General features: G+C 61.8%; 42 protein-coding genes (1 of these 42 only partly in view). 31 read left to right on the top strand and 11 right to left on the bottom strand.

All coding sequences use genetic code 11. From position 1 onward, the window contains the following. Positions 1-228: 228 nt before the first annotated feature. Complete coding sequence (locus J3L12_RS03105) at positions 229-1,041, top strand: SprT family zinc-dependent metalloprotease (RefSeq protein WP_208013576.1); 813 nt, start codon at positions 229-231, stop codon at positions 1,039-1,041. A 25-nt stretch (positions 1,042-1,066) separates the two neighbouring features. Here the strand turns inward: J3L12_RS03105 and J3L12_RS03100 are convergent, their stop codons facing one another. Together J3L12_RS03100 and J3L12_RS03095 are read right to left on the bottom strand one after the other, a co-directional pair. Then, entirely contained in the window at positions 1,067-2,665 is a 1,599-nt protein-coding gene (locus J3L12_RS03100; RefSeq protein WP_208013575.1) for an FAD-dependent oxidoreductase, read from the bottom strand. A gap of 246 nt (positions 2,666-2,911) precedes the next feature. Next, positions 2,912-3,919 carry an ATP-binding cassette domain-containing protein gene (locus J3L12_RS03095; RefSeq protein ID WP_347708823.1) on the bottom strand — a complete coding sequence of 336 codons (1,008 nt, stop codon included), beginning with the start codon at positions 3,917-3,919 and terminating at the stop codon, positions 2,912-2,914. Positions 3,920-4,185: 266 nt separating this feature from the next. Between J3L12_RS03095 and J3L12_RS03090 the strand changes: the two genes are divergently transcribed. After that, positions 4,186-4,857, top strand: a complete 672-nt coding sequence (locus J3L12_RS03090) for a phosphoribosyltransferase (RefSeq protein WP_208013573.1) — start codon at positions 4,186-4,188, stop codon at positions 4,855-4,857. Here J3L12_RS03090 and J3L12_RS03085 read toward each other — a convergent pair. Next, positions 4,829-6,877 (bottom strand): prolyl oligopeptidase family serine peptidase, encoded by a 2,049-nt coding sequence (locus J3L12_RS03085; protein WP_208013572.1) that lies wholly within the window; start codon positions 6,875-6,877, stop codon positions 4,829-4,831. The two genes, J3L12_RS03090 and J3L12_RS03085, sit on opposite strands and share 29 nt — an antisense overlap. Before the next feature lie 81 nt (positions 6,878-6,958). Here J3L12_RS03085 and J3L12_RS03080 point away from each other — a divergent pair, with 81 nt between their 5' ends. Then, on the top strand, positions 6,959-7,234 hold the full coding sequence (locus J3L12_RS03080; RefSeq protein WP_347708822.1) for a helix-hairpin-helix domain-containing protein: 276 nt from the start codon (positions 6,959-6,961) through the stop codon (positions 7,232-7,234). Here J3L12_RS03080 and J3L12_RS03075 read toward each other — a convergent pair. Both J3L12_RS03075 and J3L12_RS03070 read right to left on the bottom strand, forming a co-directional pair. Next, complete coding sequence (locus J3L12_RS03075) at positions 7,231-8,097, bottom strand: EamA family transporter (RefSeq protein WP_208013585.1); 867 nt, start codon at positions 8,095-8,097, stop codon at positions 7,231-7,233. The genes J3L12_RS03080 and J3L12_RS03075 overlap by 4 nt on opposite strands. 287 nt (positions 8,098-8,384) lie before the next feature. Next, positions 8,385-8,822: a universal stress protein gene (locus J3L12_RS03070; RefSeq protein WP_208013571.1), complete on the bottom strand. Its 438-nt coding sequence runs from the start codon at positions 8,820-8,822 to the stop codon at positions 8,385-8,387. Between the two features lie 249 nt (positions 8,823-9,071). Between J3L12_RS03070 and J3L12_RS03065 the strand changes: the two genes are divergently transcribed. The 12 genes from J3L12_RS03065 (at position 9,072) to J3L12_RS03010 (ending at position 19,949) form a co-directional block, all read left to right on the top strand. Next, on the top strand, positions 9,072-9,890 hold the full coding sequence (locus tag J3L12_RS03065) for a BTAD domain-containing putative transcriptional regulator (protein WP_208013570.1): 819 nt from the start codon (positions 9,072-9,074) through the stop codon (positions 9,888-9,890). A gap of 139 nt (positions 9,891-10,029) precedes the next feature. Beyond that, on the top strand, positions 10,030-11,166 hold the full coding sequence (locus J3L12_RS03060) for a VLRF1 family aeRF1-type release factor (RefSeq protein ID WP_208013569.1): 1,137 nt from the start codon (positions 10,030-10,032) through the stop codon (positions 11,164-11,166). 46 nt (positions 11,167-11,212) lie between these two features. Then, on the top strand, positions 11,213-12,154 hold the full coding sequence (locus J3L12_RS03055) for a universal stress protein (RefSeq protein ID WP_208013568.1): 942 nt from the start codon (positions 11,213-11,215) through the stop codon (positions 12,152-12,154). A gap of 155 nt (positions 12,155-12,309) precedes the next feature. Beyond that, complete coding sequence (locus J3L12_RS03050; protein WP_243454862.1) at positions 12,310-12,720, top strand: Hsp20/alpha crystallin family protein; 411 nt, start codon at positions 12,310-12,312, stop codon at positions 12,718-12,720. A 9-nt stretch (positions 12,721-12,729) separates the two neighbouring features. Continuing rightward, a complete protein-coding gene (locus J3L12_RS03045) occupies positions 12,730-13,086 on the top strand; it encodes a hypothetical protein (protein ID WP_208013566.1) in 357 nt (118 codons plus the stop codon). A gap of 393 nt (positions 13,087-13,479) precedes the next feature. Then, the gene (locus J3L12_RS03040) at positions 13,480-13,947 is read left to right on the top strand and encodes a MarR family transcriptional regulator (RefSeq protein WP_208013565.1); all 468 of its coding nucleotides are present in this window, start codon (positions 13,480-13,482) and stop codon (positions 13,945-13,947) included. Positions 13,948-13,959: 12 nt separating this feature from the next. Continuing rightward, positions 13,960-15,195: an FtsX-like permease family protein gene (locus tag J3L12_RS03035; RefSeq protein WP_243454861.1), complete on the top strand. Its 1,236-nt coding sequence runs from the start codon at positions 13,960-13,962 to the stop codon at positions 15,193-15,195. 13 nt (positions 15,196-15,208) lie between these two features. Then, entirely contained in the window at positions 15,209-15,937 is a 729-nt protein-coding gene (locus J3L12_RS03030; protein ID WP_208013564.1) for an outer membrane lipoprotein-sorting protein, read from the top strand. Between the two features lie 343 nt (positions 15,938-16,280). After that, positions 16,281-17,513: an FtsX-like permease family protein gene (locus J3L12_RS03025; protein WP_208013563.1), complete on the top strand. Its 1,233-nt coding sequence runs from the start codon at positions 16,281-16,283 to the stop codon at positions 17,511-17,513. A gap of 13 nt (positions 17,514-17,526) precedes the next feature. Then, positions 17,527-18,201: an ABC transporter ATP-binding protein gene (locus J3L12_RS03020; RefSeq protein ID WP_208013562.1), complete on the top strand. Its 675-nt coding sequence runs from the start codon at positions 17,527-17,529 to the stop codon at positions 18,199-18,201. Beyond that, entirely contained in the window at positions 18,191-19,165 is a 975-nt protein-coding gene (locus J3L12_RS03015; RefSeq protein ID WP_243454860.1) for a hypothetical protein, read from the top strand. Before J3L12_RS03020 ends, J3L12_RS03015 begins: the two co-directional genes overlap by 11 nt. Before the next feature lie 157 nt (positions 19,166-19,322). Further along, a complete protein-coding gene (locus J3L12_RS03010; protein WP_208013561.1) occupies positions 19,323-19,949 on the top strand; it encodes a histidine phosphatase family protein in 627 nt (208 codons plus the stop codon). Positions 19,950-19,968: 19 nt separating this feature from the next. On the opposite strand, the gene J3L12_RS03005 is transcribed toward J3L12_RS03010, so the two are convergent. Continuing rightward, positions 19,969-22,119 carry an alpha-amylase family glycosyl hydrolase gene (locus J3L12_RS03005; RefSeq protein ID WP_208013560.1) on the bottom strand — a complete coding sequence of 717 codons (2,151 nt, stop codon included), beginning with the start codon at positions 22,117-22,119 and terminating at the stop codon, positions 19,969-19,971. Between the two features lie 81 nt (positions 22,120-22,200). On the opposite strand from J3L12_RS03005, the gene J3L12_RS03000 reads away from it, so the two are divergent. After that, positions 22,201-22,437 (top strand): hypothetical protein, encoded by a 237-nt coding sequence (locus J3L12_RS03000; RefSeq protein WP_208013559.1) that lies wholly within the window; start codon positions 22,201-22,203, stop codon positions 22,435-22,437. Here the strand turns inward: J3L12_RS03000 and J3L12_RS02995 are convergent. Together J3L12_RS02995 and J3L12_RS02990 are read right to left on the bottom strand one after the other, a co-directional pair. Beyond that, positions 22,434-23,294: an EamA family transporter gene (locus J3L12_RS02995; protein ID WP_208013558.1), complete on the bottom strand. Its 861-nt coding sequence runs from the start codon at positions 23,292-23,294 to the stop codon at positions 22,434-22,436. The two genes, J3L12_RS03000 and J3L12_RS02995, sit on opposite strands and share 4 nt — an antisense overlap. Positions 23,295-23,298: 4 nt before the next feature. Beyond that, on the bottom strand, positions 23,299-23,553 hold the full coding sequence (locus J3L12_RS02990; RefSeq protein ID WP_208013557.1) for a hypothetical protein: 255 nt from the start codon (positions 23,551-23,553) through the stop codon (positions 23,299-23,301). A 52-nt stretch (positions 23,554-23,605) separates the two neighbouring features. On the opposite strand from J3L12_RS02990, the gene glyA reads away from it, so the two are divergent. The 7 genes from glyA to J3L12_RS02955 all read left to right on the top strand — a co-directional run bounded on the left by glyA (position 23,606) and on the right by J3L12_RS02955 (position 32,304). Then, the gene (gene glyA, locus J3L12_RS02985; protein ID WP_208013556.1) at positions 23,606-24,838 is read left to right on the top strand and encodes a serine hydroxymethyltransferase; all 1,233 of its coding nucleotides are present in this window, start codon (positions 23,606-23,608) and stop codon (positions 24,836-24,838) included. A gap of 127 nt (positions 24,839-24,965) precedes the next feature. Continuing rightward, positions 24,966-26,270 (top strand): 4-aminobutyrate--2-oxoglutarate transaminase, encoded by a 1,305-nt coding sequence (gene gabT, locus J3L12_RS02980; protein ID WP_208013555.1) that lies wholly within the window; start codon positions 24,966-24,968, stop codon positions 26,268-26,270. Between the two features lie 377 nt (positions 26,271-26,647). Next, positions 26,648-28,270 carry a choice-of-anchor D domain-containing protein gene (locus J3L12_RS02975; protein WP_208013554.1) on the top strand — a complete coding sequence of 541 codons (1,623 nt, stop codon included), beginning with the start codon at positions 26,648-26,650 and terminating at the stop codon, positions 28,268-28,270. Between the two features lie 48 nt (positions 28,271-28,318). Beyond that, positions 28,319-29,374: an ABC transporter ATP-binding protein gene (locus J3L12_RS02970; protein ID WP_208013553.1), complete on the top strand. Its 1,056-nt coding sequence runs from the start codon at positions 28,319-28,321 to the stop codon at positions 29,372-29,374. Positions 29,375-29,440: 66 nt separating this feature from the next. After that, positions 29,441-30,346 carry an ABC transporter permease gene (locus J3L12_RS02965; RefSeq protein WP_208013552.1) on the top strand — a complete coding sequence of 302 codons (906 nt, stop codon included), beginning with the start codon at positions 29,441-29,443 and terminating at the stop codon, positions 30,344-30,346. Positions 30,347-30,428: 82 nt separating this feature from the next. Beyond that, the gene (locus J3L12_RS02960; RefSeq protein WP_208013551.1) at positions 30,429-31,214 is read left to right on the top strand and encodes an ABC transporter permease; all 786 of its coding nucleotides are present in this window, start codon (positions 30,429-30,431) and stop codon (positions 31,212-31,214) included. Positions 31,215-31,275: 61 nt separating this feature from the next. Further along, positions 31,276-32,304: a spermidine/putrescine ABC transporter substrate-binding protein gene (locus J3L12_RS02955; RefSeq protein WP_208013550.1), complete on the top strand. Its 1,029-nt coding sequence runs from the start codon at positions 31,276-31,278 to the stop codon at positions 32,302-32,304. On the opposite strand, the gene J3L12_RS02950 is transcribed toward J3L12_RS02955, so the two are convergent. From J3L12_RS02950 to J3L12_RS02940, 3 genes are all read right to left on the bottom strand, one after another. Then, on the bottom strand, positions 32,301-32,744 hold the full coding sequence (locus tag J3L12_RS02950) for a hypothetical protein (protein ID WP_208013549.1): 444 nt from the start codon (positions 32,742-32,744) through the stop codon (positions 32,301-32,303). The genes J3L12_RS02955 and J3L12_RS02950 overlap by 4 nt on opposite strands. Before the next feature lie 8 nt (positions 32,745-32,752). Next, positions 32,753-33,166, bottom strand: coding sequence for a hypothetical protein (locus J3L12_RS02945; RefSeq protein WP_208013548.1), 414 nt, complete (start codon positions 33,164-33,166; stop codon positions 32,753-32,755). Between the two features lie 561 nt (positions 33,167-33,727). Next, complete coding sequence (locus tag J3L12_RS02940) at positions 33,728-35,356, bottom strand: hypothetical protein (protein ID WP_347708821.1); 1,629 nt, start codon at positions 35,354-35,356, stop codon at positions 33,728-33,730. Between the two features lie 273 nt (positions 35,357-35,629). Here J3L12_RS02940 and J3L12_RS02935 point away from each other — a divergent pair, with 273 nt between their 5' ends. From J3L12_RS02935 to J3L12_RS02900, 8 genes are all read left to right on the top strand, one after another. Then, positions 35,630-36,892: a serine hydrolase domain-containing protein gene (locus J3L12_RS02935; protein WP_208013547.1), complete on the top strand. Its 1,263-nt coding sequence runs from the start codon at positions 35,630-35,632 to the stop codon at positions 36,890-36,892. A gap of 132 nt (positions 36,893-37,024) precedes the next feature. Then, positions 37,025-38,380 (top strand): aminotransferase class III-fold pyridoxal phosphate-dependent enzyme, encoded by a 1,356-nt coding sequence (locus tag J3L12_RS02930; protein WP_208013546.1) that lies wholly within the window; start codon positions 37,025-37,027, stop codon positions 38,378-38,380. A 179-nt stretch (positions 38,381-38,559) separates the two neighbouring features. Further along, positions 38,560-39,537, top strand: a complete 978-nt coding sequence (locus tag J3L12_RS02925; protein WP_208013545.1) for a threonine/serine dehydratase — start codon at positions 38,560-38,562, stop codon at positions 39,535-39,537. Between the two features lie 42 nt (positions 39,538-39,579). Then, the gene (locus J3L12_RS02920) at positions 39,580-40,605 is read left to right on the top strand and encodes a spermidine/putrescine ABC transporter substrate-binding protein (protein WP_208013544.1); all 1,026 of its coding nucleotides are present in this window, start codon (positions 39,580-39,582) and stop codon (positions 40,603-40,605) included. A 44-nt stretch (positions 40,606-40,649) separates the two neighbouring features. Next, entirely contained in the window at positions 40,650-41,312 is a 663-nt protein-coding gene (locus J3L12_RS02915; RefSeq protein ID WP_208013543.1) for a GNAT family N-acetyltransferase, read from the top strand. Further along, a complete protein-coding gene (locus J3L12_RS02910; RefSeq protein WP_208013542.1) occupies positions 41,309-42,847 on the top strand; it encodes an amidohydrolase in 1,539 nt (512 codons plus the stop codon). The genes J3L12_RS02915 and J3L12_RS02910 overlap by 4 nt, the downstream gene beginning before the upstream one ends. Further along, the gene (locus J3L12_RS02905) at positions 42,840-43,679 is read left to right on the top strand and encodes a tetratricopeptide repeat protein (RefSeq protein WP_208013541.1); all 840 of its coding nucleotides are present in this window, start codon (positions 42,840-42,842) and stop codon (positions 43,677-43,679) included. The genes J3L12_RS02910 and J3L12_RS02905 overlap by 8 nt, the downstream gene beginning before the upstream one ends. A 13-nt stretch (positions 43,680-43,692) precedes the next feature. Next, positions 43,693-44,615: the 5' portion of an aspartate aminotransferase family protein gene (locus tag J3L12_RS02900; protein ID WP_208013540.1), read on the top strand. The gene runs 436 nt beyond the window's last position; 923 of the gene's 1,359 nt are visible here — the first part of the coding sequence; its start codon is at positions 43,693-43,695; the stop codon falls past the right edge of the window.

Genomic DNA, 44,615 nt, shown 5'->3' with positions numbered 1-44,615 from the left:
GCCATCACCGTACTGAACTTGGCTTTACCGCTTGGTGGGCTTACCTCATCATCGCCCTGAACCTCATCGCTGCTTCCCCAGACCTGTGTATAGCTGACATCGTTTTGTGACTAGCACCAGTGATTATGTAAGCGTAGTAATGATAGACTCATAAATAGCCTAAAGATTAACTTTGCAAGCTCTCATCTCACCATTTGATTTACACGTTCTGGATAGGATTAAGTCCGGATGCCAGACACGGAAAAGGCCACGCTTTACTACCAGAACAAAACCATCCGCTATACCATCCGCCGCAGTACCCGCCGCCGGACGGTGGGCATCACCATTGATGTGCAGGGAGTGCGGGTTGCCGCACCCCGCCGAATGCCCCTGGAACAGGTCTTTGCGCTGGTGAACACCAAAGCCCGCTGGATTGCGGAAAAATACACCGAATTCAAGAGCCGTTCAGGGCCGCGCAAGCGATTTGTGAGTGGGGAGGAGTTTTTGTATTTGGGCCGCCGGGTCAGCCTACAAATCCAGTCCGAGGGTGCCGACCCTCGCCCCAGGCGGGGGCGTCACAAGCCCGGTTCCTCGATGCAGCCCGAGTTATTTGATTTCAACTTTGCACCCGCCAAAACCAGGCCCAAAGCAGCAGTGGCCCTCAAGGGCAATGTATTGCATGTGCAGGCCAATGCTTCCTCTATGCAGAGCAAAGAAGTACGGGAGATGCTCGAGGACTGGTACAAGGCTCGAGCCAGAGAAGTAATTGTGCGCCGGGTGCAACACTACGCCGACCAACTGGGCTGGCGCATGCCCACCGTGCTAATCCGCAATCAGAAAAAGCGCTGGGGAAGCTGCAACGCCAAGGGCGAGCTGCGTTTCAACTGGCGGCTGGTGATGCTGCCCTTGCGGGTGCTGGACTATGTGGTTGTACACGAGATGGCTCACCTCAAGGTGCTCAACCACAGCCCGCGTTTCTGGGCTCTGGTCGAACAGATCATGCCCGACTACAAAGCCCGCCATCAGGCCCTGCACGAGCTGGGCCTGGGCCTGTACTGGTAGGGGTTTCAGCTTTGTTTGCAAAGCACTAGATAGCGTTCAGGATCTGGGTTCTTGCTTTTTCCTGCTCGAGGCCTACCCTCTCTGAATCCCAACCCAGCTCCTGGCCCATAAGCTCAGCAACCCGCGGGGTGGCTGCCAGGGCCGCCAGCGTATCCAGAAACGCCAACCGGGTGCGGCGGGCCAGCACATCCAGGGGGGTGTAAGCCATCTCGTGGCGGGCTGCATAAATCACTTCAGCCTCCAGGTAAGGCCACTCCACCGCCAGCCGCGCCTGGTAGCCTTCCGCCGCAATCTGGGCCACTGCCTGGGCGCGGGCGCCGTAGGCGCGGTGCAGGTGCTCAGCCACATCGGGGGGAAAGCCTAGTTGCTCGAGTTTTTTCGCTCCCTCAGGCTCAAAACCTTGCCCACCCAAAAGCGGAATTTGCTCGGTGCGGGAGGGGCCGGCTTGCAATCCAAACTGCCGAATGGCATAGTTCACCAGATCCAGGGCCATTTTGCGGTAGGTGGTCCACTTGCCCCCCGTCAGGGTGAGTAGGCCCGAAGCGCTTTTCTGAATCAGGTGGTCGCGGGCCAGCCGGGCGGTGTCGGCCTCGGGGCGCGAAACCAGCGGGCGCAGGCCCGACCAGCTAGCCCGCACAGACGCCCGGGGAATCTCCCCCAGGTAGGGCTTTACCTGTCTGAGCACATAGCCAATCTCCTCTTCCGTTGCTTTGGGGTGATCTACAACCTGTGCCGGCTCGTCGGTCGTGCCTACTAGGGTTCCACCCTGCCAGGGCAGTACAAACACCACCCGCCCGTCCTCGGTTTTGGGAATCAGCAAGCCCGTGTCAGGAGGGCTGTACTTCTTGTCCAGCACAATATGAATACCCGAACTGGCCTTGAGCAAAGGGGGAGTGTGGGGGTCATCCATGCGCCGAATCGCGTCGGAAAAGGGGCCGGTGGTGTTGACCACTACCCGCGCAGCCACCTCTATTTCTCTGCCTCCCAGCCCATCCTTGACGACTACCCCCGATAGTTGGCCATTTTGCTTGAGCAGCCCGGTCACTTCTGCGTAGTTAAGCACCACCGCCCCTTGCTGCGCTGCGGTGAGGGCCAGCTCCACATTGAAGCGAGCGTCGTCAAACTGCCCATCCTGATAGGCCACCGCGCCCTTCAAACCCTCGGGGTTGACCAATGGAAAACGTTCCAGGGTTCCCTTGACGCTGATGTACTGCGCGGGTTGCAGACGGGCTTTGCCGGCCAGGAGGTCATAGATCTTCAACCCCGTGTAGTAGTAAGGCGCTTCCCAAAACCTGTACAGGGGGGTCAGGAGCCACAGGGGGCGGGAAAGATGGGGCGCGTTCTTGAGCATGATGGCCCGCTCATGCAGCGCGTCGCGCACCAGGTTGAGCTGCACCCGATCCAGGGTCTTGATGGCAATTTCCAGGTAGCGTACCCCGCCGTGAATCAGTTTGGTGCTGCGGCTCGAGGTGCCCTCCGAAAAATCGTAACGCTCCACCAGGGCAGTTTTGAGCCCCCGGCTGGCCGCTTCCAGCGCCACCCCGGCTCCGCTGGCGCCTCCCCCAATAACCAGGATGTCGAACGTTTCAGAGGCCAGCCTATCCAACAAATGAGCGCGTTCCATAGCAGTACCCACAGCCTAACGCACCCAGCAAAGGTGCACCAATAGCCCTCTGGCCGATGCAGTGCAGTTCATTCCGTCGCACACGAACAAACGACAGGGTTTGTGAACTTCAAACAGCCTCTGCGCAAAGACCTTGACCCACTCGGTGTAGAGCCGCACGGCTACCCATGGCGCCCTAACCAGAGCGGTTCGCCACCATCTCTATCTTTGGCCTTTGGCTTTCAGCCTTCAGCCTTTGGCTATCGGCTATAGACCATCGGCCATTGACCCAGCAATCAGCCTGGTATCGGCAAACACCTGTCCGATCACCTCTTCGATGGCCGGCTCCCGCACCTCGAGGTCGTCTATGGGCAGTTCACGAAGCATCTGGCTGACCCCGCTCACCAGTTGCTCCCGCCGAACCAGGAGCCGAGCCTCGAGCCCCTCGAGTTCGCGCAGCTCGCCATACTGCGCCAGTCGGTCTTTCTCCACGGGTTGCCCAAGCTGGATATGTACCTCACGGTAGGGGGCAAAGCGCTCGAGCAACCCCCCCAACCCACCGTCGTAAATAAGCTTCCCGTGATGAATCATCAAGACCCGCTCACACAGGGCGGTGATATCGGCCATGTAGTGGCTGGTGAGCAGAATGGTGGCCCGGTAACGCCGGTTGTACTCGCGCAAAAACTCCCGCACGGCCACCTGGGCATTCACATCCAGCCCCAGGGTGGGCTCGTCCAGGAACAAGACCTGGGGCCGGTGCAAAAGCGCTGCCAGCAGCTCGGCCTTCATGCGTTCACCCAGGCTCAGCTTGCGCACCGGCTGGTTGAGCTTGCCCTCCAGTGCCAGCATCTCACTCAGTTCGCCCACCCGTTTTTTGAACTCGTTATCGGGAATCTCATACACGGCGGCGTTGACCCGAAAGCTATCGGCAGCTGGCAAGTCCCAGATTAGTTGCTGCTTGTTGCCCATCACCAGGGTAATCTTGCGCAAGAACGCATGCTCCCGCTTGAAGGGCTGGTGTCCGGCCACCTCCACCTGCCCGGCACTGGGGTAAATCAGGCCCGAAAGCAGCTTGAGGGTGGTGGTTTTACCGGCCCCATTGGGCCCCAAAAAGCCCACCACCTCGCCCGGTGCAATCGCAAACGAAACGTCTCTAACAGCCTCTACCTGACGGTATTTGCGTTGGAAAAAGTGTCGCAGCGTGCCCACGAACCCCGGCTCTTTGAGGGCTACCGGATAAAACTTGGAGAGGCCATCGGCTCGAATTTGGCTCACCTGAAGCAGTATAGCGGGCACGCCATGCCCTGAATGACGCCCTATCCACATCTGAGAAGCTTCAAGCAGCACTTGTAACCGCTTGGTAATGCCCCGATTCTAGGCTGAAGGTGAAAAAGGGGGCATAAGGATAGCTGAAGCCACTTTCTGTCTGTTGGTGTTCCTTAGATGCTGGATGATGACCTTTTGTAAACACGGCCCTCGGCTTTCGGCGTTCCAATGGATAATCAGAGACTACAAACTTACAAGAGCCCCAAGGAGGTTTCATGAAACCCTTCAAAGACCGCAACCAGGCCGGTGAGCTGCTGGCCGAGCGACTGGTGGAGTTGGGGTACGACCGGGAACCCCATCTGCTGGTGTTTGCCCTGCCCAGGGGGGGTGTACCGGTGGCCTATCCGGTAGCCCGCCGGTTGCGTGCCCCGCTGGACGTTTGGGTGGTACGCAAACTGGGCACCCCCGGCCACGAAGAGCTGGCCATGGGCGCTATTGCCTCGGGTGGGGGGCGGGTACTCAACCAAGAAATTGTAGAGAGCCTGCAGATTTCGGCGGAGACCATCCTGGCTGTAGAACGGCAGCAACAGGCCGAACTACAGCGCCGGGAGCAATTGTACCGAGGCCATAAGCCTTTCCCCGATCTGACCGGTAAAACCGTGCTCCTGGTTGACGATGGGCTGGCCACCGGCGCCACCATGAAGGCGGCTATTGCAGCAGCCCAGCGACAACACCCCAAACGCCTGGTGGTGGCTGTGCCGGTAGCGCCCCCGGATACGATAGCGGAGATCCAAAGCCTGGTAGACGAGGTGGTCTGCCTCGAGACCCCCGCTTTTTTCCAGGCGGTGGGCCTGTGGTACGAACACTTCCCCCAAACCTCCGACGAAGAGGTGCTGGCCTTGCTACAGGCCGCCCAGGCTATGCCAGCCCCATCTGATGCAGGGTAAAGGCGTAGAGGTCGGCCTGCTCTTCAATGAGCATGCGGGTGGGCTTGCCCAGGCCGTGCCCGGCTTTGATCTGGATGCGGATGAGCACCGGTGCTTCACCCCCCTGGGCCGCTTGCAGGGCCGCCGCAAACTTGAAGGAATGGGCGGGCACCACCCGGTCGTCATGGTCGGCGGTGGTGATCAGGGTGGCGGGGTAGTGGGTGCCGGGCTTCAGGTTGTGCAGGGGCGAGTAGGCCAGCAGGTAACGGAACTGGCTGGGGTCGTCGGGCGAGCCGTAATCCGAGACCCAGGCCCAGCCGATGGTGAACTTGTGGAAGCGCAGCATGTCCAGCACCCCCACGGCGGGCAGGGCCACCCCGAAGAGCTCCGGGCGCTGGGTCATGACGGCCCCCACCAGCAGACCTCCGTTGGAGCCGCCCTGAATAGCCAGCCGCTTGGGCTGGGTATAGCCCTGCTCGATGAGCCACTCGGCGCAGGCGATGAAGTCGTCGAACACGTTTTGTTTGCGCTCGAGGGTACCGGCTCGGTACCATTCCTCGCCGTACTCGCCGCCCCCGCGCAAACAGGCCTGGGCAAACACCCCGCCCTGCTCGAGCCAGACCAGCCGCCCAGGGTTGAAGGCTGGGGTCATGGAGATGTTGAAGCCCCCATAGCCATAGAGCAGGGTGGGATTTTCGCCACGCAGTTCTAGACCCTTTTTATGTACCAGGAACAGCGGCACCTGGGTACCGTCCTGGCTGGTTACGAACACCTGGTGGGTTTCGTAGCGGCTCGGATCGAAGTTCAGGGGCGGGGCAAAGAGGGTCTGGGTCTGGCCGGTAGCGAGATGGTGGTGGTACAGGGTGACGGGATACAGAAAGGACGTGAAGCCGTAAAAGAGCTCCGGGTCGTCTTCCTCCCCGGCGAGGGTAGGCACCATACCCAGGGTAGGCAAGGGCAGGGGGCCCCTGGACTGGCCCTCGAGGTCAACCATCTCCAGCCGGTGGCTGGCGTGGTGCAGGTAGCCCAGCACCAGCACGTCGCCCGCTGCCTCTGCGAACTCGAGGACATCCTCCCCCTCCGGCACCAGGGTCTCGTGGCCCTCCAGCCCGCCCCTGGCCACGTCCACCACTATCACCCGGCCCCTGGGGGCTTCCAGGTTGGTTTTGAAGTAGAAGCGGGAGCCCTGGTTGCGAATAAAGTCAAACGAGGCCACAAACTCGCCCACCAGCTCTACAAAAGGCTCCCCGGAGCCATACGCTCGGTAGAAGAAAAGGTTCTCGCGGTGGGTGCCCCTCCACACATGCAGGCACTCGTAGCGCCCGTCGTGGGTCACGAAGGCATGAAAGCCCCACTCCTTCTGGTCGGGCCGCCCGTAGACCAGCACATCTTCGTGCTGGGGGGTGCCCAGTTTGTGCAGGTAGACCTTCTGGAAGTAGTTGGCCCCGGTGTAATCGGCACCCTCGGCGGGAGGGTCGTAGCGGCTGTAAAAAAACCCGCTGCTGTCGGGCAGCCAGGCCGCGGTGCTGAACTTGCTCCACTGGATTTCGTCGGGCAAGTCCTGGCCGCTTTCCACCTCGCGCACCTTCCAGACGAGCCAGTCCGAGCCGCTCTGGCTCAGGGCATAGGCCAGGTAGCGCCCATCGCGGCTCACCGAATAGTTGGTCAGGGCCACCGTACCGTCTTCGGAGAGGGTGTTGGGGTCGAGCAGCACCCGGGGGGCCGCCTCGAGGCTCTCCTGCACGTAGAGCACGTTCTGGTTTTGCAGGCCGTCGTTGCGCAGGCTGAAGTAGCGTCCACCCCGTTTGAAGAAGCTGACCACGCGGGGATAGTTCCAGAGTTCTTCCAGGCGCTTTCGCAGGGCCTCGCGCAGGGGAATTTGCTCCAGATAGCCAAAGGTAAGCCGGTTCTGGGCCTCGATCCAGGCCCGGGTTTCGGGGGCGTGGGGATCCTCGAGGGGGCGGTAGGGGTCGGGAATCGGGACACCGTGCAAGTCCTCTATAACCGGGGCTGTGGGCGCAGAGGGATATGAAAACTTCATTCCGCCAATATACCCAAGCTTGCTGCCCGGTTGGGTCTTTTGGTATGGTTTTCGCAGAACCCTATCTCAGGAGGAAGCCTCGTGAAAGCACTGCAGAGCATTCTTCTTTTGCTGGCCCTCATGGGCCCGGCTACCCTGCCCCTTACCTGGGCTCAGAGCCCAAATGCCCCCAGGGTCGTCAACATCAATAGCGCCACCCAGGCCGAGCTCGAGGCCCTCCCCGGCATTGGCCCCAAAATTGCCCGCGAGATCATCCGCAACCGCCCCTACCGCGATGCCAGGGAACTCCAGGCCAAGGTCAAGGGCATCGGCCCCAAAACCTGGGAGAACCTCAAACGCTACGTGCGCTTCCGCTAGATCTCCGGCGTAATCTGCTCGGGGTGGGGTTTGGCGCTCCTGAGCTGGCTGATCAGGGTTGCAGCGATAATCAAGGCCGCCCCCAGCATCCCCTGCCAGCCCAGCCGTTCACCCAGCAAAACATAGGCAAACGCGGCGGCATAGACGGGCTCGAGGGTAAAAATCACCGCTGCCTGGGGTGCGGGCACCAGCCGCTGACCCAGGGCTTGCAACCAGATGCACAGCGCCGAGGCCACCAGGCCCAGGTACAAAAGCGAAAGGTAGGGGAAGCCCTCGGCATTCCAGCCAGGCCCTTCCAGGAGCATCCAGAAAAGCGAGAGCAGGGTGACCGTCAACATCTGAATACCGGTGAGCGGCAGGGCCGGAAAGCGCCGGGCAAAGCCCTCCAGTCGCCAGATGTACAGGGCATACGAAAACGCCGTGCCCAGCGTCCAAACGTCGCCCAGGTTGGGGGGCGAGCCGTCGTAGGACAACAGCCCCACGCCCCCCACCGCCAACCCCGCCGCCAGCCAGATGGGCCAGCCCAGGCGGTGCCCCAGCATTCCCAGCAGCAGGGGCAGTGCCACCACATACAGCGTGGTGATAAAGGCGCTGCGACTGGCCGTGGTGTATTGCAGGCCAATGGTCTGGGTCAGGTAGGCCACGAACAGCACCGCACCGAGCTCGAGGCCTGCCCGCCACAGCCTGAGGTCGCGCCGGAAGAGGAAGGGCACAAAGACCATCGTAGCGATGGCGAAGCGCACAAAATTGATCTGGCCCGGCCCCAGGGTTTGCAGGCCATCTTTCACCAGCACAAACGTGCTGCCCCAAAAGAGCGTAGCCAGGTTGAGGTAGAGCAGTCCTAAAAGCTGGCTTCGGCGCACAAAGAAGAGTCTACGCACAAGACAGTGCAAATCCAAGCAGTTAGCCTCGACAGTTTGTAGGCTTCAGTACACAGTCGAACAAATACCGGTACAGATGCGTCCATTGTGGTTGAGTTACGCAGCTACGCCATGACCTATGTTGTACTCTCTAGCAGAAGCCGTGGTAAACGCCTTTTCGTTCCTCCCCTACGTCGTAGGGAGGGGGCTTGTATGGCCTTAGAGAAGTGTATGGGTGTCTTTACAACGCAGTAATTAGTAGGCACTACCCCAACCCCTCGCAGCAGGCGTCAAATCTCGTGCACCTCGGGAACTGCGAAGCGTTGCAGCCAGGGTTTACGCTGCACCAGCGCCGCAGTGGGAACCACCTGAACGGGTACACTGGCGTCGGCCACAATGCTCTGGGCGGTAGGCCCCAACACCTCAGAGGTCTGCTCGGCGGCATCGTGGCAGCCGATCACAATCAAGTCGGCGTGGGTTTGCTGGACGGTCTGGGCCACCACCGCGCCGATGGTCTGGCCGTAGGGCTCCACCAGCAATACCGTGGGTTGGCGGCGGGCCCCCTGCACCATTCTGGCGAAGGTCTCGTAGACCGAGCCCTCGGCGTCCTCGAGCACATGCACCAGTGTCACCTTACAACCCAGCCAGCGGGAAAGATTGAGGGCATGTTGGGCAGCAGCCTGGCTACCCACTCCGAGCCCAACAGGAACCAAGATGTGATGAAACACAAGCACCTCCTGTTGCTTGAATCCAGCTCATCTGAGCTTAGAGTGGGCCCAGGCCATTACCAGGGTGTTACCGCTGGTGCGGGGGCAAGGGTCGAGCGCCCCCAGGCCAGGCCTCATCGCTTCCCGCCAACCCTGGGGCAAGGTTGCCCCCTCATTTTTCCTTTGTCCAGCGCACTCCAAATCTGGTCAGCGGCTCATCTACTCCAAATGGCGGATGAAGCGGTAATGGATTTGTAACAAAATTAAGACATGAAAAGGATGCTAACCCGTTCAGAACAGGCTACGCCTGCGCTCCGGGTGCGCACCCTGGGCCAGGTGGAGGTATTGGTGGCCGGACGGCCAGCCGTCTGGCACGCCCACACAGCGGAAGAACTCTTCTTCTACCTACTTTCCTACCCAGAGGGTCGCAGCAAGGGAGAAATCCTCGAGACCCTGTGGGGTCTCGACCCCGACCCCATCGCCAACAACCGCTTCAGGGTAACGGTTTTTCGAATCCGCACCGCGCTGGGGAACCCCGCGGCCATCCTGGAGGATCACGGTCGGTACCGCCTGGCCGAAGAGATTCTGCACAGCACCGATTTATACGATTTCTACCAGGCCCTTGCCGAAGGCCAGCGTGCGACCCATGAAGCCCTGCGCCTGGAAAGCTACCTGCGAGCCATATCACTGTATCGGGGCGATTATCTACCAGGTTATTCGACCAACTGGGTTTCCCAGGCCCGCGAGGAACACAAGGCCGCCTATGTGCAAGCGCTGCTCGAGGTTGCCCTGATCCACTACGACCGGGAAGACTGGCGGGCCACTGCCCTTTACCTCGAGCGGGCCCTGAAGACCGACCCCTATATCGGCGAGAACTACCACCAACGCCTGATGTGGTGTCTGGCCGCCTCAGGAGATCGTTTTGGAGCCATCGAGCATTACCGTCGCTTCGTGAAATTTTTGCATGAAGAGCTGGGCGATACCCCCATGCCCGAAACCCAGGCGCTGGCCGAACACATCAAGCAGGGTGAACCCATCGCCCCCTATCACGAGGTTCGTGGCCTGCGCTCAAACAGCCCACAGGCTTGAGGCAAGGAGCCGTTCGCCAATGAGCAGACCTCCCAACACCCGCAACTGTAATGGATAGGTAATTGGCCTGGGTTTGAATCAAACCAGGAGGCACAGTGAGCACCTGACCTCTCAGCCCATAGAAAAGAAGGAGGTTGCCATGTTGACTCAGGAAGGTACCCGCTACATACGCGAGTTTGTGGCTCCCAGGGTGGCTCCGGTCTTGTCGCTGTATCTGGATGTGAACCCAGCCAATCCGAGCAACCAGGGTAAGGCTTATGTGCTCAGGGCTCGAGAGGCGCTGGAGGCCACAAAAACGCCCCCCGAGGTACGCAAAAAGGTGCTGGAGGCGCTCGAGCATAACCTACCCCAGGCCCGCAGCCGGGTGCTCTTTGCCACCGGGAGCTGGATGGAAATCTACGACCTGCAGGTGGATCTGCCCTTGGTGGAGGGCGTCGAAGCCCGCTGGGGCGAGCCCTACCTGACCCCCATTCTCTACGTGCTGGACGAATACGACCGGGTGGGGGTGGTCTATCTGGATAGCGAGAAATGGCGCATGTTCGAGGTCTACCTGGGCGAGATTGAGGAGCTGCCGGGGGCTTTCCGGGCCGTGCCCACCCAGGAGTGGAACCAGCTCACCCAGGACAGCCCAGGGCGGCGCTACGGCCAGGGGGGCATCCACCGGGCAGCGGCCAACACCGACCGCTTCGAGCGTCGGCTGGATGCCTGGATCCACCGCTTCTACAAACGCCTGGCGGGCTTACTCGAGCAGGTCATGAGTGAACGCAACATCCAGCGGCTGGTGCTGGTCGGACAGAAAGCCGAGGTGCAGGTCTTCAAAGAACTGCTTCCCAGAAGGCTGCGCGAACGGGTACTGGCTACCCTGCCCTCCCTGCCCACCCCCCGCGCCCCGGCGGGCGAGGTGCTGAAGCTGGTGCAGGATGTGCTGGAACCCCTCGAGCGCGAACGGGAAAACCGTCTCCTGGCCGAGCTGGCCGAGCGTGGGGTAACCGGGCTGGACCAGACCCTGGAGCTCTTGCAGCAGGGCCGGCTGCACCTGCTGGTAGCCCCCTGGAACCCCCAGGGTAAGGTCTACCGCGCCCCGGATGGCTGGGTGGGGGGCAGCATGGAGGGCGCCGTAGCGCATGGGGCCGGGCGCATCGAGGATGTGGAACTCAAGCAGGTCTTGCCCGAACTGGCCGAGGCCTATGGAACCCGGCTCGAGTTCGTGCGGGGGGCAGCCGAGGAACGTCTGCACAAGGCTTTTGGTGGGCTGGCTGGGCTGCCTCGCTGGTAATGCTTTGGTAACGGTGGAAGGTTAGCTTCAAGGCAAGGAGGGTACTATGTTCCGCAAAATCCTGATCGCGGTGGATGAATCATCCTGCAGCGAGCGGGCTGGGCGGGTGGGTTTGGCCTTCGCAAAAAAGCTGAATGCTCAGGTGCTCGTAACCCATGTATTGAAGGCGCCCCCCACCTACTGGGGACTGGCCGCTCCGTCAGAAGCCATGAAGCACCGCGCCGAAGAAATCCTGGCCCCCTGGGCAGAGCTAGGCCGGCAGATGCAGCTCGAGCTCCGCACCGAGCCCATGCACAACGACGACATTGCCGAAGGCATCGTCTACCTGGCCAACCGTTGCCAGTGTGACCTGATCGTGATGGGCACCCACGGGCGCGAGGGGCTGGGGCGGATGCTTTTGGGCAGCATAGCCGAACGGGTGAGCCGGCTGGCCAAAATGCCGGTGATGCTGGTGCGCGGCAATGGGCAGGTGGAGCCCAGCACAGGCCTGTTTGAGCGCATTCTGGCTCCGGTGGATGGCAGTGAAGCAGGCCACCCCGCTTTTGAGTTAGCCGACCAATTGGCCACCCTGCTGGGGGCCGAGTTGCAGATTCTGCACGTAGTGCCCCCACTGCCCGCCCCAGTAGTCGGCCCTTACAGCGGTAATATGACCGCCTTCAACTGGGAGGACACCTTGAAGGCGATGGAGGAACAGGGCGAGGCCATTGTGGAGAATGCCCGAAAGCTGGCTAAGGCCCCACGTGTGAAAACCGCTCTGCTCAAGGCCCAGTCTCGGCGGGAAGCCGACGTGATAGTGGACTTTGCCCGCGACAGCCGCGCCGACCTGATCGTGATGGGTACCCACGGGCGCACCGGCCTGGAACGCTTGCTCCTGGGTAGTGTGGCCGAAGGGGTAGCCCACCACGCGCCGGTGCCCGTGCTGCTGGTTCGCCCGGTTCCGGCAGCATCCAGTGCTAACCAAGCTGAGGCTGCAACAGCCCATGCTTGACCGTCCAGACCTCTGGGTTTCGGGTGGGGTGGCGGCCCGGAGCCCGGCAGGTAGGCCCAAGGTTTCGTCCGACGTGTGGCCACCGCACGTCCAATAAGCGCAAAGGAGGAAGCAGTATGTTGGCTCGTTTCGACCCTTGGCGTGAAATGGATAACATGCGGAGGGAAATTGAGCGCTTGTTTGACGAAAGCCTGTTCCGTCGTGAGTTTCCGTTCCTCGATAAAGAGGTGGCGGCCATGCCACTCGATATCTACGAAGAGGGCAACAACATCATGGTGAAAGCCTCGATTCCCGGCCTCAAACCCGAAGACATCAAGATTGAAGTACGCGGTGATGTGCTTCGGATTTACGGCGAAGCCAAAAAGGAGGAAGAGAAGAAAGAACGCAACTACCACCTGCGCGAACACCGCTACACCCGCTTTGAGCGCTCGGTGGTGCTGCCCAGTGAAGTGCTAACCGATAAGGCCGAGGCCGTGTTCGAAAACGGCGTGCTAACCCTGACCCTGCCCAAGAGCGAAGTCGCCAAGGCCAAAGCCATCCCGATCAAGACCCCGGTAAAGGTCTAGGAGGGAGGTATGTCGGCTCGAGCGATTGACCTGTTCATGGGGCTGGTGTTTGCCCTGCTGGCGGTGCTGGGCCTGTTCTTCGCCCCCGGCGGCCTGATTCTGGGCTTCATCCCCAGCACCACTGGCCTGGCGCTGGTATACCTGATTACCGCCGTGGTTTTGCTCTACGGCTATTTCACCAACGACCAGATGGCCCACCTGGTAGCGGCGGTGATGGGCGTGGTCTATGCCGCGCTGGCCATTATCGGGTTCTTCAACACCAGCTTCCTGGGCCTGCCCACGGGCGGCTGGAACATCGTGGTGAACCTGATTGCTGCAGTGGTGCTGATCTACGACTGGCTGGGCACCCCCAGAACCGCCTCTTGAGGTGCAAATCCATCGCCTGAAACGGGGCGAGTGTGGTTTCGCCCCGTTTCACTGTGTTTGACCTGTGCTGGAGTGCAGTGGTTATCATGGCAACTTTAGCCCTGTACTCAACTTTCGGCGACACACAAGGTGGGGGTGGCAGGAGGTAGGTTGTGGTTTTCAAACGCTTATCCCCTATCCCCTATCCCCTAACCCCTGTTCCCTACTTGATCGTTCCAACAAAAAGTGTTCAAACAAAGATGGTATGAGCCCACCGTTCAAGGCGGATCACCGATGAAAGCGTCGCTGCCCGGCAGCGTTGCTCGATTCGAGCAAAGGTTTTCCCTGCAAGCCATGTTGAAATCTATTTTGTTCAGTATTGACTAAACAAATCAAACCAACTAAACTTTGGGAATGTCCGACAGCCTGCACCACTTCGTCGAGGAGTTCGCCCTGGCCTACGAAGCGGCTGGGATTCCTCGCACGGCGGGGCGTATTTTGGGCTGGTTGATGGTCTGCGACCCCCCCGAGCAGACCGCCTCGCAGTTGGTGGAGGCGCTGGGGGCCAGCAAGGCTTCCATCAGCACCATGACCCGGCTGCTGGTGCAGATGCACCTGATCGAGCGGGTGCCCAAGCGGGGCTCGAGGCAGGACTACTTTCGCATCCGACCCGGCACCTGGAGTGAGCGGGTTAAAAACGGTCTGGCAGGCTTGAGCGTCTACAAAACGTTGGCCGACAAGGGCCTGCGGCTGCTGGAAAACGCCCCCCCCGAACGCAGCGAAAGGCTGCGCGAGATGCGGGCGCTCTACGCTTTCTTCGAGGAGGAGTTGCAGGGGCTGTTCGAGCGCTACGAGCGCGGAAAACGCAAACGAAAGGGTTGAGCGGAGGTCAGGATGCAACAAAACTTTTCTGGCATGGCAGCCCTGCCCCGGCTGGCCTGGCGCAACCTCTGGCGGCATCGGCGACGCACCTTGCTGCTGATGCTGGTGGTCGCTTACACCACCATTACCACCATTCTGTTCTGGGGGGTGCAGGATGGCTTCACCCAGTCGGTACAGCTTGGCAACGCCCGATTTCTGAGTGCACCGGCCCTCATTACCACCCCGCAGTACTTCGAAGACCCCGACCCCGAACAGGGCTTGCCCAGCCTGGACTTTCTGGCTCGGATACAAACCCAACCCGGCGTGAATGCGGCGGCACCCCGCCTCGAGTTTCCCACCCTGATTCGCTCGGCCTACACCGCCGATGCGGCCAAGGCCCGCGGGGTGGATCCCGCCCTCGAGGCCAGAGTGAGCAACATTCCCACCGCCATTGCTGCGGGTCGGATGCTGGAAAAACCGGGCGAGGTGGTGCTGGGGCAACAACTGGCCGAGCGCCTGGACGTGCGGCTGGGCGAACGGGTGGTGCTGGATACCTCGGCGCTGGCAGGGCCACAGGCCCTGGGGTTGCAGGTGGTGGGGCTGGTGCAGTCGGGGATTGCCCCGGTAGACCGGGGCACGGTGCTGGTGCACCTTCAGGATGCCCGCCTGCTCACCGGATTGCAGACCGCCACCGGGGTTGCCCTGGACGTGACCCGGGGCCAGGAAGCCCGCATTGCCGAGGCCCTGCAACTGGTGCTGCCACAAAACATTCGGGCCTACGACCTGACCCAGCTGCTGGGGGGTCTCTCCTCGGCGATTGGCACCAAACAGAGTTCAACCTTCTTGATCGGGATGATTTTTTCGTTATTTGCCGCGCTGGCCGTGACCAGCACGGTATTGGTGAGCGTACTCGAGCGCACCCGCGAGTTCGGCATGATGGGGGCCATCGGCATGAACCCCCCTCGGCTGGCCACCATGGTCACGCTCGAGACGGTGCTGGCTACCAGCATCGGCTGGGGGGTGGGGCTGGTGTTGGGCTACGCTCTCAACTTCTGGATGGCCACCCAGAACGTGCTGGGGCCTATCTTTGCCAGCTATGGAGCGGCCTGGGAAATCCTGGGCACCGGCGGTGAAATTTACACCGCCCAAAGCCCCCTCTACGCCCTCTATGCGGCCCTTACCATTGTACTGGCCGCGTTCTTCTCGATTCTGATTCCGGCCCGACGGGTGCTCTCACTCAACCCCGCCGAGGCCATGCGGACGGAGTGAAGGGAGGCACTGCATGAAGCTACGATTGTGGTTGCTAAGCCTGCTCTGCCTGGGGCTTGGCAGCGCCGCCACCGACCCCCAGGCCGTGCTCAGGGCCATCGTGGACAACCAGCGTGGGGGGAGCGTGCGGGCCACCCTGACCCTGAGCGTAACCCGCCCTGACCGGCAAACCCAGTACGTCCTCGAGGTGGTCTCGGATGGCAACGAGCGGGCCGTCACCTGGGTCAAGGCCCCACCCCGCGAGGCCGGACAGGCTTTTTTGCGGGTAGGGGACAACATTCAGCTTTACAACCCCACCCTGAAGCGAGTCCTGCGACTGCCCCCCAGCGGGCGCAGCGATAGTTTTCTTGGCTCCGACCTCTCCTACAGCGACCTGGCCGGGCGCGACCTCGAGCAGGACTTCACCCCCAGCATTGGCGCGGAAACCGAGGGAAGCATCACCCTCGAGCTCATCCCCAAGCCCCAGGCCCCCACCCCTTACGGCAAGCTGGTGTTGCAGGCCAGCAAACCCGGCTTCGTGCCCCGCGAAGTGCTCTACTACGACCAGCGCGGCCAGGCGGTACGCAAGATTACCTTTGCCCAGTTTGCCCAGGTCGGGGGGCGCAGCTTCCCCACCCAGACCACCGTGGAGGACTTGCTGCGTCCGGGCCACCGCACCAGCGTGGTCTACAGCAACTACCGCTTTGGCCTGGCCATTCCCGAAAGCTGCTTCACGGTGCGGGCCCTCGAGGCCGGCTGCTAAGGCAGCTTCGCAAAGAGGTCGCAGGCCAGAAGTACGTCAAGGGTTAAGGGTCGAGGGCACAGGGTATCGAAGATGGGCACAATCGGCTATGAGACGAATCTACTTGAACACCTTTCCTTCTCCCCTTGCGGGAGAAGGTGGCGACACCCCGCCAGTGGTATGTAGAAATAACGTTGTTGATGTCAATGGCTGCGTCTGGGGTGTCGCCGGATGAGGGAGTTTGCAATGCTTTTCTACGATGTCTATCCAGGTAACTTTGGTATGAGCTATCCGCTATCGGCTTTACCCGAGCTTTCGGCCTTCGGCTTTAGGCTTTTGGCAGTTAGCTAGACACGAGGCACACATGTTCAACCTCTTCAGCCTTTCCTGGCGCAATATCTGGCGACACCGTGGGCGCAGCCTGATGACAGCGGGTGCGGTGGGTCTGGCGGTGTTCTTTACGCTGGTCTACCTGAGCTTCCTGGGAGCCATGGAAAACGGCATCTACAACAACCTCACCGCCTCGGTGGGCCACTTGCAGGTGCGGGTGGAGGGCTACCGCGAAAAGCGCGAGTTCCGCGACCTGCTCATTCCCAATGCAGCCCAGGTGGAAGCCCGGCTTGCCACCCAGACCCAGGCCAGCCGGGTGGTGGCCCTGGAAATTCCCGCCCTGGTGGCCGGCGAAACCCGTTCCAGGGGGGTCTTGCTGATTGGCGACCAGCGCCCTCCAGAGCTGCGCGAACGCTTTGTGAAGCAGTCGCTGGTGGAAGGGCGTCTGCCGGAGGCGGGCGACCTGGACAGCATTGCGCTGGGGGCCTCGCTGGCGCGGGCTCTCAAGGTAAAGCTGGGCGACCCGGTCTATGTGTACGCTCCAGGCACCGAAGGACGGGGGGCCGGGGCCTACCGGCTGGTAGGGCTGCTCCGCTTTCCCGACCCTGCCATCGAAGCCCGCAGTGCCTTCCTCTCGCTGGCAGCCGCACAGGAGCTGGCCGCACCGGGCAGTGCTACCCGCATCGAGTTGCATTTCCCCTTCACCCGATACAGCCAGGATACCCAACTGGTCACCCTCCAGCCCCAACTCGCGGCCAGCCTGGAGCCCGGCCTGAGCCTGGAAAGCTGGCGCGAGGCCAGCCCCGCCATTGCCCAGATTTTCAACCTGCTCACCCCTTTGGTCTTGATTTTTGCTGCCATTTTCTTCGGGCTGGCGGGGCTTTTGGTGGTCAACACCATTTACCTGGGTTTGCTCGAGCGCACCCGTGAACTGGGCGTAATTGTGGCCCTGGGGGCAGGCCCCGGCCAGGTGACCCGGATGGTGGTGCTGGAGAGCCTGCTCCTGTGCTCGAGCGGCGCTTTGGTGGGCGGTCTGCTGGGCCTGCTCACCATTGCGGCTCTCTCGGGAGGGTTCTCGCTCGAGGCCCTCTATGGCGAGGTGGGCGGCGTGTTTGGCCTGCCCGAGAAGGTCTACCTGAGCCTGCGAGCCTGGGACATCCCCATTACGCTGGCCTATACCCTCCTGACCGGCCTGCTTGCCGCCTGGTGGCCGGCCAGGGTCGCCGCCCGCTTAGAACCCGTAGAAGCCATGCGCTTTACCGCTTGAACCGAGGTGATGCATGACCCCCGTTCTGCAAGTTAAGGAACTAACCAAGGTGTACAGGGTAGATACCGTGGAAACCCCCGCGCTCCGGGGGGTGAGCCTGGAGGTTCACCCTGGCGAGTTCATCGCGCTGGCTGGCCCCTCGGGCAGTGGAAAAAGCACCCTCCTGCACCTGATGGGGGGCCTCGACAAACCCACCTCGGGCGAGGTGTGGCTCGGGGGGCAACGCATTGATGGTCTTTCTAAAGCGCAGCTTTCCAATCTGCGGCTATGGAACGTGGGTTTTGTGTTTCAGGCCTACAACCTGATTCCGGTGCTGACCGCGCTGGAGAACGCCGCCTTTGTGCTCGAGCTGCGCGGCGAACCCAGGGAGGTACGCGAATCCAAAGCCCTGCATGCGCTGGAAACCCTGGGCATGAAGAACCTTGCCCACCGCCGCCCCAACCAGCTTTCGGGCGGGCAACAGCAGCGCGTAGCGGTAGCCCGCGCCCTGGCCGCTCGGCCCAAAATTATCCTGGCCGACGAGCCCACCGCCAACCTCGACTCCAAAACCGGCCTGGCCCTGATTGAGCACATGCGAGCCCTCAACCGCGAACAGGGCGTCACCTTTGTCTTCAGCACCCACGACCCCAGGCTCCTGGAGCGGGTAGACCGGATTGTGCGGCTCGAGGATGGGCAGGTTGCGGCTTAGCTTTGTCAAGGGCCAGGAGCGTATTGTGCATTGCCCGTGGTTCGTTGTGCGGAGTTTGTGGCTGGTGGTGGTTTGCCTTCAGCCCACCCTGGCGCAAAACCTGGAGACCCGGCTCGAGGTTCGCTTTAGCACGGCCCTGGCCATCAGCAATGCACCCCCAACCGCAAGCTGGAGCCTTGGGGCCCGCCTCGAGGCCCGCTACGACCTGAGCCCGCTGCGCTTTCAACTGGTGCTCGATCCGGGGGTGAGCTTTGCCCGCTCGGTTGCCACCGACCTGGGCCTGACCGAGCTGTATGGGCTCTACCGCGAAGGCGAACTAGACGTGAGCGCGGGACTCGAGCGCCTGCCGCTAGAAGTCGCCCGCCTCGCACTGCCCTACAGCCTGGAGCCCGTCAGTCCGCTGGGCAGCCGCCAAGGCCGCTGGGGGGTGCGGGTGAGCTGGAACCCCGAAGCCACCCGGCTGCGCCTGGCGGTGCTGGAAGAGGCGGGCCGCCTGGTTCCCGTACTGAGCCTGCGGCGCGAGTTTGGTGCGTTTGAACTCGAGGCCCACGCCCTCTACCCCGCCCGCCCGGTGGTGGGCCTGGGCGGGAGTGGCACCGTGGCGGGGCTGGTGGTGTACGGGGAAGGCTGGCTTTTGCTCAACCCTGCTGAGGCCCGCTACGCGCTGGGCCTGAGCGGTAGCCTGGGCGAGGGTTGGTGGGCGCTCGAGGGGGGCTACGCCAGCACCCTGCCTCTCTTACCGGCAGGGCATTTCCTGGCAGGGCAGTGGACGCTCCCGCAGGGGGAGGAAGCCAGTTGGAGCCTGAGCACGCACCTGCTGTTGGACTACCCCCTGCGAGCCCAGCTAAGCACCAGTTACATTTATCTCCTCTCCAACTACGAACTAAGAACCACCCTCAACGCTTTCTTTAGCCCCGGACAGACATTGTTCGGTTTTGCCCTCTGGGCGCGGGTTTTCTCATGAGCGCCCCCAAAGCGCTCTTCGATAGAGCCATCCGGTGTCAGGGGTTCTTCTGGATGGGCTGACACCCCCGTAAAAAGCCCGATAAACGATGGTTGCACACTGGCATTGACTATCGGTCTAATGGGCACATGGCTGCCCTTGGGTATTATGGTCTCCTATGGGTTCCATTTACGTCACCCTGCTCCGCCATGGGCGCTCTCTGGCCGACGATCAGAAGGTACATGAGGGCCGCTACGACGCACCCCTCACGGAAGTGGGTCTGGGCCAGGCCCAAGCACGCCTGGAGGAGTTTCGCGCCCAAAAGCTTCGCTTTGACCGGATTATCTCGAGCCCCCTGCAACGTGCGCGAACGGTGGCCGAGTTGATGAGTGAGGGCCTTGGGGTGCCGCTGGAGCTCGAGGCCGACTGGATGGAGCAAGACAACGGCTTTATGGCCGGACTATCCTACGAGGAAGGCCAGCAACGTTTCCCCGAGCCCAACTTCCGCAACCCCTATGAAAAACCCTTTGGTGGCAGTGGAGAGAGCGGGTGGGAGCTTTACAGCCGGGCTGCCCGCGCTGTGCAGAGGCTGGTGAGCCGAGGTGCCGGGTCATATCTGGTGGTGGCCCACGGGGGCGTATTGAACGCCGCACTAAGGGTCATCCTGGGTATTCCCCCAACTGCCAACGAGCAGGGCATCCGGTTCTCATTTGCCGACCTTGGCTATGCCATGCTGGAGTACCGCCCCAAGCAGCACATCTGGCACCTGGACAGGTTCGAGATGGGCTTCAATACCAGGGCTTGAGGGGCTTGCAGGAAAACCCTCACCGCACCCGCTCCAGATACCGCCACCCCAGCCCAGGCAACCCCACCTGCCCCTGGTAGGCACGCCCCTCCACCGCATCGCGCCACTGGCCCGCTGGCAACCGCAGGTTGACCCGCTCGGTGCCGTTGTTGAAAGCCGCCAGCACCTCGCCCACCCCCGGCTCGCCCCGCAGGAAAGCCAGCAGGGAGCCTTCGCCCCAGTAGGTGCGGAAGAGCGGGCTTTGGAACGCTCCAAGCTGGCCCTTGAGGCGGCCCAGCAACTGGTAGTGGCGCAGTACCTCGGTTCGGCACCTGTCCCACTGGAGCGGATACCGGTACAGCTCGTTGACCGGCCACTGCCCCCGTTCGCCGGTAAAACCGCATTCCTCGCCCTGGAAAAACACCGAAGCCCCCGGCAGGGCATAGAGCATGGCCGAGGCCAGCCGCAGCCGGGCCAGGGCTTCGGGCGAAGGGGTATCGCGCAGCCCTCCGCCCCCCAGGTCGGTCAGCACCCGTTGGGTGTCGTGTGAGCCTATCAGGTTGAAGCCCATGGCCGCCACCGCTTCGGGGTAGGTGGCATAGACCCGCGCGAGCTCGTTCAGGACACGCCGCCCATTCTGCAAAGGCCCACCCCTGGCAAAGCCCAGCACGCCCCCAAAAGCCGGGGGCGAACCCCCCCGCCCCACGGTGTAGTTCATCAGCGAGTCGAACTGGTCGCCTTGCAGGTACTGGGGGCGCAAATCCCAGACCTCGCCCACCAGGTACACCTCGGGCTTCAGGGCCTTGAGCTCGGCCCGCCACTTCCGCACAAACTCGGGGGCAATTTCATTCGCCACGTCCACCCGAATCCCATCGAAGCCGAAGTTGAGCCAGAACCTCGAGACCCGGATCAAATAGTCCTGTACCTCGGGGTTCAGGGTGTTGAGCTTGGGCAGGCTACCCAGGTCGGCCCAGCCCAGGTAGGCCCGCCCGTCCCCAGGGGTAAAGGGCCACTGGCGGATGAAGTACCAGTTCCAGTAGCGCGATGCGCGCCCCTTCTTCACCACATCCTGGAAGGCCCAGTGCCCCAGGCCGGTGTGGTTGGGCACGAAGTCGAAGAGAACCTTGATGCCCTGCCGATGTGCCTCGGCCAGCACCCGCCGCAGCAGGGCGTTGTCGCCCAGCCGGGGAGCCACTCGCACGTAGTCGTGGGTGTCGTAACCGTGGGCCGAGCCGGAGTCGAAGAGGGGGTTGAAGTAAATCAGGTTCACCCCCAGCGCCCGCAGGTGTGGCAGGCGCTGCAAGACCCCGGCCAGGTCGCCGCCGTAATACTGCTGGCAGCAGTGATAATCGCCAGGGGCATCCGTCCAGCGCGACAGGTAGGGCAGCCTGCCCGTCCAGGTCTGGTCGAAGCGGGCCTGGCTGGTTTCCAGGGCCCGGCGGTCATTGCTGGGGTCGCCATTCCAGAAGCGGTCGGGAAAAATCTGGTAGCCCACCCGCCCGGCCACCCAGTCCACCGCACGGAAGGGCCTTGCGGGGGCCTGATAGGGGCCAAAGGTCAGTTCTTTGCCTTCCTTGTCCACCACCTGAATACGGTACGACTGCACGCCAAGCGGCAGCGCAGCCCGCCAGACCTCTCCGTCTGGTGCGGTGAGTTGCAAGGCCATAGGGTATGGCTTGTCGGCCATCAGCACTGCCCGCTGGATGCTGCCCTGGGGCACCTGGAAGCGCACCGAAAGGCGGCCTGCCGCCTGCGAGACGAACTGCGGCTGGTTGGGGTCGTGCAGCAGGGCCAGCCCCCCGCTATCGGGCGGATCATCGGCAGCCCGGCCCACCTCGCGCAGGGCGTTCTGGCCGCCCTGGCCGTCGTCCTCGCAACGTTCGGCCTCGAGGTCTACCTGTGGGGTGCCGAAGGTCTCGTCCTCGCACATGTTGCGGGGCCACTGTCCGTTGATAAAGAACTTGTACTGCACCAGGCCGGGGGGCAGCTCCACCATCACCTGCCAGACCCCCTCCTCGGTTTTTTGCATGGGCAGCTCGGCCCAGTTGTTGAAGCTCCCGCGCAGGCTCACCGAGCGCACCTCGAGGCCCACCGGCGGGTCGTAGGTGAAGGTGACGGCAATTTTCTGCTGGGCCCACGCGAAGCCCAACAGGAGCAGCACCAATAAAATCCAATGCCTGAGTTCTTGCATCTGCTACCCCCAGTTTGTAAACAGGTCAAGCCTACAGGGCGGCTGAGGGCCGCACAAAGACCTTTTGATACAATCCGAAATGTGAAGGTAAGCGTCTCCCATGATCGCGCCGAGGAGAGCCTGCAGGCCAAAGCCCGCTGGTTTCAATCGCTGTCGCTCGAGGAGCGCATGGCCTATCTGGTCATGATGACCGACCTCATCTTGCAGAACAACCCCCACATCATCGCGGCTAAGGATCGCCAGGATCATGCTAAATACGCTAAAAGACGTGTTCGCGTCGTTGAAAGCCCACTAGGGCGTCCAGGCGCTGCAATCTAAAGACTAGGCGCTGCCCTGGGCTGCGGTTTCAAAACCATCCACAGCACCCCCAAAAGCACCAAACCCGCCCCCAGATACCCCAGCAGGCTGAAGCGCTCTCCCCACCACAGCCAGGCCGCAAAGGCCGCCACCACCGGCTCGATGGTTGCCACCACCGAAGCGCGGGTGGCCTCGAGCCGCCTGAGCCCGGCAAAGTAGAGCGTGACCGCGAAAAAGGTGGAGGCAATGGTCAAAAAAGCAATGGCCGTCCAGGCTTCAGCGTTCTTGGGCACAAAATTCACGAAAGGCAAAAGCCCCAACGCCCCCACCGGCAGCGCATATAAAAACACCGTGGGGGTGCTGTATTTGTTCAGGTAGAGCTTGCCAAACAGGTAATAGGTGGCGTAGGTCAGGGCCGACAGAAGCCCCCAGAACAAGGCCGCCAGACTCACCTTCACCCCGCCCCCTTGCAGACTGACCAGGGCCACCCCCAGCAGGGTCAGGCCCACCGCGAAGAGCTTGTGGGCGTCCATCGGCTCGCGCAGGAAAAGCCAGGACAACAGGGCCACAATGGCCGGAGCGGTATACAGCAGCACCGAGGCCAGCGCCGCCCCTCCGCTCTCTATCGCAAGCTGATAAGCTCCATAGAAGAGGGAAATCCCCACCAGGCCAAAGCCCAGCACGGCCCAGCGGTCAGGGCGCTCGAGGCGCACTTTTTGAATCCAGACGGCCTGTGCGCCAAACAATACTGCCCCCAGGGCGGCCCGCCAGAAGGCCACCTCGAGGGGGCTCACCCCCTGCTCGAAGGCCCATTTGGATACCACCCCTAAAAGGCCCCACAAGCACGCTGCAGATAATACAAAGAGATAGCCCGCCAAAGCTTCACTCGGCAGCTTGATGGAGGCGTCGGCCCACCATGCTCCAGACTATCCCCATGCCCAGTAGCAGACCGGAGCCAAAGACCACCAGGTAGGTAATCCAGAGGCGGGGGTTCACATTGTAAAAATCGCGGCTTCGGTTGGCGGTCAAGGCAATCAGGTAGTCGCGGATGGTGATGAAGTTCATCACTGCCAGGACGATGGCCACGATCAACAAGACAAGACCCAAAATAAGGGAGATACGCCCCAAAACGCTCATGCCCCCAGTGTACCGGATTTGGGGGCCGGTTTGATATTGCTATACTTGGAGGGTGATCGAGTCCCCCCAACCCCAACTGCGCGACGAACAGGTGTTCGACCTGATTCGCCAGGAAGAAGAGCGGCAGCGCAACGGCTTGGAGCTCATCGCCTCGGAAAACTTTACCTCGGCGGCGGTGCGCGAGGCGGTAGGCAGTGTGCTCACCAACAAATATGCCGAGGGCTACCCCGGCAAGCGCTGGTATGGCGGCTGCGAGATCGTAGACCAGATCGAGACCCTGGCCATCGAGCGGGCCAAGCAGCTCTTTGGGGCGGCCTGGGCCAACGTACAGCCCCATTCGGGCTCGAGCGCCAACATCGCGGTATATGCGGCCCTGCTCAAACCTGGCGACACCGTGCTGGGCATGGATCTGTCGCACGGCGGCCACCTGACCCACGGCTCGCCGGTCAACTTTTCGGGCCTCAACTACAAGTTTTTCGGCTACAAGGTGCGCCAGGAAGACGAGCTGCTACACATGGAGGATGTGCGGGCCCTGGCACTGGAGCACAAGCCCAGGATGATCGTCTGCGGGGCCAGCGCCTATAGCCGCATCCTCGACTTTAAAGCCTTCCGCGAGATCGCCGACGAAGTGGGGGCCTACCTGATGGCCGACATCGCCCACATCGCGGGGCTGGTAGCGGCGGGCCTGCACCCCTCACCCCTGCCCTACGCCCACGTGGTCACCTCCACCACCCACAAGACCCTGCGGGGGCCGCGCTCGGGCCTGATTTTGTCCAACGACCTCGAGATAGCCGCCATTCTGGATCGCTCCATCTTTCCCGGAACCCAGGGAGGGCCGCTGGAGCACGTCATCGCTGGTAAAGCGGTGGCTTTCTGGGAAGCCCTGCAACCCTCCTTCAAAACCTACTCGGCCCAGATTATCAAGAATGCCCAGGCCCTCGCCGCAGAATTTCAAAAACGGGGCTACCGGGTGGTTTCGGGCGGCACCGACAACCACCTGTTCGTGGTGGATCTGCGCCCCCAGGGCCTCAACGGCACCAAGGCCACCCGGCTCTTAGATGCGGTTCACATCACCATCTCCAAGAGCACCCTGCCCTACGACACCGAGAAAATCATCCACGGCGGGGGTATCCGCATCGGCACCCCGGCTATTACCACCAGGGGTATGACCGAAGAGCACATGCCCATCATCGCAGAGTTCATTGACCGCGCCCTCAAAGGTGAAGACCCCCAGGCTCTGAAGGCAGAAGTCAAGGCCTTTGCCTCGCGGTTCCCCCTGCCCTAGCACAAATCAATCCCCTTCCGGGACGATGAGCGCTCCATGCATCCAGAGGTGTCTGGAGCAAGAACCAAGGGGTACACAAGCAGGAGCAGGCGGGATACACTCGAGGTCGGACTATCGGAGGAAACCTATGATTCAAGCCCCTTCCAAAAACCAAACCCTGATCGAACGGCGGCACAAAGTGGTGCCCAGAGGCGTCTCGCAGGTACACCCCATCGTGGTTGCCCGCGCTCAGGGTGGCAAAATTTGGGATGTCGAGGGCAGGGAGTACCTGGACTGGTTCGGCGGTATTGGCGTGCTCAATGTGGGGCACAACCACCCCAGGGTGGTAGAAGCAGTTGAAAAGCAACTGCACCAGTACATGCACACCTGCTTTCCCGGCGTGGCCTACGAACCCTACATCGAGCTGGCCGAGCGGCTTACGGCCACCGCACCCATTGGCGGCGATAAAAAGGCTTTCTTCCTCAACACCGGCGTGGAGGCCACCGAGAACGCCATCAAAATTGCCCGCTCCTTCACCAATCGGCCCGGCGTGATTGCCTTCCGGGGCAGCTTCCACGGGCGCACCCTGATGGGCATGACCCTCACCGGCAAGTCCAACCCCTACCGCCAGAACTTTGGCCCCTTTGCCCCCGAGGTCTACCACGCGCCCTATCCCAACGAGTACCACGGCATAGACACCCGCAAGGCCCTGGACGGTCTTCATGAGGTTTTCGACACTGCTGTTGCGCCCGAGCGCGTGGCCGCCATCATCATCGAGCCGCAACTGGGCGAAGGCGGTTTTGTGCCCGCGCCCAAGCCCTTCCTCAAAGCCCTGCGCAGCCTCACCCAGAAGCACGGCATCGTGTTTATCGACGACGAGGTTCAGACCGGCATGGGCCGCACCGGCAAGTTCTGGGCCATCGAGCACGCCGAGGTGGAGCCCGACCTGATCTGCTTTGCCAAGAGCATTGGCGGAGGGCTGCCCATTGGGGGGGTGCTGGGCAAGGCCGAAATCATGGACGCTCCCGCGGTCGGCGGTCTGGGCAGCACCTTTGGCGGCAACCCCCTGGCCTGCGCCGCAGCCCTGGCGGTGCTGGACATCTTTGAGCAGGAAAACCTGCTGGAAAAAGCCCAGAAGCTCGGAGACATTCTGCACGAGGGCTTTCGCCAGATTCAGGCCCGCTTCCCCCAGACCGTGGGGGACGTGCGCGGCCTGGGGCCCATGATTGCCATGGAGCTGGTCAAAGACCCTACTGCCAAGAGCCCCGACGCCCATCTCACCCAGCGCCTGCTGGAGATTGCCTGCGAGAAAGGGCTTCTGCTGTTCAAGGCCGGGATGCACTCGAATGTGATTCGCTGTCTGGTGCCCCTGGTGGTGAGTGAAGAGGAAGCCCGGAAGGGCCTGGAGATTCTGGAGGCGAGCCTCGAGCAGGCCCTAAGCGAAGCCAAATAAACCCAAATTTGAAGCAAGCCTCCTGTCAATTGCGCAGGAGGCACTTTAGTTTTTTCCCTCCGAGAGCTCTTTTCAGAATTTTATTGACTGCTGAGACCAGTGGCTTAGACGAGCTTCAACTGAGAACTTGCATCTTTGCTGTTCATGCATCAACTTCAACTCCGCAATGGTCATTCCGAGCGCAGCGAGGAACCTGGTACGCTGCGAATACCCTTCTTTGATCCACTGGCCTATCAGATTCTTCGTCGGCTACGCCTTCTCAGAATGACGGGGAATTTTTTATGCGATGGGTACGATACGGATGAATGACAGAAAGTTTTGGATTCGGCAAACTTAACCCAGCCATCCTGGCCACTCGTCTGGTGGTATAATGCTTTATGGCACAACAAAAAATCTGGCTTCTGGGGGTCTTACTGTTGGCTAGCGGATGCCCTAGCCAACCACAAACACCCAAGCTCGAGGCCACCCCCACCACCCTCGAGTTCGGCATGGTGGCTGCGGGCAGCACCAGCAGTGCAAAAATCGTGGTACTCAGCAACACCGGTTCCGTGCCCATCAGTGGCTTTACGGGAGGCGACCCCTCCCTTTCGGTGTTTGGGGTAGTGGTTGGCTGCACTGGCACACTCAATCCTGGTGCAAGCTGCACCTACAGCTACACCTTTGCGCCCACCGCTACCGCCGTCTACAACGCCACGGCCACTATCCAGACCAGCGCCGGCCCGGTCAATCTCGAACTGAAGGGCAGTGGGGTGGCTACCTTTAGCGTGAGTGCCCTCGAGCTCGACTTTGGCGAGGTAGGTATCGGTGCGACCAGCCCCACCCAGGTAGTCACCATTCGCAACCACGGCAGTACCCCCCTCACCGGCTTTGCAGGGGGAGCACCCTTTGACACCCAGTTTGGTGCGACCCAAAACTGCGCCGCAGGGGTAGCCCCCGGTGCCAGCTGCCAGTACAACTTCACCTTCAAGCCCACTCAGGCCGGTAGCTTCGAGACCACCTCCAACAGCAGCACCAATGCCGGGCCTTTTGTGATCAAACTGAAGGGTAAAGGGGTAGGGCCCAAACTCTGGGTCACGCCGCTGGAGCTCGATTTTGGGCCCGTCCTGGTCGGCAATACCAGCCCGGCACAAAGCGTCACCATCCGCAACGTCGGCAAATCCACACTGGGCAGCTTTGCCGGGGGCGCACCCTTCGACACCCAGTTTGGCGCCACCCAAAACTGCGCCGCAGGGGTAGCCCCCGGCGCCAGCTGCCAGTACAACTTCACCTTCAAGCCCACTCAGGTCGGCAGCTTCGAGACCACCTCCAACAGCAGCACCAATGCCGGGCCTTTCATCATAAAGCTCAAGGGAACCGGGGTCACGAGTATGCCCACCGGCGCTGCCCGCAGCGTGTCACCCCTCGAGCTCGACTTCGGCGAGGTAGGCGTAAACGTTACCAGCCCCACCCAGGTGGTCACCATTCGGAATCCGGGTACGGCCACTTTGACCAGCTTTGCAGGAGGAGCACCCTTCGACACCCAGTTTGGCGCCACCCAGAACTGCGCCGCAGGCGTGGCCCCCGGCGCCAGTTGCCAGTACAATTTCACCTTCAAGCCCACTCAGGTCGGCAGCTTCGAGACCACCTCCAACAGCAGCACCAATGCCGGGCCTTTCATCATAAAGCTCAAGGGCACGGGAGTAGGGCCTCGGCTATGGGTCACACCGCTCGAGCTCGATTTTGGCACGGTTGCGGTAGGCACTACCAGTGCGCCCCTGACCGTCACCATCACCAATCTGGGCTTGTCCACCCTCACCAACTTTGCCGGAGGCGCTCCTTTCAATACGCAGTTTGGCGCCACCCAGAACTGCGCCGCAGGGGTAGCCCCCGGTGCTAGCTGTCAATATACCTTTACCTTCAAACCCACTACGGCCGGTGTGTTTGAGACCACCTCCAACTCCTCTACCAATGCTGGCCCCTTCGTTATTAAGCTACGCGGCAACACCCCTCCTGGGCCCTGAACCACCCTGGTCAAGAAGCCCAGCTTTTTGGTAGGCTGGGCTGCAATCATGACCACGGCTGCCCATCCTCAAGCCACCAGTGGCACCCTTTCCATTCAGAACATCGTCAAAAAATTCGGGGATTTCACTGCGCTGGGTGGGGTCAGCCTGGAGATCAAGGCTGGCGAGTTCTTTACCCTCTTGGGACCCTCGGGCTGCGGCAAAACCACCCTGCTGCGGATTATCGCTGGCCTCGAGGTGCCCACCGAGGGCAGGGTGGTGCTTTTAGGCCAAGACCTCACCCCCCTCCCGGCCAACCAGCGCCCGGTCAACACCGTCTTTCAGAGCTACGCCCTGTTTCCCCACCTATCAGTCTGGGAAAACATCGCCTTTGGGCTCAAAAGCCGCCGCATGGACAGGGCCGAAGTGGAGCGGCGGGTCAAGTACGGCCTCGAGATTTTGCAGCTCGAGCGTTTCAAAGACCGTCTCCCCCACCAGCTTTCCGGAGGTCAAAAACAACGGGTAGCCCTGGCTAGGGCGCTGGTCAACGAGCCGCAGGTACTGCTGCTGGACGAGCCCATGAGCGCCCTCGACGCCAAGCTGCGGGCCGAGGTGCAGGTGCAGCTGCGGCGCTTGCAACAGCAGTTGGGCCTCACCTTCATCCTGGTCACGCACGACCAGGACGAGGCCATGGCGGTCTCGGATCGCATCGCCCTGATGCGGATGGGCCACCTCGAGCAGGTCGGCACCCCCGACGAGGTTTACGAGCGGCCCCGCACCCGCTACGCCGCCGAGTTTCTGGGCGCCGCCAACCTCATCAAAGGCCAGCGGCTCCCCATGGGTTTCGAGGCCTCCTTTGGCAAGCTGGCCCTGAACCGCACCCCCCCCTGGGACGAGGGCTACGTGGCCATCCGCCCCGAGCGGGTGCGGCTTTCCGAGGTCGAACCGCGGCAGAACGGCCTGCGGGTACAGGTGCGCGAGGCCGTCTACCGGGGAGCCTACCAGGAGGTCTGGCTCGAGCCCTGCGACCTCCGCGTCCGCACCGCCCCCCACCCCACCCTTCAGGCCGGGCAGGAACTCTGGGCCGAACTGCCGGTAGATGCGCTGGTGGTGCTTGATGAATGAGAGAGGGGCCAGGGGTAGGGGGTTGGGGCTCGGGCCTCTTCCCCAAATCGCGGAACGAGGAGCCGTATGAACCGTCTGATCGTCTGGTTTGGCGAACTCACCACCCCGGCCAAGCTCTACCGGCGGGGCTTATGGTTCTTGTTACCGGCGGTGGTCTGGATTCTGGGCCTTCTGGTGATTCCCGGCCTTTCGCTGGTGGCCCTCTCCTTCGCCGAGCGGGGGCAGTACGGCGAGGTGGTCTGGAACTTCACCCTGGAAAACTACGCCCGCCTGCTGGGCTACGGCATTTTTGGCTGGAGCCCCGATACCGTGCTGATCCTTTTGCGAAGCCTCTGGGTGGCCTTCGTGACCACGCTGGTCTGCGTTATCCTGGCCTACCCCCTGGCCTTCTTCATTGCCAGCAGGCCGCCGCGCACCCGCTACCTCTGGCTGGCGCTGGTGATTATTCCTTTCTGGACCAACCTGGTCATCCGCACCTATGCCTGGCAGATGCTGCTGGCCCCCGACTTTCCCTTCGCCAAGCTGGCCCAGACCCTGGGCCTGCTGGCCCCGGACGCGGGCCTTTATCCCAGCCCGCTGGCCGTTTATATCGGCATGATTACGGCTTTTCTACCGTTTGTGGTGATGCCTTTGTTCTCCTCGGTCGAAAGGCTCGACTGGAGCCTGGTCGAGGCCGCCCAGGATCTCTACGCGAACCGCGTCCGCACCTTCTTCCAGGCCGTCTGGCCCCAGACCCTACCGGGCCTTACGGTCGGCGTCATCCTGACCTTTATTCCGGCCATGGGCATGTTTGTCATCCCCGATTTGCTAGGTGGGGCCAAGTATCTGCTGGTGGGCAACCTGATCCAGCAGCAGTTCTACGCCAGCCGCGACTGGCCCTACGGGGCCGCAGTCAGCCTGGGCCTGATGGTCATGACCCTCGTGGGGCTGGCCCTCTACCGCCGCAGGGGGAAGGATGTGGATCTGGTATGAAGAGAGCCGATAGTCCATGGCCGATGATCCATAGTCAAAAAGCCATAGACTATAGACTATCGGCCATTCACGGGAGGGTTTCATGCGCCTGAACCCCCTGATTGGCATCTCTGCCATCGCCACGCTGGCCTTTTTGTACCTGCCCATGCTGGCTGTAGCGGTGCTCTCCTTCAACAAGACCCGCTATGGCCTCACCTGGTCGGGGTTTACCTGGGACTGGTATGTGCGGCTTTTTAGCAACCCCGACATCCTCGAGGCTGCCCGCAACACCTTCGTACTGGCGCTGCTTTCCACCATGATCGCTACCGTGCTGGGCACACTTTTTGCCATCGCCCTCGAGCGCTACCCCTGGCCCCGGCGAAGCCAGGGCTTTCTGGAAAACATCCTATATCTGCCGGTAGTCACGCCCGACATCATCTTTGCGGTGGCCCTGGTGGTGGCCTTTGGCGCATTTCGGATGGTCTCGAGCCTCTTCGAACCGGGCCTCTTCACCATGATTCTGGGCCACGTGACCTTTCAGATTGCCTTTGTAGCCCTCACCGTGCGCAGCCGCCTCAAGAGCCTGGGCCACGACCTCGACGAGGCCGCCCGCGACCTCTACGCCAGCTACGGCTACTATGTGCGCCGCGTCCTGCTACCCCTGCTCACCCCCGGCATCGTGGCCGGGGCCATGCTGGCCTTTACCCTCTCGCTCGACGACTTCGTAATCAGCTTCTTCACCGCCGGCCCCACCTCCCAGACCCTGCCCCTGCTCATCTACGCCTCGGTGCGGCGGGGCGTCACCCCCGAAATTCACGCCCTTTCCACGCTCATCTTTTTGATTACGGTGCTCCTGGTGCTGGCCTCCGAACGCCTGACCCGGCGCTGAGCGACCCCATGCAGAAATGCAAACCCCTACGGTAAACTAAGCACACCCTGGAGGAGAAATCATGAACCGCCTACTGGCCCTACTCGGCTTCCTGGCCTTGCCCCTGGCCCTGGCCCAGCCCCGCGAGATGCGGCTTTTTATCTGGTCGGAGTACATGGATCCGGCCATCATCAAAGCCTTTGAGCAAAAGTTCAACCTGCGGGTACGCATTGACCTCTACGAGTCCAACGAAGACATGCTGGCCAAGCTCCAGGCCGGGGGGGTCTCGCAGTACGATGTGATCGTACCGGGCGATTACATCATCCCCACCCTGGTTCAGCTCAAGCTGGTGCAGCCGCTGGACCAGAGCAAAATTCCGAACCTGAAAAACCTCGACCCCAAGTTTGCCAACCCCCCCTTCGACCCCGGCAACCGCTACAGTGTGGCCTACCAGTGGGGCATGTCGGGCATCATGTACCGCAAAGACCGCGTGCCCACCCCCACCAGTTGGAGCGTAATTCTGGGGCCGGGGGCCGACAAGCCCTTTGTGCTGATGGACTCCATCCGCGAGATGATGGGGGCCGCGCTGCGCTTCCAGGGCAAGTCCATCAACACCAAAAACCCCGCCGAGGTACGGGCTGCCGGACAGGTGCTCCTGAACGCCAAGAAGAACCCCCGCTTCCTGGGCTTTGAAGGCGGGGTGGGGGCCAAGAACCGGCTGGTCGCGGGTACGGCCACCTATGCAGTGGTCTACAACGGCGACGCCCTCAAGGCCGCCGACGAGAACAAGAACGTGGGCTTTGTGGTGCCCAAGGAAGGGGCCGCGCTCTTCCTGGACAACCTGGCCATTCCCGCCCGCGCCCCCAACCCAGAGGCCGCCCACCAGTTCATCAACTTCATCCTCGACCCCAAAATCGGCGCCCAGCTCTCCAACTTCAACCGCTACGCCACCCCCAACAAAGCCGCCCTGCCCTTCATCAACCCCGCCGACCGCAAGAACCCGGCCATCTACCCCGATGCCGCCACCATGGCGAAGCTCGAGTTCGTTCTCGACCTAGGCAAGGACACCCGCCTCTACGACGAGGTCTGGACGGCGGTAAAGAGCCGCTAGAAGTAGAGGTTGAACCCCAGGTCTAAGCGAAGCGCAGCGCCCAGCGGCAAAAGGTTTATCGTGGTGGGAGGGCGTCGCCGGGACGCAACAGAAACCCCAGGGCCGTACTCTATAAAAGCGCCAAACCCCGGCGCCAGCCGCCACTCATAACCCACCAGCGCTTTCAAGAACAGTTCATAGAATTCCCGGTCGGCAAAGTAGGTCGTACCAAGTCCAAAGTACCAGGCCGAGCGGTTAACCCCCGTTTCCAGCCGGTAATAAGCCTGGGCTTCGTAGACCCCTCCGCTTCCACCGGGCAATGCCCCCAGGCGTACCCCCCACTCGGTATCGTTGTACCCCAGATGCAGCCCACTGAAGATGCTGGCATGAACACCTGCAAAGGTCTGGGCCTGCGCTCCCATCAGAAACACCAGCGCCAAAGGCATGAGGATTCTCAACATAAAGCGACCTACAACTTGAATCTAACGCCTGAACCAAGGTGAACAAACACGGGAGCGCCAGGTGGCGCGGGTTGCAACCAGATACGGTAGCCAGGCCCCGCCTCCATGAAGACAGCCCAGCGCTCGTTTAGGGGCCACTCGTAGCCCAGAAATCCGGTTAGAACAAGGGTCTCACTCAGGTAGCCCAGGCCGCCCCCGACGTAAGCCCCCGCATAGATGGGTGCAGGTAAGCGCCAGTAACCATCGGCCTGCAGGTTCGCCCCTAGCTTCACCCGCGCCCCTAACCCTTCTTCGGCTTCCCAGATGGCCAGCAACCCGCTTTGTTCCGGCGGCCACATGGCCTTGAACCCCAGTCCCAGGCTCTGAGCCTGAGCCAGTCCCAGCAGCACCACTAGCACAGCCAAAATTCGCCACAAGCGCATTGCTTTTCCCCCTTTCGGAAATCCTCTCCTGCCAGCACGAACTGCCGCCAGGAGAGCAAGAAATAACTAGAGAGCTTCACTGCGGGAACTCTGTAACCTCAATCCGAAAACCCTCTGGCAGGCTGGCGTCTTCAGTAATGGTTAGACCCTTTTTAGAACCTGAGGTGCTATTTACGTGGTTGAACTGTACCGATACGGGTTCCTTTCCGGGTTGACAGTGCCAGGTCAGATCCACAGGGATATTGGCTCCAATCCCTTGACTACCACCAGACATCAAGTACCACGTTGAATTTGGAGATGGATTAGGATCTGGGATACGTACGGTCTCACTAGGAGAAAAGGAAACTGATTCCGAACGCCCATTTTCCTTCGCACCCCAATACCGTATGGTGTCTACTGTAGCGCGATTGCTCGTCAGCTCTATTGATGAGCAGACGCCACTCGACTTGTACTCAACTGGAATGCTAGGTGGAACGTTGAACGAAAATACCGGACATGCAGCGAGTAATAGAGTCAATAACCCAAGAAGAACGTACATGCCTAGCCTACTCATGAGCACTCCTACTTTCTATACATTCCAAAAGCACCACTATAGTAAGCTCCCATGTCGGTCACGTTTACGAAAGAACCTGGCCGAGAATCGCCTTTTTGCGTTGTAATCCAAAGGAACACATTGGCAGAGAACCAGCCCTCATGCACGATGTACGCTTGCGACATGGCAAAATGACCTTCTAACCCACCTGCCCCGCCAGTAGGGTACATGGCAATTACCGGTTCGTTGTCCCGGCCAATCTTCCCACGTGCAATGTCCCGTATACGCCAAGTGTGTTGGCTAAAGTCTATCCAGGCAATGGGAAGTCCCACAATGGTAAGGGTAGCCCCAGCGTAGACAAAGTTGACAAACGCTTTATGACTGCCGCGCATCTCCCAGTTTTTACCCTCTGGACTGGCATAATCCCTAATCCAGTTATTTGCACCTGGAATCATGTTGGTGTCGCGGGTAAGGCCGCTACCATTGAAAAACCAGGTGTCTGTGTAACGCCCTATGCGCGGTTGGTAAACACTCCAGTATCCGGTAGAGCCCAAATAAACCGGTTCAAACATTTGGTTGGCAACAGCCCATTCGGAAGTAGGGGGAGTGGTGTTGCCATTCACAAAATTGACATTGGGGCCGCTGCCAAAGGCACTTCGCTGGGTGGCATACCAGGCAAATATCCGCGTGATGGACATGGGACCACAACCTACAACGCCCAGTCCGTGTAGTCCGCTGGCTCCAAAATCCCACGCTCCCCAGTACCCTCCGCTAGGGGCATACCGGTACGACTCAATCCACTGATTGTTTCCTAGCGGGTCAGCGTTTCTCATATCATTTCCAATACGGCATTTGTTTCCACTGGGGCAGTCACTGGAGTCCTCCGGGTTGTCCGGATTGTAGAGGTTATTGTTTGCAATATCACCGTTGTAGCGATTCTTGCGAACCACACTTGCATAGCCCATCCCGGCGCAAAACCAGCCCATGCACCAGGCCCGCTCGTTGGTGTAGCTGGGGCTTAACCCCTGGGCCACTTTTTGGGCTTCCAGGGCAGAGATGAGTTTGTAAACATCCAGATTCCCATCCGGCAGGGTCACTTCGTCCAGGGTGGGCAGTCCAACGCTTTGCGACATACCCCTGTTATTAGCCTCGGCACGGAGTCTATCCCAGTCTTCCTTGATCTTGTCCAGGATGCCGTCCTTCTGCCGCTGCTCGAAAAGTACCCGCTGAGCCTGCTGCCAAAGTTTCATCTGTTCCACACTTACCTCGGTAGCTGTAGCAGTATCCCAAACGCGCCCGTTCTGGTCTTCAAGGTACAGGATACCTACCGAGGGGCTCAGAAAACGCTTATAAGAACCGGCTTTCTTCCGGGTTTCAGCTACGCTTTTGAAGCTGCCGGCGGGCATGATGAAGGAGAAAAAACTGCGTTTATCTGTGGCTCCAACTGCGTACAGGGCGTGAGTAGATTTAGGGTTGCTCAAAGTTCCCCAGAAATCGGTGGTCTCGGGGCCCACCAGGAGCAGGTGGTGTAGGGGTTTACCTGCCACGTCGTAGACCGTCTCGCTGGCAAACTTGTAGGTTTTCGCTTCTTGCAGGCTCGCTCCGCCAGCGGAGACTTTCATACCCAGGGTAAAGGCCTGGGCCAGCGCAAGGGGCACCGGTTCACCATCCCAGGGAGACTGATTTAGAGGAGATTTGACCTGTTGTGAGCCGCAGGCTGCAAGCAATAGAACTAGCCCAACGACCAACGACCAACGACCAACGACCAACGACCAAAAGATAGAAATTGCATAACTGAATTCACCTCCATAGCCTGGACTACAGTTTTGGGTACCCGACTGGATTGTAGCTACGACTATGGCATTGTGTCAATATCTCAAATTGTGTTTATACTAGGTGTATTATTCGCAAGCCCTTACAATTGCGAAGAGATGCCCCCTCAAAGTGTGCAGGCCAAACTGCAATCGCTACTCCAAAACCCCCTACGCGCCATTCCCAGCCTTCAGGTTGTGGTCATCCGGGCCGGGGGAATCGTCTATGCCGAGTCGTTCGGGCATCGCTACCTTCACCCCACCAACCCCGGCCAGCATCTCCCGGCGAACAATCAGACCCGCTTCCGGGTGGCCTCCATCTCCAAACTGGCGGTGGCCCTGGGGGTGATGCGGCTGGTCGAGCAGGGCACAATAGACCTGGACGCCGACGTAAGCGAGTACCTGGGCTTTACCCTGCGGAACCCGGCCTTTCCAGCGCTGCCCATCCGCGTCCGGCATCTGCTCAGCCACACCTCTTCCATTCGGGACGGCAGCCGGTACGCCATTCCCAGCCCCTACACCCTGCAGGACTTCTTCAGACCCGAGGGGCGCTTTTTTGAGGATGGGGCACACTTTGACCCCCGCCATGCCCCTGGCGCCTACGCCCAGTACGCCAACCTCAATACGGGCGTGCTGGGCACGCTTATTGAGTGCGTCTCGGGCCAGCGTTTCGACCTGTTCATGGAGCAGGCGGTTTTGAGGCCCCTGGGAATGGAGGGCGGGTTTAATGTGGGCCGCTTCACCCCGACACAAATTGGCAATCTGGCGGTGCTGTACCGCAAGCAAGCGGGCGGGGTGTGGAACCCTTCAGGCCCCTGGGTGGCACAGGTAGACGACTATGGCGGTGTGGTGCCCCCGGGCCCCATGACCCAGAACCCCGATAAGCCCGACGACAGCCTGGTGGTGGTGGACTCGAGCACCTACCAGCCCGGCACCAATGCCACTTTTTTCTCGCCGCAGGGGGGCCTCCGGGCTTCGGCCTTGGAGCTGGCCCAGATGGCGCTATTGTTTATGGGGAAAGCACCCCCCATCCTGCAACCCGCCACGCTAGAACGGATGCTGCATCCCCAGTGGATCTGGGACGGACACAACGGCGATACCCTGGAGGGGCAGGCCCTCAGTTGGGGGTTGGGGGTGTGGCGCTTTACCAACACCCCCGGCCTGGACTGTCCGGTAAGGGGTCATGGGCGGCCCTGGTATGGGCACCTGGGCGATGCCTACGGCCTGTTGAGCGGGCTGCTCTTCAACCCAGAGGAACAGCACGCACTCGTTTACATCCTGGGTGGGCAGGGCTGTGACCCCACCCCCCACAGGGGCGTTTATTCGGCCTATACGCGCTGGGAGGAGGAGGTTCTCAGCGCCCTTTATGGTCTGCTAAGCTAAAGGCAGATGGACGTGCAAAAGGCCTGCATTCCGCCTCCAGGGCCGGGGGCTGTTTGGTGTTGCAAGCAGTACGTCATTGCGGTTGGCCGGTAATGGCCGGCCCCAGACCCTAGACCTCCCCTGGAGGAACCCATGCCTTACATCCAACTCAAAACACCCATTCCCGGCCCCAAAAGCCAGGAACTCCAATCGCGCCGGGCTGCCGCCGTGACCGCTGCGCTGGCCCAGGCCAACCCCGTTGCGGTCAGGAAAGCCCACGGCTCGCTGGTCGAAGACGTGGACGGCAACACCCTTATAGACCTGGCGGGCGGCATCGGGGTGCTGGCCGTGGGGCACACCCCCGGTAGCGTGGTGGCGGCCCTCAAGGCCCAGGCCGATGAACTGTTGCACATGTGCAGCATCGTGGCCAACTACGAGCCCTACGTGGCCGTCTGCGAGGCCCTGAACCGGCTCACCCCCGGCGACTTTCCCAAAAAAACCCTGCTGGCCAATGGCGGGGCCGAGGCGGTGGAGAATGCCGTCAAGTTCGCCCGCCGCTACACCGGGCGAAGCGGGATTATCGTCTTCGAGGGGGCCTACCACGGGCGCACCAACCTGACCATGGCCATGACCAGCAAGTGGGGCCTCTTCAAGAAGGGCTTTGGCCCCTTTGCCCCCGAGGTCTACCGCCTGCCGGTGCCCAACCTGTACCGCACCCCCGAGGGCATGACCCCCGAGGCGTATGTGGACTGGGCCTGCTGGAACCTCGAGAACGCCCTGACCGCCCACATAGACCCCTCGGCGCTGGCGGCCATCGTGATTGAGCCGGTGATCGGCGAGGGGGGTTTTATACCCGTGCCGCACAAGTTTTTGCGTAAGATCCGCGAGGTCTGCGACACAACGGGCGCGGTGATGATTGCCGATGAAATCCAGAGTGGCTCGGGCCGCACCGGGAAGCTCTGGGCCATCGAGCACAGCGGGGTGGTGCCCGACCTGATCATCAGCGCCAAGAGCCTGGGGGCCGGGATGCCCATCAGCGCGGTGACGGGCCGGGCCGAAATTCTGGACGCCCCGCACGTGGGCGGGGTGGGCAGCACCTACGGCGGCAACCCCCTGGCCTGCGTGGCGGCCCTGGAAGCCCTGAAGATACTCGAGTCCCCCGGCTTCCTGGACAGGGCCCAGCACATCGAATGTATTGTGCGCGAGACCTTTGAGCCGCTGAAAGCCGAGGTTCCGGTGCTGGGCGATGTGCGCGGGGTGGGGGCCATGATGGTGCTCGAGTTCGTCAAAGACCCCAGAACCAAAGAACCCTGGCAGGAGTTCGCCATGGAGACCATCAAGCTGGCCTCCCGGCGGGGCGTGATTCTGATCCGGGCCGGGCTATACACCAACTGCATCCGCTTTTTGCCCGCCCTGGACATCCCCGAGGAGATGCTCCGCGAGGCGCTCTCGGTAGTGGCAGGGGCCATCCGCGAAACCTACAAGGCGATGGCAGCAGTAAAGGCTTAGTCACATAAGTTGCGTGTCGTTCCGAACGAAGCGCAGCGCAGTGAGGAACCTTATGAGGTACTGTCCACCAAATTCACAATGCCCATGCGGCTCCAGATTCCTCGTCGCACCGCGTGCGCCCCGGAATGACAGCGCAGCGTCAAAGTAAAGCCTAGACCAGCCGCAGCGCACCATCCACCATGAACGCTCACGAGCTTATCTCTCGCTTGCCGGGGACCATCCAGCAGGCCCACACCCGCCTGCGACCCCACCTGCGCGAGACCCCACTGGAGGGCTCACTGGCCCTCTCCCAGATGACCGGGGCGCGGGTCTGGCTGAAGCTCGAGAACCTCCAGCCCACCGGCTCCTTCAAGGTGCGTGGGGCGCTGAACAAGCTGCTCTCACTCCCGCCCGAGGCGCTGCAAAAAGGGGTGGTCACGGCCAGCAGCGGCAATCACGGGGCCGCCGTGGCCTATGGGCTCAAGAAGCTGGGGGGCCGGGGTCTGGTCTTTGTGCCGGAGGGGGCCAGTGCGACCAAGCTGGGGGCCATCCGGCGCTACGGCGCGGAGCTCTGTGTACACGGAACCAGCGGCGACGACACCGAACTCTACGCCCGCCGCTACGCCGAAACCCACGGCCTGGTTTACATCTCGCCTTACAACGACCCGGACGTAATCGCAGGCCAGGGTACCATTGGCCTCGAGCTCACCTCTCAGAGCCCCGAGCCCCTGGAGGCGCTCTTCGTGACCGTGGGGGGCGGGGGGATGATAGCCGGCATCGCCGCCTATTTCAAATCGGTGAGCCCCCACACCACCATTGTGGGCTGCCAGCCCGAAAACAATGCCGCCATGTGGGCTTCCATTCAGGCCGGACGCATCACTTCCATCGAGGCCCGGCCCACCCTTTCGGACGGGAGCGCAGGGGGATTGGAGCCCGGCGCCATCACCTTTGAGCTCTGCCGTCGTCTGGTGGACGACTGGGTCACGGTGAGCGAGGCGGAAATCAAACACGCCATGCGGCTTTTTCTGGAAACCCAGCACCAGTTGCTGGAAGGCGCCGCCGGGGTGGCGCTGGCAGGGTTTCTGAAGCGGGCCGAACGCTACCGGGGTCGGCAGGTGGGGGTGGTGATCTGCGGCGCCAACATCGGGCTACAGACCCTGCGGGAAGTCTTGCAGTAAGGCGATTTGAACGGTATCTTGACGGCAAAAAAGGAGTGAAATATGCGAATCCTGCTTGCGCTGTTTGCCGCCCTGGGGCTGGCTATGGCCCAGGGTACCCTCCAGCTTTACACCTGGACCGATTACATAGACCCCAGCATTGTCCGCGACTTTGAAAAAGCGACCGGCATCAAGGTCCGCATCACCTACTACGAGTCCAACGAGGAGATGCAGGCCAAACTCCAGGCCGGCGGGGTCAGCCAGTTTGACCTGGTGGTGCCTTCGGACTTCATTGTGCCGGTGCTGGTTAGTCTGAACCTCTTGCAACCCCTGGACAAGAGCAAAATTCCCAACCTGAAAAACCTCGACCCCAAGTTCACCAACCCCCCCTACGACCCTGGCAACCGCTACACCGTGGGCTACCTGTGGGGCACGGTAGGGCTCATGTACCGCACCGACATCTTCAAGGCCCCGCCCGCCTCCTGGAACGTGCTTTTTGACCCGGGCCAGCAAAAAGGGGCCTTTACCTTTATGGACTCCTCGCGCGAGATGCTGGGCATTGCCCTGCGCTACCTGGGCCACTCGGTCAACAGCACCAACCCGGCCCAGGTCAAAATGGCGATAGATGCCATGCTCGCCGCCAAACGCAGCCGCAACTTCAAGGGCTTCCAGGGCGGGGTTTCGGCCACCAAGCTCCTGCTGGCCAACCAGGCCGTGGCGGTGGTGGTCTACAACCAGGATGCCCTGCGGGTGGCCGAGGGCAACCCCCGCTACGGCTTCACCATTCCCAAGGAGGGCAGCACGCTCTTTATAGATAGCATGGCCATTCCGGCCAAAGCACCCAATCCGGAGGCCGCCCACCGGTTCATCAACTTCATTCTGGATGCCCAAATTGGAGCCCGCCTGGCTGAGTACCAGCAGTCGGCTACCCCCAACGCCGCCGCCAAAAAACTCCTGAAGCCCCAGATGCTCCAGAACCCGGCCATCTGGCCCACCGAAGCCCAGATGAAAGTGCTCGAGTTCATCCTCGACCAGGGCCGCAACAACCGCGTGCTGGACGAGGCCTGGACGCAGGTGAAGAGCCGATAGCAAGAACCATATCGGCTATGGGCTATAAGCCATACGCATCCCTTATGCACGAACTTCTGACCAGCCCCGACCACCGCTTTGCAGTGGTGCAGTCCGAGCCCTGGATGGCGCAAGAGCTCGAGGCCATCCAGCAGGCTTCCTTTCCCTCGCTCTCGAGGGACGAGCTCATCACCGCCAAACATTACCGGGCCCACACCCAGGTCTTCCCCGAGGGACAGCACGCGGTGGTGGAGCGCGAGACCGGTAGAGTGGTAGCCTGCTCCACCGACTTCCGCACCCACCTCGACCTCAAGCACTACCAGCACCGGTACATGGAGGCGGTGGCGAACAACTGGCTCTCCAACCACGACCCCCAGGGCGACTGGCTCTACGGGGCCGACATCGGTGTACATCCCGAGTTTCGCGGACTGGGCCTCTCCACCCTGCTCTACACCGCCCGGCAAAACCTGGTGCGACAGCTGGGCCTCAAGGGCCATGTGGCCGGGGCCATGCCCAAGGGGTACGCGCCCTACCAGCGCGACCTCTTCATCGAGCAGTACGTGGCGCGGGTGGTGCGGGGAGAGATGTTCGACCCGGTGCTCTCCATCCAGCTCAAACGCGGATATTGTGTCTGGGGCATTATCCCCGACTACCTCGACGACCCCAGTTGCGGCAACTACGGGGTGTTTATCATCTGGCGGAACCCGGATCTGAAAGGCAACCCATGAGCGAACTACTATTCCACGGCGGTGCTATCCTGAACCCCCGCCTGAAGGGGGCAAGGTATGCCTTAGAGCCCCTCGAGGCCCTCCTGGTTCGGAGGGGCCGCATTGCCGCTACGGGCAGGCTCTCTGACCTCGAGAGCCTAGCCCCTTCAGCCCAAAAGGTGCATCTGGAAGGCCACCTTTTGCTTCCCGGCTTCAACGATGCGCATGTGCACATCTGGAAGGTGGGGCAGCTTCGCACCACCCTGCTCGACCTGCGCGGCGTTGCCTCGCTGGCCGAGCTCTACGCCAGGGTTGAAGAACGCGCCAGGATGCTGAAGCCCGGCGAGTGGTTGTGGGGGCGCGGCTGGAACGAAGCCCTGCTGGCCGAGAAAGCCATGCCCTCCAGGGCAGCGCTGGACAGGCTGGCCCCGCAAAATCCGGTGCTGCTAACCCGTACCTGCGCCCACATCCACGCGGTGAACTCCCAGGCCCTGGAGCTTGCCGGCATCACCCCAGAAACCCACGTTCCCGGTGGGGAAATCCACTACGACCAGGGCATCCTCTACGAGACCGCCTACGGACTGGCCTTCAAGGCCATGGGTGAGCCCAGTCAGGCCCAGTACGAGCTATGGGTGAAGGCGGGCTGCGAGTACCTGCGCTCGCTGGGCATCACCAGCGCCACCGACCCCGCCGTAGACCCCCCGCTGTACGCCGCCTACAAAGCCCTGGACGAGCGTGGCGAACTGCCCATCCGGGTCAACCTGCTCTACATGCGCCGCCCGGACGGGGGCACCGAGACCTTCCCCCTACCCGAGAAACACGTTTCAGACTACCTGCGCTGCGACTCGGTGAAGTTCTTTGCCGACGGGGGTCTCTCGGGGGCCACCGCCGCCATTTCCAGGCCGTACAAAACCTTAGAGCCCCCCCAGTACGGCATCCTGCGCTTCGAGGATGACCACCTGTTTGAACTGGCCCTGGAGGCCCACCAGGCAGGCTTTCGCATCGGCACCCACGCGATTGGCGACCGGGCTTTAGATCAGGTTCTGCGGGTGTACCAAGGGCTCTACCAGACCGCCCCCGGCCCCCGCCACCGCCTCGAGCACTTCGGGCTGGCCGGCCCCGAACACCTGGCCAAAGCAAAGCAGCTCGGCATCATCGCGGTGCCCCAGCCGGTGTTTCTGCGGGAGTTGCGGGCCAACTACGAGCGCTACGTGCCCGACGAGTGGTTCTGCCGCTGCTTCAACCTGCGGGCCATGTTCGAAGCGGGCCTTACGGTGGCGTTCTCCTCGGATGGGCCGGTGGTGCGGCAGGTGGAGCCCCTGAACGGTTTGCAGGCAGCGCTCTTCGAGCCTTTGTGCCCGGGCAATCAGGTCAGTCTGGAACAGGCCATCTGGGCCTACACGATGGGCGGGGCGGTGGCCCAGGGGGACGAGGGCAACCGGGGCAGCCTGGAGGTAGACAAGTGGGCCGACTTCGTGCTGTTAGAGGGCGACCTGCACGAGGCACAAAGCCTGCGGGTGGCAGGTACGATAGTGGCCGGAGTGATACATGCCTAGGCAAAAAAAATCTGCACCCACCGATAAATGGGCCGATCTGCGGGCCGAAGCGCGAAGGGTGTTGCTAGCCGCGCTCGACCTCGAGGCCGAACCCGTCCCCCCTGAAGCCGCCATCCGGGCCGAAAAGATTCTTTACGAAAGCGCCGAGCTTAGCCGCGAGGACGCGATAATCAAGCGCATACTCAAAGCCGTGCGTACCAACCCCAACAACCCGGATCCCCTGAGCTTCCTGGTCGGCTGGGTGGAGAGCAGCCTGGAAGAGCAGATTGCCCTGCAGGAGCGAGTGGTCAAGGCGGGGGAGCGCGACCTGGGCAAGCGTGCCTTTCAGGAACTTGCGGGCCACTTCTGGGGCTACCTCGAGACCCGCCCCTACATGCGAGCCCTGCACCTCCTGGGCCAGCTTTACCAGGATGCCGGGCAGTCTTCAAAGGCCATCCAGGTCTTCGAGAGGATGCTTGACCTCAACCCCACCGACAACCAGGGGGTGCGATATTCCCTCCTGGGGCTTTACCTGGCCGAGAACCGGCTGGCGGAGGCTCGCTCGCTCTGGAAAAAGTACGAAAAGGATCGAAGCGCTTTCTGGACCTGGGGCAAGGTGCTCTTGGAGTTTTTGAGCGGAAAGCTGGAAGAGGCGCAAAAAGCCCTGCGCGAAGCCCGACAGGTCAACCCCCATGCCGAAGCTTACCTGGGGGGCTGGAAACCCCAGCCCAAGGAACTGCCCGACTACTACACTCCCGGCGAGGAGTCCGAGGCCATTATCTGTCTTTTAGAGATCGGCCCGGCCTGGATGACACACCCTGAGGCCCTGCGCTGGCTCGAGCAGCAGCCCTGAACCGGAGGAGTCCATGCAAACAGCCACCCTGGACCGCAGCAAGGTCAAGGCTCTCATGCAGGCAGAGAATCGGCTCTTCGCCGAGCGCCACCCCAAGTCGCTACAGCTCTACCACCGCGCCCAGAACTCGCTCCTGGCGGGGGTGCCCATGCACTGGATGACCCGCTGGCCGGGGGGTTTCCCGATCTTTGTGGCCGAGGCCAGGGGCGCAACCTTCCGCGATGTGGACGGGCTAGAGTACATAGACCTGTGCCTGGGCGACACCGGGGCCATGACCGGCCACTCGCCCAAAGCTGCCCTGCCCGGCATCATCGCACAGCTCGAAAAGGGCATTACCACCATGCTGCCCTCCGAGAACGCCTTCTGGGTGGCCGAGGAACTCCAGCGCCGCTTTGGCCTCAAGTACTGGCAGTTTGCCCTCTCGGCCACCGACGCCAACCGCTTCTCGCTGCGGCTGGCGCGGGCCATTACCGGCAGGCCCAAAGTGCTGGTCTTCCACGGCTGCTACCACGGCACGGTAGACGAGGCCTACGCCTGGCTGGTGGATGGAAAGCCCACCAGCCGCCCCGGCAACATCGGGCCCCAGGTAGACCCCACCCTCACCACCAGGGTGGTGGAGTGGAACGATGTGGCGGCCCTGGAAGAGGCCCTGCGCCCCGGCGATGTGGCGGCGGTGCTGGCCGAGCCGGTGATGACCAATGTGGGCATCGTGCAGCCCCAGCCGGGCTACCACGCGGCCCTGCGCGAGCTAACCCGCCGCTACGGCACGCTGCTGATTATGGACGAAACCCACACCCTCTCGGCAGGGCCGGGGGGCTACACCAAAGCACACGGCCTACAGCCCGACATCCTGACGGTGGGCAAGCCCCTGGGCAGCGGCATTCCCAGCGCGGCCTATGGCTTTACCGAGGAAGTGGGCGCTCGGGCCCAGCAGGT

It is taken from the genome of Meiothermus sp. CFH 77666, from assembly GCF_017497985.1.
In the GTDB taxonomy this organism is placed as follows: Bacteria; Deinococcota; Deinococci; order Deinococcales; family Thermaceae; genus Meiothermus.
This window is presented reverse-complemented; position numbering and strand designations above follow the sequence as displayed.

Bases quoted from the DNA above. Each gene is read 5' to 3' on its own strand.
- J3L12_RS03105 (WP_208013576.1), top strand. From the start codon at position 229: ATGCCAGACACGGAAAAGGCCACGCTTTACTACCAGAACAAAACCATC.
- J3L12_RS03100 (WP_208013575.1), bottom strand. From the start codon at position 2,665: ATGGAACGCGCTCATTTGTTGGATAGGCTGGCCTCTGAAACGTTCGAC.
- J3L12_RS03090 (WP_208013573.1), top strand. From the start codon at position 4,186: ATGAAACCCTTCAAAGACCGCAACCAGGCCGGTGAGCTGCTGGCCGAG.
- J3L12_RS03085 (WP_208013572.1), bottom strand. From the start codon at position 6,877: ATGAAGTTTTCATATCCCTCTGCGCCCACAGCCCCGGTTATAGAGGAC.
- J3L12_RS03065 (WP_208013570.1), top strand. From the start codon at position 9,072: ATGAAAAGGATGCTAACCCGTTCAGAACAGGCTACGCCTGCGCTCCGG.
- J3L12_RS03060 (WP_208013569.1), top strand. From the start codon at position 10,030: ATGTTGACTCAGGAAGGTACCCGCTACATACGCGAGTTTGTGGCTCCC.
- J3L12_RS03055 (WP_208013568.1), top strand. From the start codon at position 11,213: ATGTTCCGCAAAATCCTGATCGCGGTGGATGAATCATCCTGCAGCGAG.
- J3L12_RS03050 (WP_243454862.1), top strand. From the start codon at position 12,310: ATGCGGAGGGAAATTGAGCGCTTGTTTGACGAAAGCCTGTTCCGTCGT.
- J3L12_RS03045 (WP_208013566.1), top strand. From the start codon at position 12,730: ATGTCGGCTCGAGCGATTGACCTGTTCATGGGGCTGGTGTTTGCCCTG.
- J3L12_RS03040 (WP_208013565.1), top strand. From the start codon at position 13,480: ATGTCCGACAGCCTGCACCACTTCGTCGAGGAGTTCGCCCTGGCCTAC.
- J3L12_RS03035 (WP_243454861.1), top strand. From the start codon at position 13,960: ATGCAACAAAACTTTTCTGGCATGGCAGCCCTGCCCCGGCTGGCCTGG.
- J3L12_RS03030 (WP_208013564.1), top strand. From the start codon at position 15,209: ATGAAGCTACGATTGTGGTTGCTAAGCCTGCTCTGCCTGGGGCTTGGC.
- J3L12_RS03025 (WP_208013563.1), top strand. From the start codon at position 16,281: ATGTTCAACCTCTTCAGCCTTTCCTGGCGCAATATCTGGCGACACCGT.
- J3L12_RS03020 (WP_208013562.1), top strand. From the start codon at position 17,527: ATGACCCCCGTTCTGCAAGTTAAGGAACTAACCAAGGTGTACAGGGTA.
- J3L12_RS03010 (WP_208013561.1), top strand. From the start codon at position 19,323: ATGGGTTCCATTTACGTCACCCTGCTCCGCCATGGGCGCTCTCTGGCC.
- J3L12_RS03005 (WP_208013560.1), bottom strand. From the start codon at position 22,119: ATGCAAGAACTCAGGCATTGGATTTTATTGGTGCTGCTCCTGTTGGGC.
- J3L12_RS02990 (WP_208013557.1), bottom strand. From the start codon at position 23,553: ATGAGCGTTTTGGGGCGTATCTCCCTTATTTTGGGTCTTGTCTTGTTG.
- gabT (WP_208013555.1), top strand. From the start codon at position 24,966: ATGATTCAAGCCCCTTCCAAAAACCAAACCCTGATCGAACGGCGGCAC.
- J3L12_RS02975 (WP_208013554.1), top strand. From the start codon at position 26,648: ATGGCACAACAAAAAATCTGGCTTCTGGGGGTCTTACTGTTGGCTAGC.
- J3L12_RS02970 (WP_208013553.1), top strand. From the start codon at position 28,319: ATGACCACGGCTGCCCATCCTCAAGCCACCAGTGGCACCCTTTCCATT.
- J3L12_RS02965 (WP_208013552.1), top strand. From the start codon at position 29,441: ATGAACCGTCTGATCGTCTGGTTTGGCGAACTCACCACCCCGGCCAAG.
- J3L12_RS02960 (WP_208013551.1), top strand. From the start codon at position 30,429: ATGCGCCTGAACCCCCTGATTGGCATCTCTGCCATCGCCACGCTGGCC.
- J3L12_RS02955 (WP_208013550.1), top strand. From the start codon at position 31,276: ATGAACCGCCTACTGGCCCTACTCGGCTTCCTGGCCTTGCCCCTGGCC.
- J3L12_RS02950 (WP_208013549.1), bottom strand. From the start codon at position 32,744: ATGTTGAGAATCCTCATGCCTTTGGCGCTGGTGTTTCTGATGGGAGCG.
- J3L12_RS02945 (WP_208013548.1), bottom strand. From the start codon at position 33,166: ATGCGCTTGTGGCGAATTTTGGCTGTGCTAGTGGTGCTGCTGGGACTG.
- J3L12_RS02935 (WP_208013547.1), top strand. From the start codon at position 35,630: ATGCCCCCTCAAAGTGTGCAGGCCAAACTGCAATCGCTACTCCAAAAC.
- J3L12_RS02930 (WP_208013546.1), top strand. From the start codon at position 37,025: ATGCCTTACATCCAACTCAAAACACCCATTCCCGGCCCCAAAAGCCAG.
- J3L12_RS02925 (WP_208013545.1), top strand. From the start codon at position 38,560: ATGAACGCTCACGAGCTTATCTCTCGCTTGCCGGGGACCATCCAGCAG.
- J3L12_RS02920 (WP_208013544.1), top strand. From the start codon at position 39,580: ATGCGAATCCTGCTTGCGCTGTTTGCCGCCCTGGGGCTGGCTATGGCC.
- J3L12_RS02915 (WP_208013543.1), top strand. From the start codon at position 40,650: ATGCACGAACTTCTGACCAGCCCCGACCACCGCTTTGCAGTGGTGCAG.
- J3L12_RS02910 (WP_208013542.1), top strand. From the start codon at position 41,309: ATGAGCGAACTACTATTCCACGGCGGTGCTATCCTGAACCCCCGCCTG.
- J3L12_RS02905 (WP_208013541.1), top strand. From the start codon at position 42,840: ATGCCTAGGCAAAAAAAATCTGCACCCACCGATAAATGGGCCGATCTG.